This is a genomic window from Desulforamulus aeronauticus DSM 10349, assembly GCF_900142375.1.
GTDB classification, from domain to species: Bacteria; Bacillota; Desulfotomaculia; order Desulfotomaculales; family Desulfotomaculaceae; genus Desulfotomaculum; species Desulfotomaculum aeronauticum.
In genome coordinates, this window is sequence record NZ_FRAR01000012.1 from 57,672 (window position 1) to 115,342 (window position 57,671).

Annotated in this window: 54 protein-coding genes and 1 pseudogene (1 of these 55 only partly in view); 45 read left to right on the forward strand and 10 right to left on the reverse strand. The window is 43.4% G+C overall.

All coding sequences use genetic code 11. The features are described from left to right. Nucleotides 1–98 precede the first annotated feature (98 nt). The 4 genes from BUA78_RS08070 (at nt 99) to BUA78_RS08085 (ending at nt 3,445) form a co-directional block, all read left to right on the forward strand. Nucleotides 99–563 carry a DUF4342 domain-containing protein gene (locus BUA78_RS08070; protein WP_072913002.1) on the forward strand — a complete coding sequence of 155 codons (465 nt, stop codon included), beginning with the start codon at nt 99–101 and terminating at the stop codon, nt 561–563. A 139-nt stretch (nt 564–702) separates the two neighbouring features. After that, nucleotides 703–1,386, forward strand: a complete 684-nt coding sequence (locus BUA78_RS08075) for a response regulator transcription factor (RefSeq protein WP_072913005.1) — start codon at nt 703–705, stop codon at nt 1,384–1,386. Next, nucleotides 1,376–2,905 carry a sensor histidine kinase gene (locus BUA78_RS08080; protein ID WP_072913008.1) on the forward strand — a complete coding sequence of 510 codons (1,530 nt, stop codon included), beginning with the start codon at nt 1,376–1,378 and terminating at the stop codon, nt 2,903–2,905. The genes BUA78_RS08075 and BUA78_RS08080 overlap by 11 nt, the downstream gene beginning before the upstream one ends. Nucleotides 2,906–3,118: 213 nt before the next feature. Continuing rightward, the gene (locus BUA78_RS08085; protein WP_072913011.1) at nt 3,119–3,445 is read left to right on the forward strand and encodes an ArsR/SmtB family transcription factor; all 327 of its coding nucleotides are present in this window, start codon (nt 3,119–3,121) and stop codon (nt 3,443–3,445) included. A gap of 133 nt (nt 3,446–3,578) precedes the next feature. Here BUA78_RS08085 and BUA78_RS20190 read toward each other — a convergent pair whose 3' ends face one another. After that, nucleotides 3,579–3,755 carry a hypothetical protein gene (locus tag BUA78_RS20190; protein WP_175548989.1) on the reverse strand — a complete coding sequence of 59 codons (177 nt, stop codon included), beginning with the start codon at nt 3,753–3,755 and terminating at the stop codon, nt 3,579–3,581. Nucleotides 3,756–3,988: 233 nt separating this feature from the next. Here BUA78_RS20190 and BUA78_RS08090 point away from each other — a divergent pair. Next, nucleotides 3,989–4,291: pseudogene (locus tag BUA78_RS08090) on the forward strand (alpha/beta fold hydrolase); the annotation flags it as partial. A gap of 102 nt (nt 4,292–4,393) precedes the next feature. Here BUA78_RS08090 and BUA78_RS08095 read toward each other — a convergent pair. Further along, nucleotides 4,394–6,004: a methyl-accepting chemotaxis protein gene (locus BUA78_RS08095; protein WP_072913013.1), complete on the reverse strand. Its 1,611-nt coding sequence runs from the start codon at nt 6,002–6,004 to the stop codon at nt 4,394–4,396. Nucleotides 6,005–6,257: 253 nt separating this feature from the next. On the opposite strand from BUA78_RS08095, the gene BUA78_RS08100 reads away from it, so the two are divergent. After that, nucleotides 6,258–7,871: a peptide chain release factor 3 gene (locus tag BUA78_RS08100; RefSeq protein ID WP_072913016.1), complete on the forward strand. Its 1,614-nt coding sequence runs from the start codon at nt 6,258–6,260 to the stop codon at nt 7,869–7,871. A 163-nt stretch (nt 7,872–8,034) separates the two neighbouring features. Here the strand turns inward: BUA78_RS08100 and BUA78_RS08105 are convergent, their stop codons facing one another. The 3 genes from BUA78_RS08105 to pabB all read right to left on the reverse strand — a co-directional run bounded on the left by BUA78_RS08105 (nt 8,035) and on the right by pabB (nt 10,965). Beyond that, the gene (locus BUA78_RS08105) at nt 8,035–8,433 is read right to left on the reverse strand and encodes a hypothetical protein (protein ID WP_072913018.1); all 399 of its coding nucleotides are present in this window, start codon (nt 8,431–8,433) and stop codon (nt 8,035–8,037) included. 157 nt (nt 8,434–8,590) lie between these two features. Next, nucleotides 8,591–9,196 carry an anthranilate synthase component II gene (locus BUA78_RS08110; protein WP_072913020.1) on the reverse strand — a complete coding sequence of 202 codons (606 nt, stop codon included), beginning with the start codon at nt 9,194–9,196 and terminating at the stop codon, nt 8,591–8,593. Between the two features lie 5 nt (nt 9,197–9,201). Next, nucleotides 9,202–10,965 (reverse strand): aminodeoxychorismate synthase component I, encoded by a 1,764-nt coding sequence (gene pabB, locus BUA78_RS08115; RefSeq protein ID WP_072913022.1) that lies wholly within the window; start codon nt 10,963–10,965, stop codon nt 9,202–9,204. A gap of 283 nt (nt 10,966–11,248) precedes the next feature. On the opposite strand from pabB, the gene BUA78_RS08120 reads away from it, so the two are divergent. From BUA78_RS08120 to BUA78_RS08175, 12 genes are all read left to right on the forward strand, one after another. Next, a complete protein-coding gene (locus BUA78_RS08120) occupies nt 11,249–12,565 on the forward strand; it encodes an MFS transporter (RefSeq protein ID WP_072913024.1) in 1,317 nt (438 codons plus the stop codon). Between the two features lie 215 nt (nt 12,566–12,780). Then, complete coding sequence (locus BUA78_RS08125) at nt 12,781–14,358, forward strand: HAMP domain-containing methyl-accepting chemotaxis protein (RefSeq protein WP_072913026.1); 1,578 nt, start codon at nt 12,781–12,783, stop codon at nt 14,356–14,358. Between the two features lie 381 nt (nt 14,359–14,739). Then, nucleotides 14,740–15,969, forward strand: a complete 1,230-nt coding sequence (gene trxB, locus BUA78_RS08130; protein WP_072913028.1) for a thioredoxin-disulfide reductase — start codon at nt 14,740–14,742, stop codon at nt 15,967–15,969. Between the two features lie 18 nt (nt 15,970–15,987). Beyond that, the gene (locus BUA78_RS08135) at nt 15,988–16,326 is read left to right on the forward strand and encodes a thioredoxin family protein (RefSeq protein WP_072913030.1); all 339 of its coding nucleotides are present in this window, start codon (nt 15,988–15,990) and stop codon (nt 16,324–16,326) included. Nucleotides 16,327–16,405: 79 nt separating this feature from the next. Next, entirely contained in the window at nt 16,406–17,401 is a 996-nt protein-coding gene (locus BUA78_RS08140) for a DMT family transporter (RefSeq protein WP_072913032.1), read from the forward strand. A gap of 32 nt (nt 17,402–17,433) precedes the next feature. Further along, a complete protein-coding gene (locus tag BUA78_RS08145) occupies nt 17,434–17,706 on the forward strand; it encodes a hypothetical protein (RefSeq protein WP_072913034.1) in 273 nt (90 codons plus the stop codon). A 427-nt stretch (nt 17,707–18,133) separates the two neighbouring features. Next, nucleotides 18,134–19,519, forward strand: a complete 1,386-nt coding sequence (locus tag BUA78_RS08150; RefSeq protein ID WP_072913036.1) for an MFS transporter — start codon at nt 18,134–18,136, stop codon at nt 19,517–19,519. 526 nt (nt 19,520–20,045) lie between these two features. After that, nucleotides 20,046–20,945, forward strand: a complete 900-nt coding sequence (locus BUA78_RS08155) for a LysR family transcriptional regulator (RefSeq protein WP_072913038.1) — start codon at nt 20,046–20,048, stop codon at nt 20,943–20,945. Between the two features lie 297 nt (nt 20,946–21,242). Further along, nucleotides 21,243–23,183, forward strand: a complete 1,941-nt coding sequence (locus BUA78_RS08160) for a methyl-accepting chemotaxis protein (RefSeq protein ID WP_072913041.1) — start codon at nt 21,243–21,245, stop codon at nt 23,181–23,183. Between the two features lie 393 nt (nt 23,184–23,576). After that, on the forward strand, nt 23,577–24,926 hold the full coding sequence (locus BUA78_RS08165) for an MFS transporter (RefSeq protein WP_072913044.1): 1,350 nt from the start codon (nt 23,577–23,579) through the stop codon (nt 24,924–24,926). 197 nt (nt 24,927–25,123) lie between these two features. Continuing rightward, a complete protein-coding gene (locus BUA78_RS08170; protein WP_072913046.1) occupies nt 25,124–26,605 on the forward strand; it encodes an aryl-sulfate sulfotransferase in 1,482 nt (493 codons plus the stop codon). A 412-nt stretch (nt 26,606–27,017) separates the two neighbouring features. Next, entirely contained in the window at nt 27,018–27,236 is a 219-nt protein-coding gene (locus BUA78_RS08175; RefSeq protein WP_072913049.1) for a hypothetical protein, read from the forward strand. 90 nt (nt 27,237–27,326) lie between these two features. Here the strand turns inward: BUA78_RS08175 and BUA78_RS08180 are convergent, their stop codons facing one another. Then, nucleotides 27,327–28,286 carry an ABC transporter substrate-binding protein gene (locus BUA78_RS08180; RefSeq protein ID WP_238456764.1) on the reverse strand — a complete coding sequence of 320 codons (960 nt, stop codon included), beginning with the start codon at nt 28,284–28,286 and terminating at the stop codon, nt 27,327–27,329. Nucleotides 28,287–28,506: 220 nt separating this feature from the next. On the opposite strand from BUA78_RS08180, the gene BUA78_RS08185 reads away from it, so the two are divergent. Then, nucleotides 28,507–29,415, forward strand: coding sequence for a 1,4-dihydroxy-2-naphthoate polyprenyltransferase (locus BUA78_RS08185; RefSeq protein ID WP_072913051.1), 909 nt, complete (start codon nt 28,507–28,509; stop codon nt 29,413–29,415). 8 nt (nt 29,416–29,423) lie between these two features. On the opposite strand, the gene BUA78_RS08190 is transcribed toward BUA78_RS08185, so the two are convergent. Genes BUA78_RS08190 through BUA78_RS08200 form a run of 3 tightly spaced genes read right to left on the reverse strand, consistent with a single transcriptional unit; the run spans nt 29,424 to nt 31,546 of the window. Beyond that, nucleotides 29,424–30,182 carry an ABC transporter permease gene (locus BUA78_RS08190; RefSeq protein WP_072913054.1) on the reverse strand — a complete coding sequence of 253 codons (759 nt, stop codon included), beginning with the start codon at nt 30,180–30,182 and terminating at the stop codon, nt 29,424–29,426. Continuing rightward, nucleotides 30,166–30,939, reverse strand: a complete 774-nt coding sequence (locus BUA78_RS08195; protein WP_072913057.1) for an ABC transporter ATP-binding protein — start codon at nt 30,937–30,939, stop codon at nt 30,166–30,168. The genes BUA78_RS08190 and BUA78_RS08195 overlap by 17 nt, the downstream gene beginning before the upstream one ends. Continuing rightward, nucleotides 30,929–31,546 carry a TetR/AcrR family transcriptional regulator gene (locus tag BUA78_RS08200; protein ID WP_072913059.1) on the reverse strand — a complete coding sequence of 206 codons (618 nt, stop codon included), beginning with the start codon at nt 31,544–31,546 and terminating at the stop codon, nt 30,929–30,931. Before BUA78_RS08200 ends, BUA78_RS08195 begins: the two co-directional genes overlap by 11 nt. Before the next feature lie 525 nt (nt 31,547–32,071). Here BUA78_RS08200 and BUA78_RS08205 point away from each other — a divergent pair. Then, nucleotides 32,072–33,469, forward strand: coding sequence for an MFS transporter (locus BUA78_RS08205; protein WP_084082349.1), 1,398 nt, complete (start codon nt 32,072–32,074; stop codon nt 33,467–33,469). 64 nt (nt 33,470–33,533) lie between these two features. Here BUA78_RS08205 and BUA78_RS08210 read toward each other — a convergent pair whose 3' ends face one another. Continuing rightward, nucleotides 33,534–34,460 (reverse strand): LysR family transcriptional regulator, encoded by a 927-nt coding sequence (locus BUA78_RS08210; protein WP_072913062.1) that lies wholly within the window; start codon nt 34,458–34,460, stop codon nt 33,534–33,536. A gap of 392 nt (nt 34,461–34,852) precedes the next feature. Between BUA78_RS08210 and gcvH the strand changes: the two genes are divergently transcribed. From gcvH to BUA78_RS08335, 25 genes are all read left to right on the forward strand, one after another. Next, on the forward strand, nt 34,853–35,251 hold the full coding sequence (gene gcvH, locus BUA78_RS08215) for a glycine cleavage system protein GcvH (protein ID WP_072913065.1): 399 nt from the start codon (nt 34,853–34,855) through the stop codon (nt 35,249–35,251). Nucleotides 35,252–35,299: 48 nt separating this feature from the next. After that, on the forward strand, nt 35,300–36,142 hold the full coding sequence (locus BUA78_RS08220; RefSeq protein ID WP_072913068.1) for a glutaredoxin family protein: 843 nt from the start codon (nt 35,300–35,302) through the stop codon (nt 36,140–36,142). A gap of 33 nt (nt 36,143–36,175) precedes the next feature. Further along, entirely contained in the window at nt 36,176–37,618 is a 1,443-nt protein-coding gene (locus BUA78_RS08225; protein ID WP_072913071.1) for an aryl-sulfate sulfotransferase, read from the forward strand. 69 nt (nt 37,619–37,687) lie between these two features. After that, the gene (lpdA, locus tag BUA78_RS08230; protein WP_072913074.1) at nt 37,688–39,064 is read left to right on the forward strand and encodes a dihydrolipoyl dehydrogenase; all 1,377 of its coding nucleotides are present in this window, start codon (nt 37,688–37,690) and stop codon (nt 39,062–39,064) included. Between the two features lie 48 nt (nt 39,065–39,112). Then, nucleotides 39,113–39,808, forward strand: a complete 696-nt coding sequence (lipB, locus tag BUA78_RS08235) for a lipoyl(octanoyl) transferase LipB (protein ID WP_072913077.1) — start codon at nt 39,113–39,115, stop codon at nt 39,806–39,808. Then, complete coding sequence (gene lipA / locus BUA78_RS08240) at nt 39,801–40,655, forward strand: lipoyl synthase (RefSeq protein ID WP_072913079.1); 855 nt, start codon at nt 39,801–39,803, stop codon at nt 40,653–40,655. The genes lipB and lipA overlap by 8 nt, the downstream gene beginning before the upstream one ends. 164 nt (nt 40,656–40,819) lie before the next feature. Then, on the forward strand, nt 40,820–41,524 hold the full coding sequence (locus BUA78_RS08245) for a Crp/Fnr family transcriptional regulator (protein ID WP_072913081.1): 705 nt from the start codon (nt 40,820–40,822) through the stop codon (nt 41,522–41,524). A gap of 244 nt (nt 41,525–41,768) precedes the next feature. Beyond that, entirely contained in the window at nt 41,769–42,026 is a 258-nt protein-coding gene (locus tag BUA78_RS08250; protein WP_072913083.1) for a type II toxin-antitoxin system prevent-host-death family antitoxin, read from the forward strand. Further along, nucleotides 42,019–42,339 carry a type II toxin-antitoxin system RelE/ParE family toxin gene (locus tag BUA78_RS08255; RefSeq protein ID WP_072913085.1) on the forward strand — a complete coding sequence of 107 codons (321 nt, stop codon included), beginning with the start codon at nt 42,019–42,021 and terminating at the stop codon, nt 42,337–42,339. Before BUA78_RS08250 ends, BUA78_RS08255 begins: the two co-directional genes overlap by 8 nt. Before the next feature lie 158 nt (nt 42,340–42,497). Next, nucleotides 42,498–43,610, forward strand: a complete 1,113-nt coding sequence (locus BUA78_RS08260; protein ID WP_072913087.1) for an FUSC family protein — start codon at nt 42,498–42,500, stop codon at nt 43,608–43,610. A 255-nt stretch (nt 43,611–43,865) separates the two neighbouring features. Beyond that, the gene (gene nifH / locus BUA78_RS08265; protein WP_072913089.1) at nt 43,866–44,684 is read left to right on the forward strand and encodes a nitrogenase iron protein; all 819 of its coding nucleotides are present in this window, start codon (nt 43,866–43,868) and stop codon (nt 44,682–44,684) included. Nucleotides 44,685–44,706: 22 nt separating this feature from the next. After that, nucleotides 44,707–45,036, forward strand: a complete 330-nt coding sequence (locus BUA78_RS08270; protein WP_072913091.1) for a P-II family nitrogen regulator — start codon at nt 44,707–44,709, stop codon at nt 45,034–45,036. 12 nt (nt 45,037–45,048) lie between these two features. Further along, nucleotides 45,049–45,429, forward strand: coding sequence for a P-II family nitrogen regulator (locus BUA78_RS08275; protein WP_072913093.1), 381 nt, complete (start codon nt 45,049–45,051; stop codon nt 45,427–45,429). Between the two features lie 23 nt (nt 45,430–45,452). Then, nucleotides 45,453–47,072 (forward strand): nitrogenase molybdenum-iron protein alpha chain, encoded by a 1,620-nt coding sequence (nifD, locus tag BUA78_RS08280; RefSeq protein WP_072913095.1) that lies wholly within the window; start codon nt 45,453–45,455, stop codon nt 47,070–47,072. Beyond that, nucleotides 47,066–48,457, forward strand: a complete 1,392-nt coding sequence (nifK, locus tag BUA78_RS08285) for a nitrogenase molybdenum-iron protein subunit beta (protein WP_072913097.1) — start codon at nt 47,066–47,068, stop codon at nt 48,455–48,457. The genes nifD and nifK overlap by 7 nt, the downstream gene beginning before the upstream one ends. 26 nt (nt 48,458–48,483) lie before the next feature. Next, complete coding sequence (nifE, locus tag BUA78_RS08290) at nt 48,484–49,836, forward strand: nitrogenase iron-molybdenum cofactor biosynthesis protein NifE (RefSeq protein ID WP_072913100.1); 1,353 nt, start codon at nt 48,484–48,486, stop codon at nt 49,834–49,836. Next, nucleotides 49,829–51,265, forward strand: a complete 1,437-nt coding sequence (locus BUA78_RS08295) for a nitrogenase component 1 (RefSeq protein ID WP_072913103.1) — start codon at nt 49,829–49,831, stop codon at nt 51,263–51,265. The genes nifE and BUA78_RS08295 overlap by 8 nt, the downstream gene beginning before the upstream one ends. After that, nucleotides 51,255–52,121, forward strand: coding sequence for a nitrogenase cofactor biosynthesis protein NifB (gene nifB, locus BUA78_RS08300; protein ID WP_084082350.1), 867 nt, complete (start codon nt 51,255–51,257; stop codon nt 52,119–52,121). The genes BUA78_RS08295 and nifB overlap by 11 nt, the downstream gene beginning before the upstream one ends. Before the next feature lie 24 nt (nt 52,122–52,145). Then, on the forward strand, nt 52,146–52,454 hold the full coding sequence (locus BUA78_RS08305) for a 2Fe-2S ferredoxin (protein ID WP_072913105.1): 309 nt from the start codon (nt 52,146–52,148) through the stop codon (nt 52,452–52,454). Between the two features lie 34 nt (nt 52,455–52,488). Continuing rightward, the gene (locus BUA78_RS08310; RefSeq protein ID WP_072913108.1) at nt 52,489–53,118 is read left to right on the forward strand and encodes a Fe-only nitrogenase accessory AnfO family protein; all 630 of its coding nucleotides are present in this window, start codon (nt 52,489–52,491) and stop codon (nt 53,116–53,118) included. Next, nucleotides 53,115–53,939: a beta/alpha barrel domain-containing protein gene (locus BUA78_RS08315; protein WP_072913110.1), complete on the forward strand. Its 825-nt coding sequence runs from the start codon at nt 53,115–53,117 to the stop codon at nt 53,937–53,939. Before BUA78_RS08310 ends, BUA78_RS08315 begins: the two co-directional genes overlap by 4 nt. Before the next feature lie 138 nt (nt 53,940–54,077). Further along, on the forward strand, nt 54,078–54,731 hold the full coding sequence (locus tag BUA78_RS08320; protein WP_072913112.1) for a hypothetical protein: 654 nt from the start codon (nt 54,078–54,080) through the stop codon (nt 54,729–54,731). A 1-nt stretch (nt 54,732) separates the two neighbouring features. Beyond that, nucleotides 54,733–55,422: an ABC transporter ATP-binding protein gene (locus BUA78_RS08325; protein WP_072913114.1), complete on the forward strand. Its 690-nt coding sequence runs from the start codon at nt 54,733–54,735 to the stop codon at nt 55,420–55,422. Continuing rightward, on the forward strand, nt 55,409–56,671 hold the full coding sequence (locus BUA78_RS08330) for an efflux RND transporter periplasmic adaptor subunit (RefSeq protein WP_072913116.1): 1,263 nt from the start codon (nt 55,409–55,411) through the stop codon (nt 56,669–56,671). The genes BUA78_RS08325 and BUA78_RS08330 overlap by 14 nt, the downstream gene beginning before the upstream one ends. A 4-nt stretch (nt 56,672–56,675) precedes the next feature. Next, on the forward strand, nt 56,676–57,671 hold the 5' portion of the coding sequence (locus BUA78_RS08335) for an ABC transporter permease (protein ID WP_072913118.1). 192 nt of this gene lie beyond the right edge of the window; only the first 996 of its 1,188 coding nucleotides appear in the window; the start codon lies at nt 56,676–56,678; its stop codon lies off the right edge, out of view.

A 57,671-nucleotide genomic window follows, 5' to 3' on the forward strand; every position in this document is an offset into this window, starting at 1 on the left:
ACATTTCTAATCAAATTCTAATGTTCTACTAATTAGGCTCTAGCTTTCCCTTCCTATAATAATCTTGTAAATAAAAACTTGCTTGGAGGGGTTACAAAATGACATTTAATTTAAATCACATTGACGAATTAAAGAAAAGAGCCAACGTGAGTTACGGAGATGCCAAAGAAGCACTGGAACAATGTAACGGTGATTTACTAGAGGCCTTAATTTATTTGGAACAACAAAACAAAATTAAACCGGAACAAAATGATAGTTGTACTTTTCTTACCAAATGCAAAAATCTGCTTAAAAAAGGAAACAACACCCGGTTTGTGATTACGAAGAAAGGCAGCACAGTTCTCGATTTGTCGGTAACCGTCTCCGTTATCATAACAGCATTTGCCTCCTACATCGTTATTCCGGTACTTCTATTGGCTTTGTTTACCGGGCATAGAATGAAGTTTGAAGGGAAAGCTGGAGACGACAGTACGGTAAATAAAGCATTTACTAAATTATCCAATGCAGTTGATTTGGCTAAAAAGAAATTAATGGATGAAGAACCCACTGTAACTCAGCAATAAATTTGTTCAGTTTACTGAAAAGGGAGTGGCGCAAAACTGCTTTTTTGCACCACTTCCTTTTTCATTATGTCCTTTGCGCCATGAACGGGTATAATGACAGTATTGTTTGCACTTTTAATATGATTTTGGAGGAATTTTAATGAATGAACAAAAAATTCTTCTCATTGAGGATGAAGTGAAAATATCTCGCTTTTTGGAACTGGAACTGAAGCATGAAGGATATCAAGTTGAGCAAGCCTATGATGGCAGAACCGGGTTGACAAAAGCACTGGATGGAGACTTTGCTTTAATTATCTTGGATATCATGCTGCCTTCTATCAACGGTTTGGAAATATTAAGAAGAATACGGAAAAACTCAGATATTCCTGTGATTATGCTGACAGCTAAGGATGAGACGATGGATAAGGTCATGGGATTGGATATGGGTGCGGATGACTATATTACCAAACCTTTTGCCATCGAGGAACTGTTGGCAAGAATTAGAGTTGCTTTAAAGAGAAAAGCACAAGTCATGAAAAGTAGCCTTTTAGAGGTAAATGAGTTACGACTAGATTTGGACAAGTACTCGGTTTCCTATAACCAGCACCCGATTGAATTAACCAAAAGAGAATTTGATTTACTGAAATATCTTTTGGAAAACAAGAACATTGTCCTCACCAGGGAAAAACTTGTTGAAGCAGTCTGGGGGTATGATTATATGGGGGATACCAACATTGTAGATGTATACATTAGATACCTCAGGAGTAAAATTGATGATCGATTTAACCACAAGATCATTCATACGGTCCGAGGGGTGGGATACCTGCTAAAAGATGAAGAATAAACGGTCTCTATGGAAAATATTACGGCAAGTAATAAAGATTTTATTTAGACTGTTGATGATGTTGTTTAAAGTTATACCGCTAGCCCTCAGCAAATTTCATAAGTGGTTAGTTAAACGGCTGCATTTTTCGATTACCTTTAAAATTACCACGATGTACGCCCTTATTTTTACCTTTGTGCTGCTGCTTTTTAACACGGGGATCTGTGCTGCCACAATGGCCTATTTGGGAGTGGATGCTGCTGAAGAGTTAGATAAGAATTATCAAATTGTCACGTCTTATCTAACAGAATCTACAGAAATACCCAGCGAGAATATTGAATACTTGGCCAAACTGGAGCAGGTGGAGATCACTCTATTTAATGAAAACCAAAAAGTTTTATATACAACCGGGGGAAACACCATCCCAGCATTCTATGATCAAACGAATCACGTTAATTTTGAAGGGAAATATTTTCTTTCGTTCAACAGGAATTACCTCCCGAGCAATCATTTCTACACGGCGATCCCTTATCAGACGGGTTTGGCCATAGTTTTACAGGATACGATGTTTTGGAACTCAAATAATATTCACATTCAAATCACCCATCATTTGTTGAAGGAAACCATTAGTGTCGGGGTTCTAGTTTCCGTACTTTTTACCCTAACGGTCGTAGCCATCATGATTGTGATAATCATCGGTTGGAGAACAAGCAAAAGGATGCTTAAACCAGTAGAGGTAATGACCAAAACTGTGAAAAATATAACCGTTAATGCTTTAGATACCCGGCTGGATGTTACAGGTTCACAGGATGAACTTAAAGAATTGGCGGAAACCTTTAACAGTATGCTGGATCGGATACAATTTTCCTACGAACAACAAAAGCAATTTGTTTCAGATGCTTCTCACGAGCTAAGAACCCCCATAGCGGTCATTCAAGGGTATGCCAATTTGTTAGATAGATGGGGTAAAAATGATCAATCAATTCTTGAAGAGTCCATCGGCTCTATTAAAACAGAAGCCATCAACATGCAAGAACTGGTAGAAAAACTTTTGTTTTTAGCCAGAGGAGATAAGAATTCTCAAAAGCTAGACAAAAAAGCATTTTCGCTACAGGAACTTATCGATGAAGTTAGCAAAGAATCCAAGTTAATTGCCCAAGACCATGAATTTATATCCGAGCGCTGCGAGGATATCGTTATTCAGGCAGATCGCAAGCTGCTGAAAGAAGCAATGCGGGTTTTTATTGATAATAGTATTAAATACACCCCGAAGGGTGGCAAAATAATCATTAATTGCTACTCTCAAAATGACAAGGCGGTGCTCACCGTTGAGGATAGCGGTATTGGTATTGCCCAGGAAGATTTGCCGCATATATTTAATCGCTTTTATCGGGCGGATAAATCAAGGACAAAACAAACAGGTGGAACGGGTTTGGGCTTAGCCATTGCCAAAAGAATTATCCAGATGCATGGTGGGAATATTGAAGTAACAAGCAAAATGAATGAAGGCACCAAGATTAGGATCTCTTTACCCAAATAAGATAGAATTAGGGATCATTAAGAAAGCATAGAATGTAACGATAAAGTGAGCAGATAGTAAAGGATGATGGAAGAAGACTAGATTTTAGTCACTCCTTGCCAAGAGAAGGGGTGACTTTCTATGAATCTAGAGGTGTAAAGTAGGCTGCTGCACGACTGGCTTTTTAGAGACGAACTCTATATAATAAGAATAGAGTTGTAAGGTGGTGACAGTGTGCAGGAGAAAATAGCCCAGTATAAAGCCGATATTTTTAAAGCAATTGCTCACCCAACCCGTATCCGTATTTTGGAGTTGCTGCGGAACGGTGAACACTGTGTTTGTGATATTTTTGAACAACTTAACGTAGAGCAGGCAAATACCTCACAACACCTGGCACTTATGAAAAAACAGGGCGTACTTCAAAGTAGAAAGGAAGGTCTGCGGGTTATCTATAGTATCAAGTATCCCGAGATTATTGAGCTGTTGAAGCTGGCCGATCAAATATTGTTTAAGCAAGCCAATGAAACCATGAAAGCCTTTGAAAATTTCACAGAGAAATAAGCTATCAACGATGGCTATTTTTCACTTTCAGAAAGTATAAAAAAACTTGGCACAAGCCAAGTTTTTTTAATGTACACACCCCAGAGTTCTTTAAACTCTGGGGTGAAGTGTTTGTAAAGAGGGCTAGCTACAGCTAGCCTCGGGTTAATTTCAAGAGTATGGGGGATTTACTTTGTTCAGCCTGTTCGGAATTAATATCATTACCAAACACCGGCTGAATACTTAAGAAAATCAAAAGGCTAAATAAAATAATTGCTAAAATACCTATGGGTTTTAGTTTGGTTTGACCTTTAGAGTCTGTCTTCTTCATGATGTCGTTTGCCTCCAAGTTTAATTTTTTGTGACGAGGAATATTCTACCACAAAAAGTTGTCTAACCATTAAAAGTTCTAATTTTAAAATTAGTCTAAACAATATAGTGTGCTTTCCTCCTGCGACTACCCGAAGGCAAAAGGCAGCAAGTTACTTTAATCATAGAAAGAATCACCCATGTAATTCCAATTGAATAACCTATTCTCAAGTAATTCATTGAGGGAGGGAGACCCATGTAACAGTCCCTTTCTCGGATTGGTTCTTTCAATTAGGACTACAGGCAGCAGGGTGGTCTACTGCGGCACTTGCAGTTTCGCTTAGGGATGAAAGCTTGTTTTCCGATCTTGGGACAATACGTGTCCCTACTTTAATTCTTCATGGTATTCATGACAAAGTTTGTCCATTCCCCTTGGCTGTAGCACAACATGAAGGAATTATGAACTCTAAGCTTGTGCCGTTTGAGTATAGCGGTCATGGGCTGTTTTGGGAAGAGCGGGATAAATTTAACAGGGAATTAGCACAATTTATTGGATAAATGCCATAGTAATATCAAGGAAACAATGGTAGGGTTAAAGCAAAATTAAAAGCACTAATACCCAGAAAAAAAGGGTGTTAGTGCTTTAGTAAGGGAAATGATCTACAATTTAAATTTATTGGCCATTTCTTGGAGTGAATTAGCCAGGCCGGTGAGTTGATCTACCGAGGAGGCGACTTCTTCCATTGCCGCCGTTTGTTCCTCTGACATGGCTGCAACATTTTGAACAGAATGAGCGATTTCTTCAATGGCTGAAGTGACCTTCTGTGTTTCTGTAGCAAGACCCTTGACGGTATCGATAATATGATTAAATAATTGCCCTACCTCGCCAATTACTTGGATGCCTGTTTGGACATCCTGTGTACTACTGGTAATGGCTTCCACAGCACGTTCGGATTCTTGGTTCATATTGCTAATCAGGGCATAAATATCTTTAGAGGCTCCGGCAGACTGTTCCGCCAATTTGCGGACTTCTTCTGCTACCACTGCAAATCCACGACCGTGTTCGCCCGCTCGGGCGGCTTCAATAGCTGCGTTTAATGCTAATAGGTTGGTTTGTTCTGCGACGGCGTTGATTAAGTCAACAATTTTAGTGACTTCTGTGGATGTATTATTTAATCCTTGAATAACCTCATTGACACTGCTGGTGGATTGTTCTATGGAAGCCATCTGCAGGTGGATTTTCTCGATTCCTTCCGCACCTTGATCTGCAAATTTATAGGCTTTGGTGGAAGCCTCATCAATGCGAGAGGTGTTATGGGAGACTTCCTCCGCTTGCGTTGCCACATTGCTAACACTGGCTGTCATTTCACTGATACTGGCGGAGGTTTGCTGGGAATTAGCAGAGAGTTGTTCTGCAGAAGTGGCTACAATTTGTGCCTTGTCTAGCACCCCAATCATGAGAACCCGGATACTTTCGGTCATTTTGTTCATAGCTTGAGACAGGTCACCCAATTCATCCTTACTCTTAAGCTCAATTTTCTGCGTTAAATCGCCGCCGTTTTGGGACATGTCATTTAGCTTGTTAAGCACGGTTTTGATGGGGTGAATAATCCCCGCCCGTGTAAACCAGAAAATGAGGGCCAAGGTGGCCAGAGCCACAAGTAAGTTGATTGCCAGTATGATATTGGTTTCATAGGCAATTGTTTGTTCAACATCATCTACATAAATACCAGTATTAATGATCCAATTCCAGGGGGCAAAAAGTTTATGATAGCCACGTTTTGGATAGGCCTCTTTGGTGCCGGGCTTAGGAAACCAGAAATCCTCAAAGTGACCTTGATCTTTGTTTTTAATAGCACCATCCACAAAATCCCGCACTAAGTATTTTCCCTTTGCATCCTGAGTATCGTGGCGGTTGGTGCCATCTAAGGCGGGGTCAACCGGATGCATTACCACGATATAATCAGTGTTATCTATCCACAAATAACCGTCTTGGCCGTACTTAATGGTTTTTATAGCTTCTTTGGCTTGCTCTTGGGCCTCTAGGGTGGACAATAGGCCTTTTTGCTCAAGACCATGATAATAACTAACGATGGAATAGCCAGATTCCACGAGGGCTTTGATTTGAGTATCCTTTTCTTTGTGGATCTCACTCTTGATCTGAGGCAGTATGAATAAAAGATTTGCCAGACTAAACAAGATAATGGGTATAATACCAATAAGCATTAATTTAGACTGAATTTTTAAGTTTATCTTGCTCAAGGTCTTCATTTGACTTCCTCCCCCACATATTCAATGGTATAGAATATACTACCATAAAATTATTGTTCGAGTACAAAATATCACATTAAATTTTCATTACATCTTTAGAGGTCCAAAATGAAGGAAGCAACGTATTTAGAGTTGTCTAATGACTTAATTCTAGATTAAAATAGAATGCAGGCTTACAATCACGTTTTTGTAAGTTTCGGGTTTTCTAACCATGTGCAGTACGCTGAATGAAACGGAGGATGCTATAAACAGCATGAGCGAAATACAAAATGAGATTCAAAGAAGAAGAACCTTTGCCATTATCTCTCACCCCGATGCCGGCAAAACGACGCTGACCGAGAAACTGCTCCTGTATGGTGGCGCGCTGCGGTTGGCTGGTAGCGTGAAGTCACGTAAATCCAAACAGCATGCAGTGTCCGACTGGATGGAACTAGAGAAGCAGCGGGGTATCTCGGTAACCTCCAGTGTGCTGCAGTTTGATTATCAAGGACATAAAATTAACATCTTGGATACGCCGGGTCACCAGGACTTCAGTGAAGATACCTACCGCACGTTAATGGCAGCCGACAGTGCCGTCATGTTAATTGATGCTGCCAAGGGGGTAGAGGAACAAACAAAAAAACTGTTCCATGTCTGCCGACAGCGGGGGATTCCGATCTTTACCTTTATTAATAAAATGGATCGCCATGGCAAAGAGCCATTGGATTTATTAGATGAACTGGAAAAGGTACTTAACATCAAATCCTACCCCATGAACTGGCCTATTGGCCGGGGACGAGATTTTAAGGGTATTTATGAGAGATCCACTTCTAAAATTGAGCTATTTTCAGGTAACGGACATGGGGCCACCGTCGTGGCCACGAAAACCGGGGATCTGTCCGACCCAGCCATTGTGGGAGCTATGGACCAGTCGACCTATCAATTATTAAAGGACGACCTAGAACTATTAGATTTAGCTGGGGATGAATTTGATTTGGCCATGGTGGCTCGGGGGGAACTGACTCCGGTATTCTTCGGCAGTGCCTTGACTAATTTCGGGGTGGAGGCATTTTTACATTCCTTTATTAAGATGGCCCCAGCCCCCCATGAGAAAAACTCCAGTGTAGGGATAATTCAACCTGAGCAGCAAGAGTTTTCTGGGTTTGTCTTCAAAATTCAGGCGAATATGGACCCGTCACACCGGGATCGACTAGCCTTTGTTCGGATTTGCTCCGGCGTGTTCAACCGGGGTATGATGGTAAAACATGTCCCCACTGGTAAAGTTATTCGTTTATCTCAATCCAAGCAATTTATGGCTCAGGATGCCTCTACCATCGATGAAGCCTACCCGGGTGATATCATTGGTATTTTCGATCCAGGTATTTTCCGTATCGGTGATACCCTAACAGAAAAAAGTAACTTTACCTATGAGGCTATTCCAAAGTTTTCACCGGAATTGTTTGCTCGGGTGCACCTGAGGGATGCCATGAAACGCAAGCAGTTTGTTAAGGGGATAGAACAACTTACCAATGAAGGAGCGGTGCAGCGTTTTCGCTACCCCGACATTGGCCTGGAATCTCCCGTTTTTGGGGCGGTGGGGATATTGCAGTTTGAAGTACTGGAATATCGCCTAACCCATGAGTATGGTGTGGATATCAGTATCGAGCACTTGCCTTACACCATGGCTCGCTGGGCGATGGGGGAGAACCTGACGGCCCGTTCCCTCAAGAGTATGGACAATCTGGTGCTGCTGGATGATGACGATTATTTTGTGGTCCTTTTCCGCAATCAATGGGCCTTTAACTGGGAGGCTGAGCGGCATCCAGAGGTTACTTACTTGGAACATCCACCCATTAGAGGAGCAGACGCTACTGCTGAGGGGGCCTAGCAGGTGACCAGCATTTACTAGATAGTGCATCTACACAGATTTAAACTACACCCTTTTGGGTGTAGTTTTTTTGGCTTGTCGGTTTTAAGATGGTTTGAGAAAAAGGTTTAATGCATATAGCTAAAAATTGTGTAATAAATGTAATTTAGATTATGCTCATAATCTACATTTTAAAAAATTTCAGTAATAAAATGTTAAAAAACCAAAAGAATACTCCGTAAATAGCCCCTACTGTCGTAAGTACAATAATCCACGTTATTATATCAGGTATACTCATTCCAAAAGTGATTTTATATTGTTCAGCCAAGCATAAGACCGACACCACTGCTCCACCAATTGTAAAAAAAAGTAGATTTTTTGCAAATAGATTCTTCTTTCTTTCAAGTAAATGCGGTAAAAACTTTTGCAAATATTTATATTGAATAAAGTCTAAAATTGCAGTCAGCAGAACTAACCACAGAAATCCAATTGGTGGCGGAAAGTCCGCACCTGCAAGAAGGATTGCAGTCCAGCCACAAAAAAACAATATAGTGTTTATCCGAATAACTTTTAAATTGCTCAAACCATCATCTCCTCTTTTGTTATATAAATAATCAAAGAATCATATGTTTCTCACACTTGTATAAGCAAGATAAGATTAACATATTCTAAGGTTTTTATAGTGTTTTCATGCTCCCCAAGAGTCTATGCAAAGTGAGGAATATACTGCCCTATAGTATTTAATTAGATCTAACGATGACATTTTTAATTTCTCCAGTTAAAGTCCTGCTAAAGAAGTTACACAGCAGTTTCAGGCCATTTTCGGTCATAATGGATTCTGGGTGAAATTGAACCCCTTCCACTGGATAGAGTTTATGTCGGATAGCCATAATTTCTCCTGTCGATGTTTCCGCACTGACAGTTAGGCATTGAGGCAAGGTTCTAGGTTCCACCGTCAAGGAATGATAACGCGTCACTTGAAGGGGGTTTGGCAGATTAGCAAAGCAGCCTGCACCATCGTGAAAAATCGGGCTTACTTTGCCGTGGGTGGGTTGCAGGGATTTTACTATCTCTCCGCCAAAGGCCTGGGCAATGGCTTGGTGCCCTAGACAAACCCCTAAAATAGGGATGAGCCTATGAAAGCGGTGAATTACTTCCAGAGAAATCCCTGCTTTAGATGGGTTACCCGGACCCGGGGAGATCAGCAGATGATCAGGGCGCAGGTGATGTATGTCTTCAATTGTTATTTCATCGTTACGGTAAACACGGACATCCTCACCCATTTGCAGCAGATATTGCACTAAGTTATAGGTAAAGGAATCATAGTTATCTATAAGCAACACCATATCATTTACTCCTTCCAAGTAACGGGCACCCACCCACGCAGAGAATTAATCAGCCAAACTCGGCTAGCATACAATAAGTCCTGCTTTGTTAACACTCCTTCAACAATTTCTCCCTGGGCTAGGAGTTCTTCACGGAAAACCCCGGGTAGCAAGCCACAAGAAACCGGGGGTGTTATCTTTTTACCGTCAATTTCCAACACAACATTGCCAATGGTAAACTCTGTCAACTCATTGGCTTCGTTCCAAAGCAATACATCAAAAGCTTGGGGTCTGACCCTCTTATGTTTTTGGTAAAGCTCCCGGTTTGTTGTCTTATGATAGTGGAAGCGATCGTGCTGGTTAATGGGCTGCTCTGCCAGAGTAACCATCCGGTTAATGTCAGCACTATCTGGAGTGAAGAGGCTAGATTCAATACACACCCCGCCTTCCTCAGACAGTAGTAGACGAACGCGGTGGCTTGCGCCAGGGTAAACCCCGGCATGGGCTGTTAACTTTTGGCGTATTTCTTGTTCTGAAAAAGAATAGCCAAAGTAATCCGCTGAACCTTGCAGTCGGTTAAGATGGCGTTCTAGGTAGGCATAAACACCGTTTTGAAGGAGCAGTGTTTCCAATAAATCAAACTTAACTTTTTGTACTTTCAACAAAGCGGCTTTAGCAAGGATTTCGTCATATTCCCCTTCAGTGGTGGAGTCCCAGGTAATCCCTCCCCCCACCCCATATTGGGCAGTATGGGCTGTCGTATCTAAAACAACAGTTCGAATGGGTACACTAAAGACTGCTTTGCCCTTCGGCGATAGGTAGCCGATTGCACCACAGTATACTTCCCGGGGTGTTTGTTCTAGCTCAGCAATAATTTTCATAGTGCTTACCTTGGGTGCGCCGGTAATAGAGCCGCATGGGAATAACCCTCGCATTACATCTACCATAGTAGTTTCTGGACGGCAGTCGGCCTGAATGGTGGAGGTCATCTGGTAGACAGTCGGATATTTTTCAATTTCAAAAAGTTTAGTCACTCTCACAGTACCGAGTTTGGCTAACCGTCCTAAATCATTACGCAGCAGATCAACTATCATAAGATTTTCCGCCCGATTTTTTTCACACGCTATTAGTTGGTCTTTCAAGGCTTGATCTTCTGCCAAGGTATAGCCGCGCTTGACGGTGCCTTTCATGGGCTTAGTCGTTAAGATGCTGTTTTCCCGGCGAAAAAATAGCTCCGGAGAAGCAGATAAAATCCGGAAGCGCCCCATATTCAAGTACGCTGAAAACTGACCTTGTTGAGATTCGCTGAGGCGGTGATAGAAAGCCATATCGTCACCTTGGAAATTTGTCTTAAGTCGGATGGTGTAGTTAACTTGATAGGTGTCACCCTGCTCAATGGCCTCTTTGATTCGTTCAATGCGCTGTCTGTACTCAGACTTTGTTATATTGGGTTCCCAGTTGCCTGTTTTGTACCAACCAGATGTTGTCGGGAATTTCTCAATGAATTCTTGTTCTGTAAACAGGGCAAACCAAAGCAGCGGCATGGCGGGCTTTGCACAGACCTGATAGGCAGGGTCGAAGGCTGGAGCTGCTTCGTAGGATAGATAGCCCGCAGCATACAGCCCACCATTTACTGCCTCTTCCACCTCTGTCAGTGCAGGAACAATTTCTGCCGGGTCATGGGCAGTAATGATTTTTAAGGGGGTGCTAAAGCGAAGGGGCTTGCCGCCCAGTTCCTTTTCCTTAAATTCAAATATTAATTCGATATTATTGGGGGGGATTAGATTCATAATAAAGCGTGTAAAGCCTCCATTCATAAAGAGCTTAAAACTTGAGAAATTAAAGCACAACATTAATTTTTACCTAAGTTAACTCAGTTGACAAGGCCTTTATAAATTATTTCTAGTTTGCGTCTAAAGACTTGGTGCACCCTATAGGGCATAACCTTATAGGTCACAAGCAGGCAGGCAAGCCAAATTTTCTAACTTGAATTTGCAGAAATTAAGGTATAAAATAACCTGGAAAATACACACAAAATAACTAGCAATATTATACAAAGGCAGGGGAAACTTTTTGAATATAGCGCAAAGATTGGACCGACTGCCCGTTGTTCCCATGCACTGGCACATATTACTGGCCACGGGTATTGGCTGGCTTTTTGATTCAATGGATGTAGGATTGGTATCCTTTGTGATGCCTGCCCTACAAAAGGATTGGGGCCTGTCACCCACAGAACTGGGGTTAATCGGCAGTGTGGGTATGGTGGGTATGGCCGTGGGGGCCGCTTTTAGTGGTATGCTGGCGGATAAATACGGTCGGCGCCAAGTCATCTTACTAACGCTGGTTTTATTTGGTTTAGCTACGGGCTTCGCGGGTATGGCCACGGGACTAACCATGATGTTATTTGCCAGGTTTTTGGTGGGGCTGGGACTTGGCGGAGAATTACCTGTGGCTTCCACCCTGATTAGCGAGATATCTCCCCGCTCGGTGCGTGGGCGTTTTGTTGTGTTATTGGAAAGCTTCTGGGCCTGGGGTTGGATTTTAGCAGCTTTGGTAGCATATCTATTGGTACCCGAATATGGTTGGCGGGTGGCCTTTTATATTGGGGCAGTTCCAGCATTGCTGGCGGTATTTTTAAGAAGAGCGATACCGGAGTCACCACGATTCTTAGTGCAAAGAGGCTATTACCAAGAGGCCGATGACATTGTCTGCCGGATGGAACAACAGGCCGGAATTAAATTGACGGAAGAAGAAAAGGTGCAGAGTTTTACTGAGAACAAGGGCATAACCTTCCGTGAACTTTGGTCAAGCACCCTGTGGCGACGTACCCTAACCCTTTGGATCCTTTGGCTGGGGATAAATTTCGGCTACTATGGTTTTGTTATGTGGATTCCGACACTCCTGGTGGGCAAGGGCTTTCTTATTATTAAGAGTTTACAATTTGTTCTTCTAATGACTTTGGCCCAAATACCAGGTTATTTTACCGCCGCCTACCTTATTGAAGTGATTGGTCGGAAGAAGGTCTTATTTATTTACTTGGCGGGTACTGCAATTGCTGCTCATTTCTTCGGTCAAAGCGAGACTGTCAGAGAGATTTTAATCGCGGGTAGTTTGTTATACTTCTTTAGCTTAGGGGCCTGGGGAGCCGTCTATGCCTATACACCGGAGAACTACCCCACCAACTCCAGGGGAACCGGTGTTGGCTGGGCTGCCGCCATTGGTCGTCTGGGAGCCATTGCGGCACCGTATCTGGTAGGTATGGTCTATCAAATGATGGGCGCACAAAGTGGTTATACGGCTGTTTTTTGGATGCTGACACTGGTATTTGCCCTTACTGCTCTGGCTGTCTTTTTTCTGGGGACAGAAACCTTGGGTCAGACGTTGGATTAGAGGCTTAGTGGTTTAATTATTTTTAATAAACTGAAAGGGCTAGGGCCAATTGATTGGCTAAGCCCTTTCGGTTTATTTACAGTATTGCAAAATGTCTAAATATTATATTTTTACTGTTATTTAGCATAAATAACAGTGATTGGCAGGCGTTTTTCAATTTCCGTCGAACATTCGATTTATAGGTGCTATGGATAATAACCTGGAGGGAACGTGAAATGAATTTTACAGTTAGAGTGAAGTTGCTGCTTGGATTTGGATTACTCCTGGCCATGTTAGTGGGTTTAGGTATCTTTTCAACGTACGCCTTAAAAAATCTCAATGATATAACAGATGAAATAGCTGAAGGGTGGCTGCCTGGTGTGCAACAGATTGAGATGACCAGCAACTTAGTGGCAGTCCACAGAGTTAAAGAATTTAGACATCTCGTAGCAACCGACCCAGGAGAACTGGCCTTAATGGAAGACGAAATGGCTACGGCTAAAAAAGAAATAGAAACCACTTTGGTCCTTTACGAAAAGACAATTTCAAGTGACTACGAGCGTAATATATTTAATAAAGTAAAAACCAGTTTAGGCACCTACTATGAATTAAACCAAAAGATTATTCAGTTATGTAAAGAATCAAAAAATGCTGAAGCTATGAGTATCATGCAAAATGATTCACTGCAAAGCTTTAACACCTTGAATACAGATTTAACCGAATTGGTTAAATATAACCAAGATAATGGTTTAAAGGCAGCACAAACGGCAGAACAAATTTATACTGCATCTAAAGCGACTCTTAGCCTGTTAATAATGATGGCTTTTTTAATCGGAGCTGTAACAGCGTTGTTATTAAGTCGTAACATTCGTATTTCTCTAAAACAAATTGAGAGTGCTGCCAACCAGCTTGCTGTTGGTGATATCACAGGTGCAGATATTGTCATAAAAAACAAAGATGAGATTGGTAACTTAGCGATTGCATTTAATAAAATGAAAAACAACCTGAAAGATGTTCTGGTTCAAGTAACTACTTCGGCCAAGGAAGTATCCGATACAGCTACGGGACTTACCAGTCAGGCAGAGCAAACATCTGCAGCGGCCACCGAAAATGCGGCTACGGTAGAAGAAATTGCCTCTACTGTTGATCAGGTTGCCAACAATGCAAGTAATGTTGCCGAAGCTGCGCAAAGAATATCCAGTAGTGCATCAACTGGTGTTACTAGCATTGAGCAGGTAAATGAACAAATAAATACTATCAGTAACTCAAGCGAAAAGGCTAACCTGGTGATGCAAGAACTCTCTAATACTCTGCATAAGGTTAATCAAATAGTTGATGTAATTACGGGTATTGCTGATCAAACCAATCTATTAGCACTGAATGCGGCTATTGAAGCTGCCAGGGCCGGGGAGCAAGGCCGGGGTTTTGCAGTGGTTGCTGAAGAGGTAAGAAAATTAGCAGAGCAGTCATCGGTTGCTGCCAAGGAAATTTATTCGTTAATCAACAATGTTCAATCCGAATCAAGAGTAGCCGTTGAGGCCATGGAAAAGGGAAATCTGGAGGTTAAAAAAGGGGTTAGAGTAGCAACTGAGGCCGGGGAAATATTACAAGCCATTTTAGGTGAAATCAGTGACCTTTCGTTTAAAATTGAGGATGTAGCCGCTGCTGCGGAACAAGTTGCTGCAGGTGTGCAAAATGTAGCAAGTTCTACTGAAGAACAAACTGCTGCCATGGAAGAGGTATCTGCGGTCACCGCGGATCTCAAGAGGATAGCAATAAACATGAATGACCTAGTAGATAAATTTAAGATATAACCAATGCTAGAGTGGCTGGCCTATCTGGGGCCAGCTATTTTTTTGCAGGTCAGAAACTATAAGAATTTCTGATTTGCCTAAGGGTAAACTCAAGCTACCGCCGGTGTCTAAAACCTGACCTATTCTAAAGCCACAACCTAGTAGGTTCACAGGCAGGTAAACAAGGCTAATTTTTCTAATTTGCCAACCATGGTGAAATGATGTGGAGCGCTTTGATACAAAGGGTTAAGGTGGTGCTCACCTCTTATACCGGGTATAAGCACTATGTATTTTACATTAGACTAGACAATTCTTATAATCTAATTAATAAGTGAACGAAATAACATACACATTTTTATACTTCTTATCAAAACATAAAAAGTTTTCAAGGAGGAACAATTCATGACTTGTAGTTGTAGTAATGCTATTTATGACTTGATTATTATAGGGGGGGGGCCAGCCGGACTCTCCGCCGGTATCTATGGTGCCAGAGCTCGTCTGAAGACTGCTGTTTTAGAGAAAGCAGCGGTTGGTGGACAGGCTTTTACAACTCGTGAAATTGTAAATTTTCCGGGCTTTAAGAGCACATCCGGGCCCGAATTAATGAAAACGATTGCTGCCCATGCTAAGGAATTTGGTACAGAGGTTATCAAAGCGGATGTTACGGAAATAGATTTAAGCGGCGAAATTAAGGTTATTACTACTAAAAAAGGTCAGCAATATCAGACTCGTGCTGTCATTTTGGCTCCTGGTTCACAGCCCCGGTTATTGAATATTCCCGGTGAAAAGGCTATGCGGGGAAATGGTGTATCTTACTGTGCTACCTGCGATGCCGAGTTTTATTCCGACTTGGATGTAGTGGTAGTTGGTAATGGGGATGCTGCCATTGAGGAAGCCATGTACATCACCAAATATGCCCGCAAAGTAACCATTATTGTTATTCACGATGAGGGCGTTGTGGATTGCAACAAAGCCAGTGCAGAAAAGGCTTTTAATAATCCCAAAATTGAATTTGTCTGGAACTCCGTTTTGAACGAAATAAAGGGCAAAGGCGAAGTTGAGTCTGTTGTTATTAAGAATTTAAAAACGGGTGAGCTAACAGAGCAAGTTGCCCATGGCGTGTTTATTTATGTTGGCATGATTCCCGGAACCGCGTTTCTACAAGGCCAAGTTGAGCTAGATGAAAGGGGCTATATTGTAGCAAACGAACAGATGGAAACTTCTGTGGAAGGTGTATTTGCCGCCGGAGATGCAAGAGTAAAATACCTCCGTCAAGTGGTAACAGCTGCTAATGATGGTGCGATAGCAGCGGTGTCTGCGGAAAAATATTTAGAAGAAGAACAGAGCTTTAAAGAGGAAGTAGTAAATGCCGAAAAACCGGTTCTTCTAACCTTTTGGAGTCCGGCAAGCCAAGAAAGTATTGACCTGGCCAGCAGATTGGAAGTGTTAAATACGGCAGCCGGTGGACAATATAAGATTGTTAAGGTAGATGTGTCCCGCAAGAAACGTGTTGCTCAGAAATATAATGTTACTCAGATTCCTACCGTTTTATGGCTGGAAAAAGGTGACCTTAAAATGCAACTTAGTGGAGTTACAGAGGATAGTGGTTTAAAAGCACAGCTAAATCTCTAAAATAGGGTGTAGATAAATATGGGTTATGAGAGATTTCAACGCTTAACGGCAGAAGATTTTGATACTCATATATTTGATAACGGTACTCCCTCACTGGTGTTCTTTGCTGCTAAAAGATGCGAGATTTGCAAAGAACTGCTACCTATAATGGAAGAATTGGTTGATGATTATAGCGATAAGCTACATGTGTATTTTGTTGATGTCGATGAATATGTCGAGCTACACAAAAGATTTCGTTTAAGAGGCATTCCCCAGTTGTTAATCTTTAATCATGGTGAATTAAAGAACCGTGTAGGCGGTCTACATGAAAAGGAAGAAATAATCGAAGTAATTGATAGTTCACTCTATGAAGAATAAGTGAACTTGCCCCTAGGACAAAAACCTCCTGGACTTTCCGGGAGGTTTTTAAAAATAATCAAGTAAGGAGCATTAGGATATGGAGGTTAATACACAGACAATCATTCAAAACAGAGAAATATCCTTTGCCAAAAAAGGAATCGGCTGGGGACTTCTGGCCGGTGCGTCCTGGGGATTGGATGCTGTCCTGATGGGCATGGCCTTGGCTTTAGCCCCCTTTACCAATACACTTAGTCTCTTTGCCGCACCCTTAGTGGCATCCTGTTTACACGATGGATTTTCTGGGACATGGCTTTTCATAAAAAATGTGATCAGTGGCAAGTGGCGAGAATACGCCCGCACCTTAAAAACTCGACCCGGTAAGCTGATCCTAGTAGCAGCTATCATGGGAGGACCCATTGGGATGTCTAATTCCATGTTGGCTATTCACTTTGCTGGTGCCGCCTATGCTGTGGCCATTACTGCCGCTTATCCCGCCATAGGGGCGATTTTAGGAGCCATCTTTCTCAAAGAAAAGATTGGACTCCGAGTGTGGTGCGGCATCTTGTTAGCGATTCTTGGCTCCTTTGTGGTAGCCTATGTCCCACCGAGTGGCGAAAGTCATCCGCATTTTTACCTTGGTATTGGTTTAGCTGTTATCGCGACGATTGGTTGGGCACTGGAGGGTGTTATCTCTACCTATGGCATGGATTTGGTAGATTCAGACATTGCTATTGGGATCCGTGAACTAACCTCGTTTTCCGTGAGTTTTTGTGCAATATTGCCCTTTGTTGGTGCGGTAGCTTACCAAATTCTCTTTGCCAGTTTTAGTACCTCTGTTGCCTGGTATATTGCCGCTATTGGTTTAATCGGGGGCATTTCTCAGCTAAGCTGGTACCGTGCGATGAATATGACAGGGGTAGCAAGAGCCATGGGGCTTAATGTTACCTATGCATTATGGGCTGTGTTGTTTGGCTGGCTGTTAAGCGATTTGCAAATAACATCAACCCTGATAATCGGGGCTATGCTAATTTGCCTAGGAACTATTCTCACCATTGGAAATCCGAAGCAATTAGTTACGATAAGAAGTAAATAAAGATGTAATTAAGTTGCAAAAAGGAGGTAACTATGAGTAAACTTCCTATTAAATTTAGAGTCCTACAATTAATTAATCAAAAAAAAGGAATTACCAATGAAGAAATATTAGAAATATTGAAGTTTGAGTATCCCCGAGATAGAGTCGTTAATTACAAGGATATAGAATATTATCTTATTTCTTTAAAATCTGTTGGATTAATCGATTCAATTAGTGTTACACTTAGGGATCATAGTAAACTAGTAGAGTCTTATAAAATAAGTGATTATGGTATGAATAGGATGAAATATATAAATAATAACTAGTATAAAAATATTTACAAGAATAGGATGGTTAGGCCAATAAATGCCTGAGAATCTATAAAGATTTCAGGCATTTTTATTTATTTACATAAGAATAATATGAAAACTAGCTAAAAATGCTTATTTATTTGTAGATTTGTCAGGGTGAAGACAAACAAAAGAAATATTTTAATAAAGTCAAGGTGTGGATTAATAATCGAATAGTGTTTCTGCTTATACCGGGTATAAGCACGTTGTATTTTACATGAAAAAGCATTCTTCCTATAATTAAGACAGAAAGTGAAGATAAGAACAAACGCATTATTTAGAGATGTCCTTGGGATATCAAAATTAATGTCAGGTGTCTTGCTTAAAAGTTGAATGGGGGGAGGTTATTAGTCAAATAGACTACATTGAATTGCTCATCATACTCAAATAAAGGAGAATAATTATGGTAGACAATAAACCAATGACGAGCACCAGGTACATGGACGAAGCTCCCATGAATAAATCACACTATAAGTTTTTGGTTTTACTGGCCCTAGGTTATACGTTTGAGCAAATAGATGTTTTTTCTTTCTCCTTTGTTGCACCCGCTCTCACAAAGTATTGGGGTGTATCAATGGAATGGATTGGTCTAGTTAATTCTTGCACTTTTATTGGTATGTTGTTAGGTTGCTGGCTGGGTGGTTGGTTTGCCGACCGCATTGGCCGTAAGAAAACTTTCTTAGGTTCGATTCTTTTGTTCTCTATCTGCGCTTTGGTTAATGGTTGGGCTCCTAACCAAGAAATATTCCTAGCTGCCAGAACCTTGACGGGTATTGGTATGATGGGGATGGTGGTAGTGGCAATGGTTTATATTGCAGAGTTGCTGCCAGCCGCATCAAGGGGAAAATGGCAGGCTATCTCCTTAGCTACCGCACTTTTAAGTATACCGGCCATTGGCCAATTGGCATCTTGGGTAATTCCTCACAATCCTGAGGGTTGGCGCTGGATTTTATACCTTGGTGGTTTAGGCTTTATTGTTTTAGCATTTGGTAAAGATTGGTTAAAAGAATCCCCCCGTTGGCTCATTAGTAAGGGCCGTTATAAAGAAGCGGAAGAAGTTATTCAGTTTTATAGACCAGACGTCAAAGTGGATCTTAGTGCAGAGGCCAGTGGTCAAATTAAACTGGAAAAAGCAAAAGAAACAACCAAGACATGGGAAGTTCTTAAGCTCTTATTTAGTAACGAATACAGAAAAAAGACCTGGGTTCTCATCAACCTAGTTTGCTGTAACACCGTAGGGTACTTTATGTTCTTTGCCTGGATGCCTACCCTGTTGAATGAGTACGGTTTCTCCCTGGAAGATTCGCTGTGGATGGTAGCCTTGGTATCCTTCGGTAGTCCTATTGGTAATTACTTGGCAGCCTTCTTCACCGATAAAGGCGGCAGAAAAGTTCCCATTGTTATCTACGGTATCCTTATTGGGGTCTTGACAGTAATCTTTGGTACGGTAAAGATTCCGATGTTGATTGTGGGTATTGGTTTTGTCATTAGAATTTTGATGGACGGTGTATTCGTTCTCATGTGGTCTTACTTGGCCGAGGCTTATCCCACGCACTTTAGAAGTAGTGGTACCGGTATTATCTTTAGTACAGGCAGAATCCTGAATGTCGGTGCTATGGCGATGGTTCCTCTTATCTATAAACAGTTTGGTTACAGTATCTTATTCGCCATTATCGGTGCTATGTACTTGTTGGTAGCCTTTGTAACCGGTATGTGGGGAGAGAGAACTGCTGGGCGTTCACTGGAAGAAATCGCTGAAACCGATACGGATAACGCAGTTTCTGCATAAAACTACTTTACACGTACCTCATAATAGTTGGAGATGCTTTTCGCCACCAGTACTTGGCTGGATTCACCATGCCAAGGCATCTGGCAGGTGCTCAGTAACATAGTTTAAAAAGTGCTTTATTATAAAAGGTTAAAACCTCCTGGCTACCAGGGGGTTTTAACGCTAAGTAAATATTATCAGCAAGATGAAGCGGAGTGAGAGGGGCATAACAGCCATGCTGAGTGGTTATTTGTTGATTTTCTATTATAGCGACCATATTGGCCGGGATGATTTTAGGAGAAAAATTGACAATTAGCCAATTAGCTGGTGGGTTTCTGATCAATTTGGCGTTATGATACTGAAAATTGGATAAGCTTGGACAACCCTATCCTGTAAAACATAGTTTTAGCCAACAAGGTTAAAGTGTGCCGAGAAAGCACATATTAAAGAGGAAGTTTACTACCATAAATTATTCTAATGTAGTATACTTTTGAGAATGCTATTTGAAATAATAGTATTAAATTTTCTTACTAATGAGGTGTTTGGGATGCGTTTAGAACAATTATATTATCTGGTGGAAATTTACCAAGCCAAAACAATTTCCTTAGCCGCTGAACGGGCCCATATTTCTCAACCAGCACTAAGCGCAGCCATCAGTAAATTAGAAGATGAGTTAGGGGTACACTTATTAAAAAGATCCAATCAGGGTGTTTACCCTACGGATATAGGTGAACTAATTATTGCCAAGGCCCAAGAAATTATTGATACTATCGAGGAAATCAAAAGAATAGCACAAAGTAATACTGCGGAGTTAAATGGCAATATATTCATAGCGGCTGACCCCGGGGTTAATATCACTTTTATGCCGGATTCACTAACAAACTTTAAATATAATCATCCTAAAGTGAACATTCTGCTAAAGGTAGGCGAATCCAACAATATACTGCGTGATATCCAATCAGGCAAAGCTGACTTTGGCATTATCCTAAAGACCGATGAACTAATGAAGGCAAAGGACCTTAACCAAAGGGAACTTTTTGAAGATGAATTAGTATTAATTGCAGGTAAAAACTGTCCCATTGCGAAAAAGAAAACAATTACTCTCGAAGAGGCCATGGCGCAGCCGATTGTTTTATATAATACTGAATACGTTACAAATTGTGGTGTATCCAGTATATTAAAAAAATACGGTGATATAAATGTACTTTTTAGGGTAGATAATTTAGAGATGTTGGAAAAGATTTTGCGGCAGGGAGATTGTGTTGCCTTTGTACCCAAGTTTATGGCTGATGAATATGTTAAGTTCAGTGAAATTGTTGCGGTATCGATTAGTGATATCCCGTTGCTGATTACCATAGTGATCATCTGGTCAAATCGCCATCATCTTTCAATGGTAGAAAAGGAACTTATTAAGGGAATTATGGCAACTTGTTGTGATGTGAAATAGATTAATAGTATAGCTATAGTGAAACCAGGTCAATGTACCTGGTTTTTTTGCCTTATCAAAACATATAGTCAGATCTATTGTCAAATGCTCATTTATAATAAGCATCCATTATACCCCATATAAGCATTTGATATAGCTAAAATGTAAAATATTGGTCAAACTGGAAAGGTTTTTGGTAAAAAAAGTAGAAATTACACCAAAAATGCAAGGAAAAGGTGCATTTATTAAAAAATAGGATACAGTTATAGTTTGTTTAACATGTAACCTAGTAGAGAGAAAAAGAGGAGGATACTATCAATGGGGAACATACTAACGATTAAGAATAAGTTAGTTATCTTACTACTAACAATTGCGTTAGTTCCTACAATTATTTGCAGTGGTATAATTTTGTTATATCTGCAAAAAACCGTACAACAAGATTTTATTGAGAGCACGACTGGACAAATTCAACAGGTTAATAATGCAATTAATCTATTCTTTCAGGGAATAGATGAGAGCTGTCAATTCCTTTCCACTAACGAACATGTGCAAAATGCGGATAGTACGATAACTTCTTATGTGGCAACAGACGGTGATGCAGACGGGTTAATCTGGATGAAACCTTCCTTAAGCAGTGGCTTAGAGAAAAAAATATACGATGTCTATGCTGATTTTGCCGAAACACATCCCAAGGTGCAATATGTATATATGGCTACCACCCAGGGGAACTATGTCCAATGGCCAGATGGTAATATAATGAAAAATTATAACCCCACAGAAAAGCCGTTTTACAAACTTGGTATGGAGAGTAAAGGAAAACCACTCAGAACAAACCCTTACTTCTTTCCTGCAGATAAAATATTTATCATCAGTACAGCAATCAGCATAACCAATTCAGCAGGTCAAATAGTTGGGGTTCAAGGACTAGATGTCAGCTTAGAAAGTGTAACTGATCTGATAAAGGATATAAAAATAGGTAAAACCGGCTATATCATCATGACTGATGGTGATGGCAACATTATAGCCCATCCCCAAAACAACGAAATGAATGGCAAAAGTATCAAGGAGTTAAAGGTTGTTGAACTAAACGATGCTCTCCAACAAAAAACAGGAAGTTTTGCAGCAAAGATTGATGGGAAGGATTGCTTGGTAAATATCTATACATCGCAAGAGACTGGCTGGAAATTTATCGCGATAGCAGAAAAAGCAGAGCTAATGACCAAATATGCCAGTATGTTAAAATTCCTTATGTTGATCTTGGGTGTGTTCTTGTTAGCGGCAGTTTTACTAGCAATACTATTCTCAAACAGAATATCGAAACCGATTATTACTGCAGCCAATTTTGCTAAAGAGATTTCTCAAGGCAATCTAAAGGCGGCCCCCATTGCTCTGACACTACAGGATGAAACTGGCTTATTAATTAATTCATTAAATAAAATGCAGGAAAATCTTACCCAAGTTATAGAGGGCATACAAAATTCCAGTAGTGAGTTGATTTTATCAACCCAAAATCTTTCCGCTCACGCCCAACAAACTTCAACTGGATCATCTGAAACAGCCGCTACAGTAAGTGAAATCGCAGCTTCTTTAGAGCAGGTAGCGAGTAATGCACAACAAGTAGCAGATTTATCGGAAAAGGTTTCAAAGGAAGCGGATCAAGGCTCCCAGGGTGTCGAGCAAATAACGGGTCAAATTCAAAACATAGCTTCTTCAAACGACAATGCATCAAAGATGGTAGGGGAACTATCGAATACTTTAAACCATGTCAATCAGATTGTCGAATTGATTACGAATATTGCGGATCAAACGAATTTACTTGCTCTCAATGCAGCCATTGAAGCAGCCAGGGCTGGGGAACAGGGCCGAGGTTTTGCCGTAGTTGCGGAGGAAGTAAGAAAGCTGGCCGAACAATCCGGTATTGCTGCCAAGGATATAAGTGAATTAATATCGAGAGTTCAAATAGAGTCGCATAAGGTAGTACAGGCTATGGGTGAAGGTAACAGACAAGTTAAAGAAGGGGTTATGGTTGCTGAACAAGTTGGCCAAAACTTTAGGGGGATTATTAACTCCATCGAAGTATTAGTGGAGCAAATTCAAAGTGTTGCAGCTGCCTCCCAACAGGTCTCCGCTGGGATACAAAATGTTACGGCCACTGCTGAAGAGCAAACTGCTGCCATGGAGGAAGTATCAGCGGCTACTGAACAACTCAATCGAATGGCGGCCAATTTAAATAAAATGATTGAACGGTTTGAAAAATAAAGGGAAATCCCTAGCAGTTCAAAAGCTTATTTTCAGTTTATTGAGAATAAGCTTTTGAAATTTGAGGCTAACTAATCCCGAAAAATTTATTCTGTATGTTTAGCAAGTCTGCAGATAAGTAGGCTTGCTTTGTTATATAATGAAATATTTTGATTTGTACTCAGCTAGCGAAACCGTGCTTGTTCAGGCCATTGTCAACAGACATCACGGTAAATTCGACAAAACAATTTGTTGTGAGCTCACAACGATCTCTTGTTTGTCGTAAAGGTGACAGGTAAGTATGATTGTAATAGATAGTTCTTTCACATATCAACATGTAAGGAGGAACAGGATGATTGCATTTTTTAAGAACCCTTTCTTGCACTGATAATTAATAATGTAAGGAGTGATAAGATGTCTATTCATGCTGAATCAAATACTGCTAGACGGAAAAACAACTATTTTGACAACATACCAGTTAGCAGGCAACACCTATTACTCTTTATCCTCATCGTATTATCCTATTTCTTCGAACAATTGGATAACAATAACTTTGCCTTTATCGCTCCAGCTATCGTTAAAAATGGGTTTGTTACGCAAGCACAGATCGGTACGATCACGGGTATCTATTTCCTTGGCATGACCTTGGGCGGATTCCTGGGCGGTATCATTTCCGACCTGATTGGCCGCCGAAAAACCTTTCTCATGTCGATGTTGATCTTCTCTTCTGCGTCGATCCTTAACGGACTAACCAATAGTTTTGAAATGTTTGTCTTTGCCAGAGCAGCAACCGGTTTCGGCATCTTCATGATGATGGTGACCTCCATTGCTTATATTTCGGAAATGTCTCCCGGGGAAAGCCGCGGCAAATGGCAGAGCATCACTGCTGCAGGCGGTTTCTGTGCTATGCCTGTGATCGGTATCATCTCCAGAGCGATCATCCCAATGAGTCCTGATGCCTATCGGATCATCTTCTATCTAGGCGGTGCAGGCTTCATCACCTTTTTACTTGGACTAAAATACCTCAAGGAATCCCCCCGCTGGTTGGTTGCCAAAGGGCGGGTTGCTGAAGCTGAACAAGTAGTCAAAGAGCTTAGCGGTCATGATATTGACCTGAGCGAGGTTGCGAAGAATGTTCCGCCAAAAGTTAACGCTTGGGATCAGTTTATCGGAATGTTCTCCGGCAAGTATATGAAACGTACATCAGTCCTTCTCCTCTTTGGTATTCCGGCTAATATTTGTGCTTTCGTTCTGGCTGTTTGGATTCCGACCCTGGCCGGCATGAAAGGATTTACCATGGAACAGAGCTTGAGTATCGGTGTTGCCTTTATGGCCGGTGCCCCAGTGGGTATGTTCTTATTCTCCTTCTTCTCAGATAAAGGCGGCCGTAAGATTCCGTTGGCTATCGGAGTTATGTGTACAGCGGTTGCAGCTATGGTGTATGCCTATGTTGGAAACAGCTATATTTTGACCATGGTCGTTGCTTTTATCTTAAACGCCTTTGTCATGGGCTACGGTTTCGTTGCGATGGCGTATGTTCCAGAGCACTATCCAACCCAAATGCGCAATACTGCAGTGGGTGCTATCAATGGTTTCCAGCGTCTGGGTGTTTCCTTCTCCCAGCCCTTTATCCCAATTATCGCGACCACTTATGGTGTTAAAGGTCTGTTCATCGGTATTTTCGTAGTCTACACATTTGCTGCAGCAGTCGTATTTTTTCTCGGTCAGCGCACCGGTGGTATTCCGCTGGAACAAATCGAGTAGTCTAGCTACAGCGATAAAGTTGTTCCAGACGTAAAAAAACGGATCTGTGTAGCATACACTACTGCAAGGATTTTAGCAATGTATTAAAATCAAGAATGTGAAAGCCATAACAATAATGCTATAAATCGAGTAAAAAGTTTTTTGACAGCCCATCAACTAATTGATATGTTTAAAAATATTTAAGGGAGGTAACAATCATGGGTTTACCAACAATTCATCCAACAGGGACTACTGTGTATAATCCGGAGAAAGCTTTTAATGGTTATACTATCTTCCAAGCCGCAGAACTGGGTGCCATGTTAATTAACATGAATGGTAAGGAAGTGAAGCTGTGGAAAGGTTTGCATGGCTTCCCCAACAAAATGTTACCCGGTGGTTATGTACTGGGCCACAGAGGTGCTAGGGATACTAAATTTGGTTATCAAGACAATGTTGATTTGGTGCAGGTTGACTGGAATGGTAATGTGGTTTGGGAGTTTAATCAGTATGAATTTATCGAAGATCCAGGTAATGAACCTCGCTGGATGGCTAGACAACACCACGATTACCAAAGAGCAGGCAATCCCGTAGGCTACTATGTACCTGGTATGGATCCTAAGACCGATTCCGGTAATACATTAATCCTGGCCCATAAAAACGTCTACAACAAAAAGATTTCTGACAAAAAATTACTGGATGATACCATCATTGAAGTGGATTGGGAAGGCAATATTGTCTGGGAATGGAACTGCAATGAACACTTTGACGAGTATGGTTTCTCCCAGGCCGAAAAGAATGTGCTTTTCAGAGATCCCAATATGCATGAATGTGGCGGCGGTATGGGCGACTGGATGCACATTAACTCCATGTCTACCCTAGGTCCTAACCAATGGTACGACCAGGGTGATGAAAGATTTCATCCCGACAATATTATTTGGGATGCTAGAGAATCCAACATTACCGCCATTATCAGCAAGGAAACCGGTAAAGTAGTTTGGAGACTTGGCCCTGACTTTACGGCCACCAAAGAGTTAAGAAAACTGGGTATTATCATTGGCCAACACCATGCCCACATGATTCCCAAAGGCTTACCCGGTGAAGGTAATATCCTGATTTTTGATAATGGTGGTTGGGCAGGCTATGGCTTACCCGGTCAAACCACTCCCTATGGCACCAAGGCCTATCGGAGAGACCATTCCAGAGTTCTGGAAATTGACCCCATCACCTTAAAAATTGTTTGGCAGTATACTCCAACCGAAGCAGGACATTTGCAACCGTACCATTCCCATCACTTCTATAGCCCATTTATCAGCAGTGCCCAAAGATTGCCCAATGGTAATACTATGATTACCGAGGGTTCTGGTGGTAGATTAATCGAAGTGACTGCAGATCATGAATTGGTTTGGGAATATATCTCTCCCTACTGGGGTAAAAAATTCAAATTGAACATGGTCTACCGTGCTTACCGCTTACCCTACGAATGGGTTCCTCAATTGGAAAAACAAGAGGAGGTAGCCATTCCGCGGGTGGAGGTTACTACCTTTAGAATGCCCGGGGCAGCTCCTCTGGGGTGCGATGATGAAACTGAAGTTGCAGGTACCCTAGGATATGGCGAGGTAGATGGCTTCTGTGTAACCACCGTCGAGGAAGAAGCACCAACTGACGATGATAATGATGATGAAGGTATCATTCGCATCTAAGGCCCTTAGAGGGAAAAGGAGGGAATAAACCTTCCTCAGAGTGTTGAGAAAGTGAATGTTATAGATATATGAAGAAACAGCCATAAACCATAAAATTGCGGTTTATGGCTGTTTTTATGGTATAATGGAAGAAAATGCAAGATTGTAGTGGTAAATGGGGTTGCTATATCTACTATTTATAAACAGTATAATTATACTGTTATGGTGGAGTTCTTCGGATAACCTTATAATATAAATTAAGAAAGAATAAGAAAAAACAGGTTTTTTGTAATATACACTACCGACAGGGATAATTCTTTTTGTTACAATATACGTAAAGAAGGCTATGGGCGGGTACTGGTAATGGACATTGTGAATGTTTTACTTTGAACTTGCTAAACCTAAAAATATTTACTACACGGAGGAAAGCATAATGAATCAGTTAGTCCAATTAAGACAAGAGATTGCAAAGATGAGGCTAGTGGATCTGGCTAAAGAACATGGCAAGGATTCATCTAGGGTTAACAACTACCGGCGGAAAATGGGTGATATGATTACTACAACGAAGGAATTAGATAAAGCACCTGTAAAGCAAAAGAGAGAACCCGCGGCTAACAAGGTAGAACCTCACAGATGGGCAGGCAATTACTAGAGTGGTTCCGGTGTTAGAAGAAGATTTAAAAGAGGCTGGTCCTAAAGGGCACTTCATGTACCTTTTGGAACCAGCCTCTTTGCTGTACCATTATATTTTTTGGACTAGGTCCGGATATTTCAAATCTTTTTTCAATAATTTCTTTTCACTCATCCATTGGAGGATGTTATTGACATCTTCCTCTGTGGGAACCTGCGGCTTCGGATATCGCTGCAGGCTATAATCCTTAGCAATGGGTTCAGGGATATTCACATTTTTCACCATTAATTGCTTATATTGATCGGGATGATTGTTTAAATCTTCCACTGCTTTGGCATAAGCACGATAGAAACCAGCCACGGCAGCTTTCTTTTCGTCCAATGTTTTTTGATCAAAAAGTATCACAGCTTGAGAAAGGTTGCGGGTGGTGTCTTGGGCAATCACGGTGGCACCTTTAAACTCGGCAAAGGTTACCATGGGATCGGGAACTGTAATGGCATCAATTTGCTTGTTAAAAAGCATTTCCATACGCAGAGGAATCTTGGGTACAGAAGTTTTCTTTACTTCAGAGGGGTCTATGCCTGCGTCCTTTAGCAAGCCGTCGGAAACGTATTCAATAATGGAATTGTGAGAAATACCCAAACTTTTTCCTTTTAAATCAGCTAGGGTCTTAATCGTAGATCCAGGAGCTGCAACAATGGCAAACCTTCCTTCTTGCGGGGTGGCACCCAGAGTGATGGAGGTCATCTTAAGGTCTAACCCAGTATCCTTCATCAGAGTTGCCACAATCATGTCGGTAACCATGCCATTGAGTTGTCCTGATTGCATGGCATTACCTTGTTCCACAGCACTTTGGAAGCGAATAAGCTCCACCTGGAGGTTTTCCTGGGTAAAATAACCGTTCTTCTCGGCTACTACCATTGGCATAATATCCTCAATAGGTAGCACGCCGATTTTTAAGGGCTGTTTTTCTGTTTTGGGGGGTGCCTTCTTTTCCTGGGCACAGCCGGCCAAGAGAGTTACAACCAGCAATAATATCAAAACCATGGTAAACTTTTTCCCAAACGCCACTTTCCGGTACCTCCTAACCAATCCCTTGATTTAATAGAATGAATATTGGTTCATTTTATTAATCTTATCTTAAAATCTACTAGGCTGAAAGTCAATAGCTTTGGGGAGGGATAAGCAAATTTAGCCAGTTATCTGATAGAGAAGGAAAAGTCATAAAAACAAAGAAATGTATAAAATCAACAAGCAAAACTAACAACAATTTCTAAGGGGATTACATACCATGTCACAATCTACGGAAAATCTAAGTTCTTTTAAAATCTGGTTGCTGGCTATGCGACCCAAAACCTTACCCGCCGCCATGGGGCCAGTAATAGTGGGTACCGCAATGGCCGTTGGTGATCAAGCTTTTGCTTTTCTGCCAGCTTTAGCTGCCTTGCTGGTGTCGCTGCTCTTGCAGATTGGTTCTAACCTAGCGAACGATGTTTTTGATTTTAAAAAGGGTAAGGATACCGAGGAAAGAACCGGACCGCTGCGGGTTACCCAGGCGGGGCTCCTCACACCCGGTCAGGTTATGAGTGGTATGGGGGTTGTCTTTGCCTTGGCTCTGGCTCTAGGGCTTTATCTTGCCTGGGTGGGTGGTTGGGTAATCCTCGCCCTGGGGATTGCCGCCATTATCTCAGCCATTGCCTATACCGGTGGGCCTTATCCCTTGGGCTATCACGGGTTGGGCGAAGTGTTTGTCTTTATTTTCTTTGGGCCAGTGGCGGTCTGTGGCACGTATTATGTGCAAGCGGGCTATGTCAGTGCTGCAGCTTGGTGGGCGTCTCTGCCGGTGGGATTTCTAATTACCGCTATTTTGGTTGTGAACAACTTCCGGGATTTACCTCAGGACAAAAAAACAGGCAAAAGAACCATCGCAGTGAGGTTAGGTCCCAACGGTACGAAAGGTGAGTATTTTCTTTTACTAGCTGCTTCCTTTGCCGTGCCCCTAATCATGTGGCTGCAGGGAATTGCCTCCGGCTGGGTCCTTTGTGCCTGGCTGTCCCTACCCTTTGTTCTACCGCTCATTCAGGATATTCGGACCAAACAGGGGAAACCCCTGAACGCCACCCTGGCCGGAACTGCCCGCTTATCACTCTTTTTTAGTATTTTGTTGTCCGCCGGGTACCTTTTGGGAAAAATTACGTAACCATAAGCCTAAAGATGAATCCAAGAACATAGGAATTTTTCGGCTTGATCCAGCAGCACGTAAAGGAAAAAGCCCATTAATCCCATCGCAATAATACCGGCAAACATTTCTTCATAATTCATTCGGCTTAAGCAGTCCATAATAAAAAAGCCGATACCGGTTTGGGTGGCATAGGTTTCAGCCAGAAAGAGCACTGCCAAGGCAGTCCCTAACCCCAGTCGGAGGGAGGTTAGGATGGCCGGCAGACAACCGGGCAGATAAACGTGGCGGTACAGATCCCAAGAACTGGCGCCCAGGGATTTCATGGAAGAAACATATTCCTTTTTCATGTTTTTGGCGGCATCACGGGTGGTTACTAAAATTTGATAAAAGGTGATGAGTGTAATTAAAAGGATTTTGGAGCTATCGCCGATGCCTAACACAATCAAAAAAATAGGCATAAATACCACCTTGGGAATCGGGTAGGTTAAATAGAGCAGCGGTGCTACTTTATTATCAATTACCGGGTCCTTACCCAGGAGTATTCCCAGCGGCACCGCCAATAGGGTAGCCAGTAATAGGCTTAGGAGTACCCGATAGAGGCTCACCCCAAGGTGAAGCAGAAGTTCTCCCCGGAGGCTTTGCAGCAAGCTTTGCCCAGCATCCAGAGGCAGTGGCACCGCAGGGCTTTTTAAGCCCAAGGAAAGCAGCCACCAGAGCAGCAAGAGGATGGCCACCGAGGCCAAAAAGGCAAGGGCTTTTTCAGCTTTTTTAAACGCCTGCTGCATACTTTTTCCTCCTGTGCAAATAAGAACGCAATAGATTACACATCTCTAAAAAGGGGATCTTCCCCCGCAGTTCGTAATCTCCGGCCATTTCATTTTCCACTATTTGTTCAATATGTCCCGGTCCTGGCGACATCACAAAGATTCTGTGCCCTAGGAAGACGGCCTCTTCAATATTGTGCGTAATGAGCAAAATGGTCAATCCGGTTTCCTGCCAGATTTCCAGGAGAAAATCCTGAATTTCTTCCCGGGTGAGGGCATCCAGAGAAGAAAAGGGCTCGTCCATCAGCAGCAGTTTAGGTTCCAGGACCAGAGCCCGGGCAATGGCAACACGCTGCCTTTGGCCGCCGCTTAGTTGAGCGGGATATCTTTTGGCCAGAGGCAAAAGGCCCAGTTTGTCTAAAATCATGGTTGCTTGGCTTTGGATTTCCCGCGGTGTTTTTTTTCTCAGTTGTAATCCCAAAATCACATTATCCCAGACCGTCTTCCAAGGGAATAACCCATATTCCTGTAAAATGAGGGCTGTTTCACCACCGCCCCGCGGGGCCTGGCCGTTGATTAGTACCTGGCCGGCATAACGGTCATTTAGGCCTGCCAGTACGTTAAAAAGCGTGCTTTTGCCGCAACCGGAGGGACCGATGATGACTCCCGTTTTACCCTGGGAAAGGGAGAGATCAACAGAATCCAGGGCCGTGATTGTCTTGCCCCGCTGTAAATACTCCACATGTAAGGATGCTATGGAAAGATAATCAACTGACATCTCCTTTTCCCATTCCCTTCAAATTATATTTCATGAGCGTTGCAAAGGCGGCCTCCAAATCTTCGGGTTTACCCTCCCGCAGCCAGTTGATAATCACCTGCCGGAAGCTCCCCACAAAGGCGAGAGCTGTGACAAAGGTATCCTCATGGGGTATTCTGTCCTGCTTTTTCAATTCATCCAGATCTTCTTTGGTAAGCTTAATCAGTTCATTTTCAATGTCGATGAGCTTGGCATTAAAGGCATTATTAACTCCTGGTACTTGGACCAGGAGTATTTTAGCCATGTTTTTTTCTTTCACAAAGAGTTTAATACAGGCTTCCATAGATGCTTGCAGCTTATCAAAACCATCGGTAAAATGGGCTCGCTCATGCTTGATGCACTCCAGGAGTTCATGAAACATCTCTTCTACGATCATCGTAATGAGGGCATCTTTATTAGTGAAATACAGATAAAAAGTGCCCGTAGCGATTTTAGCCTTTTGGGCAATGGTTTTAATGGAAGTGCCCTGATAGCTGTTTTCCGCAAAGACTTCCCGGGCGGCCTTTAGTATTTCTTTTTTCTTAGATTGGAGTTTTTCCATAACTTTATTGGTTTGCCGGTAGGCCATTCTCAAATCACGTCCTAAGAGTACAAATATGAATTAGCATTCATTGTTTCTATTTTATGCAGGTTCTTTGCAGTAGTCAACGTTTAGTGCGGCTGCCTGTAATTACAATTTCACCTGCTCTCAGGAATTAAAACAAGGATAGATGCTCCCTGGCTTGGGCAGCTTCAATGACTGTGTTAAGCCCCAAACAAAAAGGCCGCTATCGGCTGTATTGTTTGTGTATAAACGAGCATTATTAAAATCAAACTGAACTGAATTTGAATTAAATTGAACAAAATAGTACTGATAGGGCCTTACTTTGTTATCTAAGAAGATGCTTATAAAAAACCAGTGCTTGACCCTGGCGTAGCGGTCAACACTGGTTTTTTATAAGCAGTATACCGCAATAAACAATGATTTGTTGTGTCGTCACAATGACTGTTTGTTTGTCGGGAATGGGACTCTTGTGTAAGATTGTATTAAAGATAATTATCACATACACAAAACGAGCTCGCAGTCAGAAATGTTCAAAGGGGAGGATAACTTATGCAAAAAAGTATTGATATCAGTATCCCACAGGGGATTCCCTTAACCAATAGTAGCGTTGATGTAAACTCAGGTGCTGCCATTAAGAACAACTACTTTGACGGGTTACCGGTTTCCAGGGGTCATTTTGGTCTTTTCCTAATTATCGTTTTGGCCTATTTCTTTGAACAATTGGATAACAACAACTTCTCCTTTGTAGCTCCGGCTCTGATTAAATCCTGGGGCATCACGATGGAGGATATCGCGCATATTACTTCCTTATATTTTGTAGGCATGACCCTGGGCGGCTTGTTGGGCGGCGTTATCTCAGACTTTATTGGGCGTAGAAAAACATTCTTAGCCAGTATCGTAATATTTTCCGTAGCCTCCATTGCCAACGGATTTGCTAGCAATTTAACAATCTTTGCGATTTCCAGAGCAATCACGGGCTTTGGGATCTTTTGCATGATGGTGGTATCCATCGCCTATATCTCTGAAATGAGCCCTGGGGAAAGCCGGGGGAAATGGCAGAACATCACGGCTGGCTTTGGTTTCCTGGCCATGCCTGTGATTGGTGTTATCGCCAGGATGGTTGTTCCGATGCACGATGAGGCTTGGCGCTATATCTTCTGGATGGGCGGTTTAGGATTAATCGGTTTTCTTTTTGGCCTAAAGTACCTGAAAGAGTCTCCTCGCTGGTTGGTAACCAAAGGACGGGTGGCAGAAGCAGAGCAAATTATGTTTGAGTTAACTGGTCGCCGGGTGGATTTAAGTGAGGCGGCTAAAAAAGTACAGCCTCGGGAAAATGTGAAAGAAGTCCTTATTGGTATGTTTAGCAGAAACTATATTAAGAGAACCATTGTTTTGTTAATCTCCTTTTTTGGTAGCTGTATTCCAGGATTCATGTTTATGGCCTGGACGCCAACTTTGTTACAACAAAAAGGGTTTACCCTGGAACAGTCTTTATTTGCAAGCTCCCTCATTATTCTGGGTGCTCCGATTGGTTGTATTCTATCCTCCTTTGTTTCTGATAAAGGTGGCCGGAAAATCCCCATTGGTGTCATGGCTCTCTGCTTTGCTGCATTAGCAATGGTTTTTGCCAACCTTGGCAACAATCTAACCCTTCTGATTCTGGTAGGTATGGGTATGAACGCTTTTAACTTAGCCAGCAGCTTTACCTTGTTTTCCTATGTAGCTGAATCCTACCCCACTAAGATGCGAAATACCGCCACGGGATTCCATAACGCCATGGGACGTTTATCAGTGGCCGGGTCTCAACTGATGGTACCGGTGATCTATGCTAAATTTGGTTTTGCCGGCGTGTTTACTACCATAGCTACCTGCCTGATTATCTTAGGTCTTACTGTTTTAATCTTTGGTGAACGGACTGGCGGTAAGTCATTGGAAGAAATAACGTAGGTAAAAAGCCCTTTAGACAATAAAAAAGAAGGCTGATTAAGGGAAACCAAGATCAGCCTTCGGACTATTTTTTACGATTTACGATCGTAGCTACATGAGCTTTCAAGATGCTGATAAACGCCTCTGTGGCCGCTGACATTGAGCAGGAGGCGGGTACAAAACAGCCATAAAACGTTTTAACTGCTTCTTGAATGGGGATGGTAATCAGGGAATCATCCTTTAACAGTCTGGTGTCTGTGGAGGAGGAAATACCCACTGCCTGACGGTTGAGAATGGCATTTTTATATAGTTCTACGGAATTGGTTTTCACAAGAATGTTAAGTCGTCTTACATCTGGAAACATTTCACTGATGATCTTTAAATAAGCTGCAAAGTTGTAGATGGCCAGGGATTGTTGATATAACTCAGCTATTGTTAGACTTTTCTTTTTGGCCAAGGGAGAATTGCTTGCGACCACGGCGATCATATCACTTTCCAAGAGTTTTTCATAAGTGCCTTTACAGCTTAGGATTAGTTCGTTGAACTGAAACTCTGGCAGGATAAACAGACCTATATCAACGTCACAGTTGTTAATATCACGGATAATTTCCGGCGGTTGATCCTCCTGAATGTGAACCTCTACGGCAGGAAATTGTTTTTGAAATAAGTCCAGAACATCCGGCAGTACGTTGTTGATAATAAAGGGAACCACGCTGATAGTCAGCTTACCGGATAAATTATCTGGATTAACTAGGGAGTAGGGTTGGACACTTTTTAGTAATTCATCATATTTTTCAAGAATTTCTTTGGCTTTAGCCACGGCTACTTCACCAGCTTCGGTGAGGGTAACACCCTGACGGTGGCGATTTAGCAGGGGGACTTTGAGGTCATTTTCCAGCCGCACCATGATTTGGCTTAAACCCTGCTGGGAAATAAAGAGTCGTTTGGCCGATAGCGTGATGGATTTTGTTTGCGCCACGTCAACCAGATATTGAAGATGATTGATATCCATAGCATCACACCTCAGTAAAAAGTACTTTAGCCTAGCGAAAGTATAAAATTATCCGCCATGCATAGGGGCAACTGGCTTCCGCCGCTGTTGAACATAATCACGGACAAGTAAACAAGCCAAGTTTTAGTAAAGAAATTTTTGTTAATTAAGAGCTAGCTTATCATAACCCTGCTTACTAAACAAGTTAACTAAATTTATATGTGTGTTAATGGAAAGACAATTTTTGTATGTCAATTGAAGGACAACTTTTCAACTTTCACGTCTCATAGTAGTGTGCACTACCGATTTGCCGCTTAGTATATGCTAATCTTAAGCTAATAAAGCAGTGAAAACTTTCTCAAAGGTATTTGCCAAATAAAGTACTAGAAAAGTGTAGAAAGGAATGTTTGAACATGACTAAACCAATTGCAGAATTAATTTTCCTGAGTGAGATCCACTACTTTCATGAGCATACCTGGGCCAACGTTGAAGGTGATCTGGTGAAGGTTGGTATTACAGATTTTGCACAGGATAGCCTGGGTAATATTATCTTTGTTGAGCTACCCAATGTGGGTGAGACTTATAGCAAAGGGGACGAGTTTGGCCAAGCTGAATCCGCCAAGACGGTTTCTGCCCTCTACATGCCTGTTAGCGGTGAAATTGTAGGGGTTAACAGTGAATTAGAAGAAGCTCCCCAACATGTCAATGAAGATCCCTATGGTGCCGGTTGGATGATTGTAGTTAAGCCCAGCAACCTGGATGAAATAAAAGAGCTTCTCTCCAAAGAAGATTACCTGAATCAAATTAAATAATCGGCATTCGACCGGAAAATATCGAACTTAACGGAAGGAGATGGCTTAATGGGTTTCACCATCTACACAGCCACTGGCTGTACGCGTTGCAAAATCATTAAACAGCTTATGAATGAAAAGGGCATTGCCTTTGAAGAACAGGATATGAAGGCGGCAGGGAAAGAGGCTTTTCAAAAGTTTTATGCAGCCAACCGGAAGGCCATTTTTCGTGGTCCCGACGGTGTAGAATTCCCTCTGTTACACGATGGTATCACCATTCGTCAGGGTATCGGCGCCTGCGTCGCTTACCTCCTTTCCGGCACCAAGCTGGATGGTTTCTTTAGTGTAGGGACCCTGCATAAGGAATGGGTGGATGGCATCCATGTTTCTGGTGGCAATCCGGAATATACGACTGAATTTTTAGCAGCTTTACAGTACATCAAAAAAGGTAACAACATGAAGCTACAATTGGATACCAATGGCCTAAACAGTGCTATTTTAGAACAAATCCTAGCCCAAGATCTGGCCGATGTAGTGATCATGAATGTACTGGGCCCCAAGGAACTGTACAGCCAACTGGCAGGGGAAGCTGTTAATATCACCGAGGTTGAAAAATCTCTGTCATTGGTAACGAAGTTTCCCGAGTACAAATTGCAAACCACGGTTGCTCCTGTGGTACGGGAAGATGGAGAAATTAGCTATTTAACCACCAAAGAAATTGGTGCCACAGCCAAGTTTATTGCCGAAGCCACGGGCAGTATGAAGAATCCTTACCTAGTAAAATTATTTAAACCGAAAGAATGTAAAGATGAACGTTTTAAAACCATAGAAGCAATGCCTGCAAACGCCCTGCTGTCTTACCGTACAGCGGCCAGAACCCACCAAGTATTTGTGGAAATTGAAAAGAATTAGTCATTAACCCTTAATGATAAGGAGGCAAACCACATGAGTTACCCAACCGTATACCCAACCGGGGTTACTGTGTACAATCCGAAAAAAGCCTGGAATGGTTTCACCATCTTCCAAGCCAGAGAACAAGGTGCTCTACTTATTGATATGAATGGTACCGAAGTAAACTTTTGGCAAGGTTTACACGGTTTCCCTAACAAAATGCTGCCCGGTGGCTATGTTTTTGGTCACCTGGGAGAAAGAAATAACAACTTTGGTATGCAGGATCAGACCGACTTAGTACAGGTTGACTGGGAAGGCAATGTTGTTTGGAAGTTTAATCAGTATGAATTCATCGAAGATCCCGGTGAAGAACCCCAGTGGATGGCCAGACAACACCACGATTACCAGCGTGAAGGCAACCCTGTGGGCTACTATGTACCTGGTATGGAGCCACTGGTGGATCAGGGGAATACTCTGATTTTGGTGCATAAAAATGTTAAGAACCCCAAAATTTCGGACAAATTATTGCTGGATGATGTTATTATTGAAGTGGACTGGGAAGGTAACATTGTTTGGGAATGGGCTTGCAACGAACACTTTGATGAATTCGGCTTTGATGAAGCAGCCAAAAATATCTTATTCCGTAATCCTAATATGAGAACCTCCGGTGGTGGCATGGGTGACTGGATGCACATCAACTCCATGTCTGTACTGGGTCCCAATAGATTTTACGATGCTGGTGATGAGCGTTTCCATCCCAATAACATTATCATTGATGGCCGGGAAACCAACATCATTTGTATTATCTGCAAGAAAACCGGTAAGATTGTTTGGAAATTAGGCCCTAACTATGATAGCAGCGAAGACCTGAAGAAAATTGGCTGGATCATTGGTCAGCACCACGCCCACATGATTCCCAAAGGTTTGCCTGGGGAAGGCAACATCCTAGTCTTTGATAATGGTGGCTGGGCCGGTTATGGTATCCCGAACCCTTCTTCTCCCACCGGAGCGAAGAACGCCCTGCGTGATTACTCCCGGGTGTTGGAAATTGACCCCACCACCTTGAAGATTGTTTGGCAGTATACCCCTGCGGAAGCGGGTTTCCTGATGCCAACCGATGCTGAAAAATTCTATAGCCCTTATATCAGCAGTGCCCAACGTCTGCCTAACGGTAACACGCTAATTACCGAGGGATCTGACGGACGTGTCTTTGAAGTTACTGCAGGCCATGAGCTTGTTTGGGAATACATCAGCCCCTATAAGGGTGAAAAGATGCCTACCAACATGGTGTATCGTGCATACCGTTTGCCCTACGAGTGGGTACCTCAAGTGGAGCGTCCTGTGGAGGTTGCCATCGAGCCTGTGGAGGTAACTACCTTCCGGCTACCCGGTGCAGCTCCCATGGGTGCTAAAAAAACAACCGTGATTGAAGGCACCCGTCCTTACCAGGGCGACAAGGCTCTGTGCGTTGCTGCAGGGGATGAAGCAGAAGAATAAGTACAGATGGGGGGCTACCAGCCCCCCATTATTTAAATGAAAACCTACCAAGTAGAGGGAGGCAAAAGTATGACTTATCAAGCTGTGGTTATCGGCGGTGGTCCTGGCGGTTATGTGGCTGCCATTCGTATTGCCCAACTGGGCGGTAAAGTTGCCGTGGTAGAAAAGGATAAATTGGGCGGTACCTGTCTCAATAGAGGATGTATTCCTACCAAATCATTGATTGCTGCGGTGGACAAACTGAAAGCAGTGGAGGAAGCTGCTGAATTTGGTATTGAAGTGGGCAAGCCGGTTATTGATTTTGGTAAAGTCCAGGCCAGAAAAGCAGAAGTGGTGGAGAAGCTGGTGGGCGGTATCAATTTCTTATTTAATAAGAATAAAGTTGAGCTATTTAATGGTACTGCTAAAATTAAAGCTCCCGGTCTGGTGGAGGTTGAAAATAACGGTGAAACCCAGGCATTACAGTGTGCCAACATCGTGATTGCCACTGGCTCCAGCCCAGCTTTAATTAAGTCATTAGGTTATAACGGCACCACCATCATCACCAGTGAAGAGGCATTGCAATTAGCTGAAATACCCAAGAGCCTGCTCATTATCGGTGCTGGCGTAATTGGTTGTGAATTTGCCCATATTTATGGTACTATGGGAACGGAAATTACCATGGTAGAAGCAGCGCCGAGCATCTTATCCTTGCAGGATAAAGATATATCCCGTCGTATGCAGACCATCTTTAAGAAGAAAAAATTTAACATCAAAACCAATGTGACCATTAAGAAGATAGAAGAGGTAGCGGACGGTATCCAGGCTGAATTGGCCAACGGCGAGATCATTACGGCCGAAAAAGCCCTGATTTCCATTGGCCGTACGCTCAACACTCAAAACCTTGGCTTAGAAGAGGCAGGCATTGCCTTGGGTGAAAGAGGGCAGATTTTAGTCAATGATCAAATGGAGACCAACATCAAAGGTATTTATGCCATTGGTGATGTGGTGATGAAATACCAACTGGCTCACGTAGCATCGGCCCAAGGTATTGTCGTGGCTGAAAATATTATGGGTAAAGCATCAACAATGGATTATAGTGCTGTGCCGAGCTGCATTTTCACTAGCCCCGAGGTAGCTTCCGTCGGCCTGACCGAGCAACAGGTGAAGGAAAAAGGTATTCCTGTCAAAACCGGCAAATTTAACTTTATGGCCAATGGCAAGGCCCTCAGCATGGGTGAAGGGGAAGGTTTTGTCAAGGTTGTGACCAATGCCGAAACTGACGTAGTAGTAGGTGTGCATATTATCGGTCCCCATGCCTCGGATTTAATTGCCGAAGCCACTTTGGCAGTAAAAAATGGTTTGACCGCTAAAGACCTGGCAGTAACTATCCACGCTCACCCCACCTTGGCGGAAGCCATGATGGAAGCTGCCGAGAATGTCCATGGCTTGAGTATTCACGGCTAAACAGAGGGTCTAAGAGGACCGTTGGTGGATGTTGAGAGGTGATATTTAATGAAGCTATTCGTTGCGATATTAGATGAAATAGATTATCTGGAAGCCTTAGCTATGCAGGAGCAGCTGCTGCAGTTACGCCAGCAAAATAAAGTACCGGATATCATGCTCCTGCTGCAGCATCCACCAACAGTAACCCTAGGGACCAGGGAGAATCGTTACAATATCATCGCTCCCGAAGGGGAGCTTGAAAAACTTGGGGTTAACATCTATAAAATAAATCGGGGCGGTGATGTTACCTATCACGGCCCCGGCCAAATTGTTGGTTACCCCATTCTCAACCTGAACGGCTATGGTAAAAGTGTGCGGCTTTATGTGGACAAATTAGAAGAGGTCTTTCTTAGATTGCTAAGGGATGAATATGGTATATCAGCTGGCCGGGATAGTCAATACACTGGCGTCTGGGTGGGCGATGAAAAAATCACGGCCATCGGTTGTTCGGTCAAACGCTGGGTGACCATGCATGGCTTTGCCTTTAATGTGAATACCGATTTGAATCACTTTACATGGATTAATCCCTGTGGCATTACCGATAAGGGTGTCACTTCGCTGCAAAAAATCCTCGGGCAGCCCCAGGACATTGATAAAGTTAACGGACAGATAATTTCCCATTTTAGCCGGGCTTTCAACTGCGAACCAGAGCTTATCAACCGGCAAAGATTACAAGATATTCTAGGGGGGCAAGCACATGAATAAGCGGAAACCCGACTGGCTAAGGGTGAAATTACAGGGGGCAGAAAAAACTCATGAAGTGAAAGAGATGCTAAATCGGTTATCTCTACATACCGTCTGCCAGGAAGCCAATTGTCCCAACCTAATTGAATGCTTTGGTCGTAAAACTGCTACCTTTATGATTTTAGGTAGCGTTTGTACCCGCAATTGTACCTTCTGTAATGTAACCAAGGGAATCACCCAAGGGGTTGACCCGGAGGAACCAGCCAATGTGGCCAAAGCGGTTACGGAGCTGGGCCTCAAGCATGCCGTTATTACTTCGGTAACCAGGGATGATCTACCGGACGGTGGAGCCGGGCACTTTGCCGAAGTTATTAAGAAATTAAAGGCCACCAAAGTAATTGTGGAAGTACTGATCCCCGATTTGCAGGGCAGCCGGGAAGCCCTGGCCACCATAGTAAGCGCCAGACCCCATATTCTCAATCACAACATTGAAACAGTACCTCGCCTCTATCCCACCGTCCGTCCCAAGGCCAGCTATGCCCGTTCTCTAGAGTTACTGAAAAACTCCAAAGAACTGGATGCCAGTGTATTTACTAAATCCGGTATTATGGTGGGCTTAGGGGAGCAAGAAGAAGAGGTCATCAGTGTAATGAAAGATTTGCGGGCTGTTGACTGTGACTTACTGACCATTGGACAATACCTAGCCCCCTCAGCTAAGCATCATCCGGTGATCGAATATATCCACCCGGACTTGTTTAAGAAATACAAAGACATTGCCTATGAAATGGGTTTCAAGTATGTAGCCTCGGACCCACTGGTCAGAAGTTCTTATCACGCAGCGGATGTAGCTCAAATATTTACATCGTAACGTTAAAAGGCCTAGAGACGGTTTTACCGTATCGGGCCTTTCCCTTTTGGTTAGGATAAAGAATTTGTTGTAGGAGTACAAAGTTCCAGTTGTTTGTCTTTGTAGCAACAGTTGGATATAATGATAAAAAAGTGTTGCACAAACAATTGGTGGGAGGCGTGTTAATGACAGAAAAGGAGGCCTTGCTTTCAACATCACCTTGGGTAAAAGCGCATTTCTTACAATCTGAGCATTTAAATGCTGATGATATTGCCTTGATCAATCGGCTTGGTGATAAGAAACATTACCCGAAGGGCTCTGTAATCATTGACATAGGTAGCCGTGGTGATTACATGTATTTCGTGTTGAAGGGGACTGTTCGTATTTCTCTCCTGAGTGCTGACGGGGTGGAAAAGCCTGTTAGTTATGTTACGCAAGGTTGTTTTCTGGGTGAGGAGTCTTTTTTTCATGGGCAGCCAACCATCTATAATGCCTTAGCGGTTGAAGCAGTTGAGGCCCTTAGTTTGGACCGGAAGTATCTAAAAGAGATTATTTCTCGGCCGGGTTTAGCGCATATTTTACTAAACTCAGTAAGCTTTAAATCCCGTGTTTTGGCACACCAAATTGAGGATTTAGCTTTCCGCAGCACCATAGAAAAGGTTTCCCGCATCCTTTATTGTATTTTAGCGGAAACACCGGAGGGTAAAGAAAAACATCATACTATTCATATCAGCCAACAGGAATTAGCGGCCCTTGCCGGTGCGCACCGCGTTTCTATAACGAACGCCATTTCCCAGCTCAAAAAGGATGAAGTTATCAAGACAGCTAAGGACGGTTCCATTGTTGTGATCGATTGGGATAAACTTAAGGAGAAGGGCTTTGGCATATAATGTCTAGTATACTGAGTGCTGTGATTGTGTTGTGATTGTCAAGGAGTGTCAAGAGAACCGTCCCCTCGACACCACCTTGACACCGACACCCGAGAGGCCAGCCATTAGTAGGCGAAGTACGCTACCCGCGTGGAGGCTTTGACCAGACTGAGCCTTGTTCAATACTCATCAATTTGCAGCAAATTCGATGTTGTATTTTACAGCAAGCCGAACTATACTAAGGAATGAAAGGGGGCTGTTTTTAATGCCGAACATCAAGCCGATCTCCGATTTGCGCAATTACAGTGATGTGCTGCGTGATGTGGCAGTGGGTGCGCCCGTGTTCCTCACCAAAAACGGGCGGGGCCGATATGCCATTGTGGATATACAGGACTATGAAAATACACAAGCTACTTTAAAGCTCTTGGGGGAGCTTGCCAAGGGCAAGAAATCCGGGGAGGAGAAGGGGTGGCTTTCGCTGGATGATGTAAAGACCCATTTCCGGGAGAAACAGCATGAATAAGCTGCACTATTCCCCGGAAGCCCTGCGCGATCTGAACGAAATTTGGGAGTATATCTTTGGCGAGCTGGAAAATCCCACCGCCGCTGAAAATACGGTTAATACCATTCTGGAGGCTATCGATAAACTGCAAGACTTTTCCGGGGTGGGGTCACTGCTGTCCTCTGTTGTAGAGTTGGAAAGCGATTACCGCTTTTTGGTCTGCGGCAATTATCTTGCGTTTTATCGCGTGGTGGGCAGCAATGTTTACATTGACCGTGTCCTGTACGGCCGGCGCGACTATCTGCGCATCCTGTTCGATAAAAGCATGGAATAAACAGTGCAATCATCGCACGGGTTTAATACTGTATTCATCAAGGGATCCGTTGATTGGATGACTTTAAAGTGGTATGATCTAAAAAAGAGAAGTACGTTAGCAAAGGTGCTGAAGAAATTTTCAGGACCTTTTATTTTTAAGATTGTTGAGGAGAGCGTATGGCTATACAAATTAAAAGATTGCCATTTATTGGTGCTAGAATACTTAAGACGGGGTTGGCAGTTGCTCTGGCTATTTATATATGTACGCTGCTTAAGCTGGAACCCAATGTTTTTGCCGGTGTAAGTGCAGTCATGAATATACAGCCTTCCATATATCGTTCTTTCAGAAATGCAGCGGAGCAGATTCTAATACATGTAATCTCTGTTTTCATTGCGGTCCTGTGTGGTTATTTGTTTGGTAGTAGTCCTATTATTATCGGACTGGCCACCATTTTGATTATTACCACCAATGTAAAATTAAAACTGCTGCAGGGAGTGGCTATGGGAGTTGTGGCTGGGATATTTGTACTGGATGCGCCACAACAGGATTTTTTAAACCATGCCCTTACTCGTTCCTATGTTATATTTGTTGGACTAGGAGCGGCTCTAACCGTGAACAATCTGTTATCTCAGCCCCGTTATAACGATAGCTTCTTGTCCTCCTTAAAGACATTTGGTGAACAATCAGCAAGCTTCTTTGAACAAATGGTGAGAGATTTTATTACGCTGCAGCCGATGAATAGCAATGATTACGAAAGCAGAAAAGATGACATCAAAAATTTGCTAAGAAGCACAAGAAACCTCTTTGAACTGCACAAAGAGCAAAACCGCTATTTAAGCATGGTTTCATCGGAAGTTCAGGAGCGCTGGGAAAAATACCTTGATTTCAATGTTAAATTGTTCTACAAAAGCCAGGAAATTTATAGTGCTACACAGCAACGTCTGCGGTGGAGAAGTGAGCGGGGAAATCCACCTATCTCGAAAGAATTTAACCATGTGTTGGAGATGTTGGAGAGAGGTATTAATTCCTTTAAGTCCCTCAACATTAAACTGAACCGACATATTTTTGAAGAACAGGAATTGAGACTGGAGCCAGTTAGTGAACATTTTTGGGAAGAGCTTAGTATATTTATCGATAAGTGGAACTCAAAATTGACCGGAGCAGCCTTTTTACACGCATTCATGTTTGTGTCTGTGGTGGCCAATGATATTAAGTGGGCTACCAGAAGCATTAAGGAATTTTCGTTGCAAGAAAGATCTATCAGTGGAAAGAAATATACTGAAAATTAGGAATAACATTCGTGTACTGTATTCATTACCGTAATCTATTGAAATTGATTGAATCGGATGCTATAATCAGTTCAACTTTAGAGATACATTGATGTATCAAGTCAAATGGGCGAAGGCGCCGGTGATTACACCGGCGTTTTGTGTTTGTACACTACCTCCCTATAATACAATGTTGTTTAGTGGCGTTGAGGCTGTTGGAACCTACGGGATTCCACAGCCTTTTCTTTTTTTCAATCAAACATAGGAGGAATGAACATGAGACAAATTGCGATTTATGGCAAAGGCGGTATTGGTAAATCTACCACCACACAAAACACGGTGGCAGCTTTGGCGGAAGCCGGCAAAAAAATTATGGTGGTAGGCTGTGATCCTAAGGCGGATTCCACCCGCTTACTGTTACACGGCCTCAACCAAAAGACAGTACTGGACACCCTGCGAGATGAGGGAGAAGATATCGACCTGGAAGATATCTTGCTTGAGGGTTTTGGTGGCACCCTATGTGTGGAGTCTGGCGGGCCGGAGCCTGGTGTGGGCTGTGCCGGACGGGGCATTATTACTTCCATTAATATGCTGGAGTCCCTGGGAGCCTATACGCCCGACCTGGACTATGTATTCTATGATGTTCTGGGTGATGTTGTTTGCGGTGGTTTTGCCATGCCGATCCGGGAAGGAAAAGCCCAGGAAATTTATATCGTGGCCTCCGGTGAAATGATGGCACTTTATGCTGCCAACAACATTTCCAAGGGAATTCAGAAGTATGCTCAATCCGGTGGTGTTCGCATGGGTGGCATCATTTGTAACAGTCGTAAGGTTGATAATGAATTAGAATTGCTGACTGCCTTTGCCAAGGAACTTGGTTCACAGCTAATCCACTTTGTACCCAGAGACAACATGGTACAAAGGGCAGAAATCAACAAGAAGACCGTCATCGATTTTGATCCCGGCCAAGACCAGGCCAACGAGTATCGTACGCTGGCCGGAAATATTGATGGCAATGACATGTTTGTTATCCCCAAACCCATGACCCAGGATCGTTTGGAAGAACTGCTAATGACTCACGGCATTCTGGATTAAAAATATACAAGGAGTGAAAGCCATGTTTATGATTAGAGCCATTGTAAGACCCGAAAAAAGCAATCTAATTCTGCTTGAGTTAAACAGTGCCGGTTTTCCGGCGGTCACCAAAATGGATGTAGTGGGTCGCGGAAAACAAAGGGGTGTTAAGGTAGGGGAAGTGGTTTATGACGAAATCCCCAAGGAATTGCTGCTGCTGGTAGTACAGGAAGAAAAGGATAAGGATGATGTCATCAGCATTATTGCCAAATATGCCAAGACAGGTGCCAAGGGAGCCTTTGGAGATGGCAAAATCTTTGTTACGCCTGTGGAGGAAGCCTACACCATCAGCAGTGGCAGCAAGGGCTTATAGGGGGGGAGTCATATGAAAGAAATACTAGCGGTCATCCGCATGAATAAGGTAAATGCCACCAAGAAAGCCCTGGCCGACATGGGTATCTGCGGCTTACATGCCGTGAAGGTTATGGGACGAGGCAAAATACAGGTGGATTTTTCTATCCTGCAGGAACTGGGTGCCAGGGAAGAGATTGGTGGGCTATTGGCCGAGGGGTTGTCCGAAGGAGCCCGGCTAATTCCCAAACGAATGCTGACCATTCTGGTGCAGGATGGAGAGGTTTCCAAGGTTGTGGATACCCTGATAAAAGTAAATAAGGAAGGCAATAAAGGAGACGGTAAAATTTTTGTAACACCAGTTCTAGATGCATTACGAATTAGAACCGGAGAGCAGGGAGAAGCCGCCATCTAAGAAGCTTAAAGGAGGTGCAGTAGATGGCCATTAACGAGAAAAAATTAGAAGAACTGCTTAATCAGTATCCCACCAAGGTCAAAAGAAATCGTAAGAAACACCTGATTATTAAGGATTCCAGCCTGGCCCACCAGGAGATCGAAGCCAATACCAGGACCATTCCGGGAATTATTACCAACCGTGGCTGTGCCTTCGCGGGCTGCAAGGGGGTTGTGCTGGGACCATTAAAGGATATGGTTCATATTGTACACGGCCCCATCGGCTGTGCCTATTATACCTGGGGAACCAGACGCAACAAGGCCAAATCCGACGATCCTACGAAAAACTTTATCAACTATTGTGTATCTTCGGATATGCAGGAAAGCGACATTGTATTCGGCGGGGAAAAGAAACTGGCTCGCCTGATTGATGAAGTGATGGATATTTTTCAACCCAATGCCATTACCATTTCCGCCACCTGCCCGGTGGGACTCATTGGGGACGATTTACAGGCGGTAGCCAAGGCTGCCCAGGAAAAACACGGTGTGGAGATCATGGCCTTTAACTGTGAAGGTTATAAAGGGGTCAGCCAATCCGCTGGCCACCATATTGCCAATAATATTCTGATGGAACGGGTCATCGGCCAAGGGGATTGGGAAGAAGCGCCGGGCAAATATCCCATTAATATTCTGGGGGAATACAACATTGGCGGTGATAGCTGGGAAGTGGAAAGAATCTTGGAAGAAATAGGTTACACAGTGGTATCTGTTATGACCGGGGATGGTTCCTACGAAGAATTAAAAAATGCTCATGTGGCAGAACTAAACCTGGTGCAGTGCCACCGGTCCATTAACTATATAGCTGAGATGCTGGAAACTAAATACGGTACCCCCTGGTTAAAGGTGAACTTCATCGGCGTTCAATCTACCATAGAAACCTTACGCAATATGGCCCTGTATTTTAACGACCCAGCCTTAACTCAGAAAACTGAAGAAGTCATTGCCAAGGAGCTGGCCCGGACTGAACCGATCATTGAGCAATACAAGAAAATTTGCGAGGGTAAAACTGCCTTCTGTTTTGTGGGCGGTTCTCGGGGCCACCATTATCAGGGTTTATTTGCTGAGTTGGGGATCGAGACGGTGCTGGCAGGTTATGAGTTTGCCCACCGGGACGATTACGAAGGACGGGACATTATTCCAGAGATCAAGCTGGATGCCGACACTAAAAACATTCCGGAAATACACGTAAGCCCGGATGAGAGAAGATTCCGTCTGAAACTATCTCCGGAACGCTTGGCAGAAATGAAGAAAAAAATTCCTCTTAGTAACTATCAAGGTATGAATATCGAGATGAAGGATGGCACCATCATCGTGGATGATCTTAATCACTTTGAAACCGAAGAGTTTATAAAACTTTTGCAACCGGATATTTTCTCCTCGGGTATCAAGGACAAATATGTGGTGCAGAAGATGGGTATTCCCTCTAAACAATTACATTCCTATGATTACAGTGGTCCCTATGCCGGTTTTAATGGTGCCGTTAAGTTTGCTGAAGATATCGCCATGTCTTTTGCTACACCCACTTGGAATTTTATTACACCACCCTGGAAAAATAAGCCTTTGCTTGAGGGCACCATTGTGGAAGGAGGTTGTTCGGTATGTTAAATTGCACACCAAAGGAATTAAAAGAACGCACCGGGGGAGTCATCAATCCTGCCAAAACCTGTCAACCCCTGGGTGCCATGTATGCAGCTCTCGGCATCCACGGGTGCCTGCCCCATAGCCACGGTTCTCAAGGCTGTTGTTCCTACCACCGAATGCATTTAACCAGACACTTCCGGGAGCCGATTATGGCTTCCACCAGTTCCTTTACCGAGGGAGCCTCGGTTTTTGGGGGCGGGGCCAATCTAAAAACAGCCATCAAAAATGTGTTTACCATCTATAACCCGGAGATAATGGCGGTGCATACCACCTGCTTATCCGAGACCATTGGTGATGATTTACCCACCATTATTCGGACGGCGGAGATTCCTGAGGGCAAAGTGGTCATTCATGCCAACACCCCTAGTTATCAGGGTTCCCATATAACGGGCTTTTCCAATATGACCAAGGGGATGGTTAATTACCTGGCTGAAGCCACCACTGAGACCAAAAAGGAGCAAGTGAATATTATTCCTGGTTTTGTCAATCCGGGGGATATGAGGGAAATAAAGCGTATCCTAAAAATCATGGGTATTAAAACAATACTGTTTCCAGATACCTCCGGGGTGGTGGATTCTCCCATGACCGGGGAGTACGCCATGTACCCCCGGGGAGGTACCCAGCTCAAAGATTTGGTGGATACCGGCAACTCTAAATTAACAGTGGCTTTGGGCAGCTATGCCTCCGCCGATGCAGCCAATCAGTTGGAACGAAAATGTCAGGTACCCGCAGTGGTGTTGAGAACCCCCATTGGTGTTAAAGCAACGGATCAATTGTTAATGACTTTGATAAATAAATTTACTGTAGATATTCCCGTTGAACTGGAAGAAGAACGGGGCCAACTGGTAGATATCATGACCGACACCCATTTCCATTTCCACGGTAAAAAAGTGGCCATCTTCGGCGATCCTGATATCATGCTGGCCATGACGGAATTTGTCCTTAGTTTAGGCATGAAGCCTATTCATGTGTTAACGGGGACACCCGGTTCCGGCGGTGCCCTGGGTACCGCGTTGGGTAACTTTGAAAAGGAGATCCAGGAATTACTGCAGGAAGCCGGCGTGCCAGGGAAAGTTAAGGCAGGCGGCGATCTCTTTGACCTGCACCAATGGATTAAAAATGAACCAGTAGATCTTTTAATCGGCAATACCTATGGCAAATATATTGCCCGGGCAGAGGATATTCCCTTTGTACGACTGGGTTTCCCTATCTTGGATCGAAGTGTCCATTCCTATTTGCCAGTGGTAAGCTACAAAGGTGCCATGCGTCTGATCGAAATGATCAGCAATGCCTTGTTAGATAGAGCCGATCGAGATGCCAAGGATGAGGATTTTGAATTGGTTATGTAACTTGGTAATGAGTTGAGAAAGGAGTGATGGATGTGCAGAAGTCAGTATTACAGGACACAGTTTTTCATGAGAGAGAAGACTCCATTATCACCAAGGGGAAGCAGAAAAAGCAGCTTACATGCGATACAGCGAGTGTAGCAGGTTGTGTCAGCCAGCGGGCCTGTGTTTACTGTGGGGCTAGGGTAGTCTTAAACCCGGTCACCGATGCCATCCATCTGGTACATGGTCCCATTGGTTGTGCCAGCTATACCTGGGATATCCGGGGAAGTCTCAGCAGTGGGTCGGAGTTGTATCGCAACAGTTTCTCCACCGATCTTAAGGAAAAGGATGTTATTTTTGGCGGTGAGAAAAAATTAGCCCGGGCCATTGATGAACTGGTGGCAGAGTATCCTACCAAGGTGGTGTTTGTTTATGCCACCTGTATTGTAGGTGTAATTGGGGATGATTTGGAGGCGGTCTGTAAGGCCGCCTCGGCGAAACACCAAATAGAGGTTATCCCCGTACAGTCCAGTGGTTTTGCAGGCAATAAAGCAGCCGGTTATCGGGCCGCCTGCGATGCGTTGCTCCGTTTGATAAAACCCAGCCAAAAGAAAAATAAACCCAAGGCCAGTACCGTTAATTATTTGGGAGATTTCAACCTAGCCGGTGAAGTGTGGATTATCAAAGACTATCTAAAACAGATCGGCATCGAACTGAATGTAGCCTTTACTGGTGATTCCCATTATGAAGCTCTCAAAAATGCCACTACGGCCTCCCTCAATATCATCCAGTGTGCTGGTTCTATGATTTACCTGGCCCAGAGAATGGAGGAACTGTACGCAATTCCTTATATGAACATTTCTTTTTTGGGGTTGGAAGACACCGCTGCATCCTTGAGGCGGATTGTTGACTCTTTCGGAGACCCGGAAATGAAGCTTTGCTTGGAGGAATTGTTAGTTAGGGAAACGTCCAAGGTAAAGCCTACTCTGGATTGGTACCGCGAGCGGTTGCAGGGCAAAAAAGCAGCCATTTATGTAGGTGGCGGATTTAAAGCCATTTCACTCATTAAACAGTTCCGGGAAATTGGTATTGATGTGGTGATGATCGGCACCCAAACCGGTCGTCAGGAAGAATACCAAACGATCAATGAACTGGTGGATGAGGGGACAGTTATACTAGATGACGCCAACCCTTCAGAACTAGAGAAATTCATGGTCGAGAAGGGAGCCCACCTACTGGTGGGTGGGGTTAAGGAAAGGCCGCTGGCCTATAAGTTAGGCATAGCCTTTATTGATCATAATCATGATCGAAAGCACCCTTTAAGTGGTTTTGTGGGGGCGGTAAACCTGGCCAAGGAGGTAGCCACCACCCTTTGTTCACCGGTTTGGCAATATGTATAAGGAGGGACGCGGTGTGAGCAGAAAAGCTACCAATTTTCGGGATGTCAATGAGAATCCCTGCAATATGTGTATGCCAATGGGAGGGATCTTGGCTCTTAAAGGGCTGGAAAATTCGATGGTGATCTTACATGGTTCCCAGGGTTGTGCCACCTATATGCGCCGACACATAGCTGAACATTTTAATGAACCCATTGATGTAGCCTCTTCTTCACTCAATGAAAAGGGGACCGTATACGGAGGAGAAAAGAATTTAAAACAAGGCTTAGACAATATGATCAAGGCTTACCGTCCTGGAGTAATTGGTATCCTTACCACCTGTCTGGCAGACACGATTGGTGAAGACATTGATAGAATTAGCCAAGACTACCTGGTAGAAAGGGGCTACACCGATTTGCCTGTGGTTACCGTTAATAGTCCCGGTTATGGGGGTACCCATGCAGAAGGCTACTGGTTGACCCTGCGTAGGATTGTCGAGAAACTAGCCCGGAAAACCGAGCCTCACACTGGTATCAACATTTTTGTACCCAATATTAGCCCAGCGGATATTCGAGAAATCAAACGATGGCTAGAACTGATGCAGGTTTCCTACACCCTGCTGCCGGATTTCTCCGATACCTTGGATCGCCCCTATCAAAGGCCCTATCGAAAGATGCCAGAAGGTGGCACCCCATTGGCAGATATTGCAGCTATGGGTGGTGCTGCAGCCACCCTCCAATTGGGGGTGACATTAGAGGACAGTATGTCACCGGGAAGATTTTTAGAGACTGAGTTTGGCGTACCCCTCTATAATCTGCCCCTACCCATGGGAGTAACCAATACCGATTTGTTTTTTAATCAGCTAACTGAAATAACAGGTAAAAAGTTGCCCGCCGAACTTCAGCAGGAGCGGGGGAGATTACTGGATTGTATGATTGATTCCCACAAATATAATGGTGCCGGCCGTAGTGTCATCTTCGGTGAGCCGGAAAATATTTATGCAGTAACCAGAACCTGCTTGGAGAATGGCATTTACCCGGTGGTGATTGCCACGGGCAGTAAAAATCCTCAACTGGTTACGTTATTGGAGGATTTATTGACTCACTCGCCGGTACGGTGTACGGTGCTGACTGAAGCCGATTTTGCTACCATTCGGGTCTTAAGCAGAGGAAAGGCCAATCTCGCCATTGGTTCTTCCGATGGCAGATACCTCTCCGAAAGGGAGGACATTCCCCTAGTACGCTATGGCTTTCCCATCCACGACCGGACCGGGGGGCAGCGATTACTCTCGGTGGGCTATCGGGGTACCACCTATTTTCTCGATCAGCTAACCAACACCCTACTGGAAAACAAACATAAACATTATCGGAAGTCCATTTATCAAGCATTTTACCTAGGGATAAACAAAACTCTGGATTCCGCAGAAAGTGGTGGTGAGCAGCATGTCTTGTAGGAGGATTGATGATTGGCAACAAACCAACAGGCATCCCTGTTATTCCGAGGCAGCCCACCACAAGTATGCCCGTATGCATTTGCCGGTGGCGCCTCACTGCAATATAGGCTGTAACTACTGCAACCGCAAGTATGATTGTGTCAATGAAAGTAGACCCGGTGTTACCAGCCAGGTCTTAACACCCTTGTCGGCGGAACAAAAGTTCATTGTGGTTAAGGAAAAAATACCCAATCTAAGTGTGGTGGGGATTGCCGGCCCAGGGGATGCCCTGGCCAATTGGGAAAGCACCCGGGAAGCCGTTAAACGGATCAAACAAGCCAACCGAGAAATGATTTTTTGCCTGTCCACCAATGGTTTGATGCTGCCCCATTATGCACCAGAGATTGTTGAACTGGGTATCAAGCATGTAACGGTGACCTTAAACACCTTGCAGCCTGAAACGGGCGCTAAAATTTACCGTTTTGTTAACTATGAAGGTAGAAACTATCAGGGGACCGAGGGAGCTGGTATTTTATTGCAAAATCAGCTAACGGGTATCCAATATCTGGCGGGCCAGGGAATCTTAGTGAAAGTCAACATTGTCATGATAAAGGACATTAATGATCATGAGATTCCAGAGATTGTGAAAAAAGTTAAGCAGTTAGGGGCTTTTATGACCAACATTATGCCCCTTATTCCAACGGCGGGCAGTGCCTTTGCCCATCTTCCCGCCACCAGCATGCAGGAGCTCAATCAAATGAGGGAACTGTGCCAGCTTGATTTGCAGCAAATGCGACACTGCCAGCAGTGTCGGGCCGATGCCATCGGTCTACTGGGCGAAGACCGATCACAGGAATTCTACATCGCAGAGGGTTAGATTTGACTCAAAGGAGTGCTTTCATTGAATAAACCTAAAACGCATATTTTTGTCTGCACAAGTTCCCGGGTAAATGGTCAGTCCAAAGGGTTCTGCCACAGTAAAGAAGCCGGAAATATAGTGGAAAATTTTTTAGAGGAAATTAGGGAGCGAGACCTCGGAGCGGAAGTATTTGTTTCCAATACCGGTTGCTTTAGCCTTTGTGAGAAAGGTCCCATTGTCGTAGTCTATCCCGACAATGTTTGGTATGGTGGAGTTAGACCGGAGGACGTAGAAAAAATTATGGATGAGCACATCGAAGGTGGAAAGGTTATTAAAAGCTTGGAGCTATAAACAGTAAGCAACTCCTACCTCGAGGGGGGATTTTATGTCCAAGGAAATAGCAGTATTTGTAGGTGCTAATGGTCAGACGGTGGATCTTTACCAACAGGGCAAAGTAATCATTTATCAAAGAAACCAGGGCAATTGGCAGGTAGCCAGAGAAAGAGAATTTTTCCTGGGAGAACATTTTCATATGGGGATTTTACGGGAAAGAATGATGGAGCTAGTAGAGTTTCTGGGTACTTGTGAAATTTTTGTGGGTCTTACAGTAACTGGGATTCCCTATTTTTATCTGGAGAAATCTGGCTGTAGTATTTGGGAGTTTGAGGGTCAACCGGCAAATTTCCTAGATTATATAGTTGGTAAGGAGGAAGCAGAGCAAAGGCAAAATGGTACTCAGGAAAATATCAGCCTGCCCACCCCGATGGAGGTCTCCAGCGGCTGTTACCGAATCTCCATTAAAGAGATTCAAGAAAAGAACATGGGTGTTACTTCCAAGCAGGCCCTATTGCCCTTTATTAGACAAGGGACGTATTATTCCCTAGAAATCCACTGTAATCACATCCCTCCCTGGCTGGAAAATGAGATTCTGTTGAACCAACTGGAAAGCAGGACAGAAGTTATTAGCCGAAATGAGGTAAATTTGGTGATCATGAAAAAAGAATGTAACTCATGACAGTTCATTTTATAGATACCACCCTAAGAGACGGGGAACAGTCACCCGGGGTAGCCTTTACGGTGGCAGAAAAAGTTCATATTGCTTGTTTACTTGATAAAGTAGGGGTTTATGAGATTGAGGCGGGAATTCCCGTCATGGGTAAATTGGAAATGGATGCTATTTATCAGATTTTATCAAAGAATCTAAGGGCCAGGGTGACCACCTGGAACCGGGCTACTCTAAATGATGTAAAGGCGTCGCTGAAATGTGGTGCTCGGAACCTGCATATTTCCTCCCCTGTTTCGGATATTCACATTAAATATAAATTAAATCGCAGCCGGGAATGGGTACTGGACAATTTGCGAAGAACTGTCCACTATGCCAGAGCATCTGGCTGCACAGTATCCATTGGTGCGGAGGATGCTTCCAGAGCGGATATGCAGTTTCTTATTTTATTTGCCAAGCTGGCCAAAGAAGAAGGGGCCAACCGTTTACGTTTTGCCGATACACTGGGTGTATTGGACCCCTTTACCACCAGGGAAAAAGTAGCCGAAATTATTCAGAAGACCGGGATAGAAGTAGAAATGCATGCTCATAACGACTTTGGTATGGCTACGGCCAATGCTTTAGCAGCTCAATTGGGCGGAGCTAACTATCTTAGTACCACAATTTTGGGACTGGGAGAAAGGGCGGGTAATACATCTTTCGAAGAAATAGTAAAGGTGTTGCATTATAAGGGATTCAAAATAAATGCTAACAAACAAATCCTACAAGAGTTAAGCCGCTATGTTGCCTTGGCAGCCAAGCGGGAGTGCCTTTTAAAAAGAATAACTCCTTAGCAGAAAAAATCTAATCTGCTAAGGAGTTATTTTTTTGCTGACAGGGCTCTTTCACAATTTCCCATAATTGATTCATATTTTTACCACAGTTTCCTTGTACAATCTCAATATGAAAAAATATGGATGAGGTGAGACGGTTTGAAGGTTAAAAGAATGATGGTGGCTTTACTGCTTGTTGTCATGTCGCTAACAGTTATCGGTTGTAGCGGTAGTGGTGGTACAGAAGCCGCCCCAAAGGAAGCGCAAGAAGCCAAAGAAACTTCGAACGAGAGTCAAAAGATTACCATACCGGAAGAAAAGCCTGCCTTTATTGGCAAAGTAAAAGAAATTGTTGGTAATGAAGTAACTGTCTATAAAGCAGAAGTGAATCAAAACCAGGGGCCCTCTCAAGAAAATCAGGCAAGAGAGGTACAACCCCAGGAAAGACCAGCAAAAGATTCCTCGGCAGACCAGGCTCAAACTCCAACCCCAACCCAGGGTGACCAGGGGGCAAGACCGGGTAACGGGGGCTTTAGAATGAATTTTACTGAAGAAACTGAGACCTTTATGATACCCGTTGGAGTGCCCATCGTAACCATGCAAGGGGGCAGGGGTTCACAGGAAGCAACCGTGGTGCAACTAACACAGATCAAAAAAGATACGGTGTTACGAATTTGGAAAACAGATGATGAGGTTTCCTTTGTTCAGGTTACAGGTGGTAGTAGTCAGAGAAGCAATAGGGAAACTACCGGGAATAACCGGGCTGGTAATGGTCCACAGGGAGGTATGGGCGGCCCACCGCCGGGAATGTAACATGGTAGAACAAAAAAAATGTGTCATTGACGCTGCTAACCTGGTAAAGATCTATCAAAATGGTTCCGAAGAGCTCAAGGTCTTGGATGATGTCAGCATCCAAGTCTATGATGGTGACTTTATGGCGGTCCTCGGGCCTTCGGGTTCGGGCAAATCAACACTGATGAATATACTGGGGTGTTTGGATATTCCTACCGCCGGAGAGTATTATTTAGATGGGCTAAATGTCTTAACCGCTACAGAGAATGAATTGGCTGAAATTCGAAACAGAAAAATTGGTTTTATCTTTCAAAAGTTTAACTTATTACCTAGGCTGACAGCACTGCAAAATGTTATGCTGCCCTTGCTTTACCGGGGCATGGACGAGGGAGAGGCAGGGGAGTTAGCCAGGGGAAAATTGACTTTATTGGGTTTAGGAGAAAGGCTAGGCCATCGTCCTAATGAACTCTCCGGTGGCCAGCAGCAAAGGGTAGCCATAGCCAGGGCCATTGTGGGAAATCCAGAGCTATTATTGGCCGATGAACCCACAGGAAATTTGGATAGTAAGTCCAGTGAGGATGCCATGCGAATTTTTCGGGAGCTTAATGAACAAGGAAACACGATTGTCATTATTACCCACGATGTCGAGGTGGCAGATCAAGTCAAAAAGCTAGTCTATATACGGGATGGTAAGTTATATGAAAATAATTAGTGCACAGAGTTTAAAAGGACTGACCAATCTTAAAACGAAAAAATCTCTTTGGCTTGCTCTGGTAGTGGCCCTTGCTTTAATGGGTGGAGTTGGTTACTGGTACCAAAAACAAAGCAGCAATCAGGGTACTCAGGTGCAAATTCAACAAGCCCAAGTGCAAAGGGGTGACATCCTGGTGGGTCTGGACTCCGATGGTACCATTGATTTTTCTAAAGTTAGCCTCCGATTTCATGTCCGAGGGAGCATTGCGGAAATCTTGGTGGACGAAGGGGAGCAGGTGAATAAAGGAGATATTATCGCCAGATTAGACGATAAAAACTATCAGGATCAGTATCAATTAGCGGTAGCTAAATTGCAGGAAGCCCAGGAGCAAGAGACTACCAGCTTGCTAGATAATGAACTAACGATAAAAAAGGCAGATGCTGACTTAGAGAAGCTGCGGGATGAATATAAAGAAATGGAAGCTATTCCCGAGGCCTATTCAGCTAACGAGCTAAAGTTAAAAAAATTAGAGTTGGCCAACAAAGAAACAGAATTCAAAAATTTACAGCAGAAATATGAATTGCAAAAGGCGCGGGGTTTAGACCAGAACGAATTGCAAGTAAACATGGCGAAGGAAGATTTAGAAGATACCATTTTATATGCTCCTATTTCCGGTGTTGTTTTAGATTTTGCTAAAAAGGTTGGGGAAAGTCTCACCGACGAGGAAGACTTTGCCACCATCCATGAAGACAATACCATCAAAGCCATCACCAATGTAATTGAGTACGATATTGGTCAAATCAAAGTGGGACAAAAGGTCTATGTGACGGTGGAAGCTATTCCGGATAAAAAGTTTACCGGTGAAGTGACCAAAATAAATGCATTACCTACTCAGGGTTCCAATGGTTTGGTCAATTACTCAGTAGAAATTACCATCAAAGACCTTGGGTCAGAGCTAAAGGATGGTATGACCTGTGCAGTCTCCTTTGTTATTAAGGAAGTAAAGGATTGTTTAATGGTACCCTATCAGGCGGTCAAAATGGTGCAGGGTAAGCAGGTGGTTACGGTACTGGATGAAAAGGGACAACAGGCGGAAAAACAAATTAAGACCGGCTTTACCGACGGTACCAATGTAGAGGTAGTAGAAGGTCTCAGAGGAAATGAGACGGTGGTTTACCAACGAGCTAGCACGGCTAAGACCACGAGTACCAGGTCTGCTACTACACCCCAGGCCAATTCTAACCAAATGATTTTCAGAAGCAGGTGATCTCTTGAAACTTAAACAACTGCTTAAATTAATCTTTACCAATATCACCCAGAACAAGGTGCGGACCTTTCTTACCACTCTGGGGGTTATTGTGGGGACGGCCACGATCTTTTTGGTGGTGGCCATTGGTCAAGGGGGAGAAGCTCAAGTCAATGAGCAATACTCTAAGTTAAACGTTGGTACCATTATCGTAATGCCTGCTCAGAGAGGTAGAGTGGCGGATCCCTTAACCAAAAAAGATGCAGAACTTTTTTTAGCCAGTGCCAACATAGCCCAGGCCTTTCCCTTATTACGGGGGAACGGTACGATTAACTACAATAATTACTCGGCCTCGGCGAGCTTTATGGCTGTGGAACCGGAATTTCAAACCAGTAATAATTTAACGGCTGAACTAGGCCGGAACATTGACGAAGAAGACGAAAATAAAAAGAATAGGGTTGCCATGGTCGGTGCAGAACTAGCTAATACGTTGACTGACGGTAATTCTTCAGAAATTGTCGGCCAGAATATCAGTATCAGCGGCAGGCGGTTTGAGGTCATCGGCATTTATAATCGGGTGGGTGATTCCGGCTCAGGCCAGAGTTATGATGATGCCGCCTTTGTACCTTACAGCGTGGGAGAAAAGTATTTGTTAGGTACTCGGGCCAACCCTACTATCAACGTGCAGGCCACCAGTTTGGACACCGTTCAGGCAGCCATTGCAGACATTCAGAGTAGCCTAGATGAAAATCATCGGGCCGGTGGAGCAGATCAATTTCGCATTATGGATGCCGGCAGTAGATTGGCCGCGGCTCAGGAATCGGCCAGATCTATGTCCATGCTTTTACTAGCGGTGGCGGTGGTGGTGCTGATCGTTAGCGGTATCGGGATTATGAATGTTATGTTTGTAACCGTAAAAGAGAGAACAAAGGAGATTGGTACCCTGAAAGCCATTGGTGCCAAGAAGCAGGAAATATTAAATCAGTTTCTTATTGAAGCAGTGATTATTAGTTTAGTAGGT

What these genes read in the sequence shown, in the direction of transcription:
- BUA78_RS08295 (WP_072913103.1), top strand. Translation starts at nt 49,829, where the DNA reads ATGTATAAGGAGGGACGCGGTGTGAGCAGAAAAGCTACCAATTTTCGG.
- BUA78_RS08110 (WP_072913020.1), bottom strand. Translation starts at nt 9,196, where the DNA reads ATGGTGTTGCTTATAGATAACTATGATTCCTTTACCTATAACTTAGTG.
- BUA78_RS08160 (WP_072913041.1), top strand. Translation starts at nt 21,243, where the DNA reads ATGGGGAACATACTAACGATTAAGAATAAGTTAGTTATCTTACTACTA.
- trxB (WP_072913028.1), top strand. Translation starts at nt 14,740, where the DNA reads ATGACTTGTAGTTGTAGTAATGCTATTTATGACTTGATTATTATAGGG.
- BUA78_RS08140 (WP_072913032.1), top strand. Translation starts at nt 16,406, where the DNA reads ATGGAGGTTAATACACAGACAATCATTCAAAACAGAGAAATATCCTTT.
- BUA78_RS08190 (WP_072913054.1), bottom strand. Translation starts at nt 30,182, where the DNA reads ATGCAGCAGGCGTTTAAAAAAGCTGAAAAAGCCCTTGCCTTTTTGGCC.
- BUA78_RS08255 (WP_072913085.1), top strand. Translation starts at nt 42,019, where the DNA reads ATGAATAAGCTGCACTATTCCCCGGAAGCCCTGCGCGATCTGAACGAA.
- BUA78_RS08260 (WP_072913087.1), top strand. Translation starts at nt 42,498, where the DNA reads ATGGCTATACAAATTAAAAGATTGCCATTTATTGGTGCTAGAATACTT.
- BUA78_RS08325 (WP_072913114.1), top strand. Translation starts at nt 54,733, where the DNA reads ATGGTAGAACAAAAAAAATGTGTCATTGACGCTGCTAACCTGGTAAAG.
- BUA78_RS08135 (WP_072913030.1), top strand. Translation starts at nt 15,988, where the DNA reads ATGGGTTATGAGAGATTTCAACGCTTAACGGCAGAAGATTTTGATACT.
- BUA78_RS08170 (WP_072913046.1), top strand. Translation starts at nt 25,124, where the DNA reads ATGGGTTTACCAACAATTCATCCAACAGGGACTACTGTGTATAATCCG.
- nifB (WP_084082350.1), top strand. Translation starts at nt 51,255, where the DNA reads ATGTCTTGTAGGAGGATTGATGATTGGCAACAAACCAACAGGCATCCC.
- BUA78_RS08165 (WP_072913044.1), top strand. Translation starts at nt 23,577, where the DNA reads ATGTCTATTCATGCTGAATCAAATACTGCTAGACGGAAAAACAACTAT.
- lipA (WP_072913079.1), top strand. Translation starts at nt 39,801, where the DNA reads ATGAATAAGCGGAAACCCGACTGGCTAAGGGTGAAATTACAGGGGGCA.
- BUA78_RS08125 (WP_072913026.1), top strand. Translation starts at nt 12,781, where the DNA reads ATGAATTTTACAGTTAGAGTGAAGTTGCTGCTTGGATTTGGATTACTC.
- nifE (WP_072913100.1), top strand. Translation starts at nt 48,484, where the DNA reads ATGGATGTGCAGAAGTCAGTATTACAGGACACAGTTTTTCATGAGAGA.
- BUA78_RS08225 (WP_072913071.1), top strand. Translation starts at nt 36,176, where the DNA reads ATGAGTTACCCAACCGTATACCCAACCGGGGTTACTGTGTACAATCCG.
- BUA78_RS08200 (WP_072913059.1), bottom strand. Translation starts at nt 31,546, where the DNA reads ATGGCCTACCGGCAAACCAATAAAGTTATGGAAAAACTCCAATCTAAG.
- BUA78_RS08095 (WP_072913013.1), bottom strand. Translation starts at nt 6,004, where the DNA reads ATGAAGACCTTGAGCAAGATAAACTTAAAAATTCAGTCTAAATTAATG.
- BUA78_RS08275 (WP_072913093.1), top strand. Translation starts at nt 45,049, where the DNA reads ATGAAAGAAATACTAGCGGTCATCCGCATGAATAAGGTAAATGCCACC.
- BUA78_RS08075 (WP_072913005.1), top strand. Translation starts at nt 703, where the DNA reads ATGAATGAACAAAAAATTCTTCTCATTGAGGATGAAGTGAAAATATCT.
- BUA78_RS08220 (WP_072913068.1), top strand. Translation starts at nt 35,300, where the DNA reads ATGGGTTTCACCATCTACACAGCCACTGGCTGTACGCGTTGCAAAATC.
- BUA78_RS08150 (WP_072913036.1), top strand. Translation starts at nt 18,134, where the DNA reads ATGGTAGACAATAAACCAATGACGAGCACCAGGTACATGGACGAAGCT.
- pabB (WP_072913022.1), bottom strand. Translation starts at nt 10,965, where the DNA reads ATGAATCTAATCCCCCCCAATAATATCGAATTAATATTTGAATTTAAG.
- lpdA (WP_072913074.1), top strand. Translation starts at nt 37,688, where the DNA reads ATGACTTATCAAGCTGTGGTTATCGGCGGTGGTCCTGGCGGTTATGTG.
- lipB (WP_072913077.1), top strand. Translation starts at nt 39,113, where the DNA reads ATGAAGCTATTCGTTGCGATATTAGATGAAATAGATTATCTGGAAGCC.
- BUA78_RS20190 (WP_175548989.1), bottom strand. Translation starts at nt 3,755, where the DNA reads ATGAAGAAGACAGACTCTAAAGGTCAAACCAAACTAAAACCCATAGGT.
- BUA78_RS08270 (WP_072913091.1), top strand. Translation starts at nt 44,707, where the DNA reads ATGTTTATGATTAGAGCCATTGTAAGACCCGAAAAAAGCAATCTAATT.
- BUA78_RS08175 (WP_072913049.1), top strand. Translation starts at nt 27,018, where the DNA reads ATGAATCAGTTAGTCCAATTAAGACAAGAGATTGCAAAGATGAGGCTA.
- BUA78_RS08250 (WP_072913083.1), top strand. Translation starts at nt 41,769, where the DNA reads ATGCCGAACATCAAGCCGATCTCCGATTTGCGCAATTACAGTGATGTG.
- BUA78_RS08315 (WP_072913110.1), top strand. Translation starts at nt 53,115, where the DNA reads ATGACAGTTCATTTTATAGATACCACCCTAAGAGACGGGGAACAGTCA.
- nifD (WP_072913095.1), top strand. Translation starts at nt 45,453, where the DNA reads ATGGCCATTAACGAGAAAAAATTAGAAGAACTGCTTAATCAGTATCCC.
- BUA78_RS08245 (WP_072913081.1), top strand. Translation starts at nt 40,820, where the DNA reads ATGACAGAAAAGGAGGCCTTGCTTTCAACATCACCTTGGGTAAAAGCG.
- BUA78_RS08070 (WP_072913002.1), top strand. Translation starts at nt 99, where the DNA reads ATGACATTTAATTTAAATCACATTGACGAATTAAAGAAAAGAGCCAAC.
- BUA78_RS08195 (WP_072913057.1), bottom strand. Translation starts at nt 30,939, where the DNA reads ATGTCAGTTGATTATCTTTCCATAGCATCCTTACATGTGGAGTATTTA.
- gcvH (WP_072913065.1), top strand. Translation starts at nt 34,853, where the DNA reads ATGACTAAACCAATTGCAGAATTAATTTTCCTGAGTGAGATCCACTAC.
- BUA78_RS08330 (WP_072913116.1), top strand. Translation starts at nt 55,409, where the DNA reads ATGAAAATAATTAGTGCACAGAGTTTAAAAGGACTGACCAATCTTAAA.
- BUA78_RS08155 (WP_072913038.1), top strand. Translation starts at nt 20,046, where the DNA reads ATGCGTTTAGAACAATTATATTATCTGGTGGAAATTTACCAAGCCAAA.
- BUA78_RS08205 (WP_084082349.1), top strand. Translation starts at nt 32,072, where the DNA reads ATGCAAAAAAGTATTGATATCAGTATCCCACAGGGGATTCCCTTAACC.
- BUA78_RS08080 (WP_072913008.1), top strand. Translation starts at nt 1,376, where the DNA reads ATGAAGAATAAACGGTCTCTATGGAAAATATTACGGCAAGTAATAAAG.
- BUA78_RS08210 (WP_072913062.1), bottom strand. Translation starts at nt 34,460, where the DNA reads ATGGATATCAATCATCTTCAATATCTGGTTGACGTGGCGCAAACAAAA.
- BUA78_RS08185 (WP_072913051.1), top strand. Translation starts at nt 28,507, where the DNA reads ATGTCACAATCTACGGAAAATCTAAGTTCTTTTAAAATCTGGTTGCTG.
- BUA78_RS08145 (WP_072913034.1), top strand. Translation starts at nt 17,434, where the DNA reads ATGAGTAAACTTCCTATTAAATTTAGAGTCCTACAATTAATTAATCAA.
- BUA78_RS08100 (WP_072913016.1), top strand. Translation starts at nt 6,258, where the DNA reads ATGAGCGAAATACAAAATGAGATTCAAAGAAGAAGAACCTTTGCCATT.
- nifK (WP_072913097.1), top strand. Translation starts at nt 47,066, where the DNA reads ATGTTAAATTGCACACCAAAGGAATTAAAAGAACGCACCGGGGGAGTC.
- BUA78_RS08310 (WP_072913108.1), top strand. Translation starts at nt 52,489, where the DNA reads ATGTCCAAGGAAATAGCAGTATTTGTAGGTGCTAATGGTCAGACGGTG.
- nifH (WP_072913089.1), top strand. Translation starts at nt 43,866, where the DNA reads ATGAGACAAATTGCGATTTATGGCAAAGGCGGTATTGGTAAATCTACC.